The organism is Variovorax sp. GW821-FHT09D07, from assembly GCF_059416345.1.
This window is the reverse complement of record NZ_JBWKOY010000001.1, coordinates 1,185,138-1,239,700: the sequence shown is the minus strand read 5'-3', so window position 1 is coordinate 1,239,700 and position 54,563 is coordinate 1,185,138. Positions and strand designations below refer to the sequence as shown.

General features: G+C 68.3%; 55 protein-coding genes and 1 riboswitch (2 of these 56 cut by a window edge). Of the genes, 27 read left to right on the top strand and 28 right to left on the bottom strand.

What is annotated here, in order from left to right:
- Both AC07OX_RS05695 and AC07OX_RS05690 read right to left on the bottom strand, forming a co-directional pair.
- On the bottom strand, positions 1-488 hold the 5' portion of the coding sequence (locus AC07OX_RS05695) for an LLM class oxidoreductase (RefSeq protein WP_495260206.1). The gene continues 538 nt to the left of window position 1, outside the view; the window shows 488 of its 1,026 coding nt (coding positions 1-488); it begins with the start codon at positions 486-488; its stop codon lies off the left edge, out of view.
- 34 nt (positions 489-522) lie between these two features.
- The gene (locus tag AC07OX_RS05690; RefSeq protein WP_495260205.1) at positions 523-1,155 is read right to left on the bottom strand and encodes a glutathione S-transferase family protein; all 633 of its coding nucleotides are present in this window, start codon (positions 1,153-1,155) and stop codon (positions 523-525) included.
- 119 nt (positions 1,156-1,274) lie between these two features.
- On the opposite strand from AC07OX_RS05690, the gene gcvA reads away from it, so the two are divergent.
- Entirely contained in the window at positions 1,275-2,189 is a 915-nt protein-coding gene (gcvA, locus tag AC07OX_RS05685; RefSeq protein WP_495260204.1) for a transcriptional regulator GcvA, read from the top strand.
- A gap of 9 nt (positions 2,190-2,198) precedes the next feature.
- A complete protein-coding gene (locus AC07OX_RS05680) occupies positions 2,199-3,155 on the top strand; it encodes a threo-3-hydroxy-L-aspartate ammonia-lyase (protein ID WP_495260203.1) in 957 nt (318 codons plus the stop codon).
- A gap of 6 nt (positions 3,156-3,161) precedes the next feature.
- On the opposite strand, the gene AC07OX_RS05675 is transcribed toward AC07OX_RS05680, so the two are convergent.
- The 3 genes from AC07OX_RS05675 to AC07OX_RS05665 all read right to left on the bottom strand — a co-directional run bounded on the left by AC07OX_RS05675 (position 3,162) and on the right by AC07OX_RS05665 (position 5,789).
- Entirely contained in the window at positions 3,162-3,812 is a 651-nt protein-coding gene (locus tag AC07OX_RS05675; RefSeq protein ID WP_095746026.1) for an ABC transporter ATP-binding protein, read from the bottom strand.
- A complete protein-coding gene (miaA, locus tag AC07OX_RS05670) occupies positions 3,809-4,795 on the bottom strand; it encodes a tRNA (adenosine(37)-N6)-dimethylallyltransferase MiaA (RefSeq protein ID WP_495260202.1) in 987 nt (328 codons plus the stop codon). Before miaA ends, AC07OX_RS05675 begins: the two co-directional genes overlap by 4 nt.
- A gap of 64 nt (positions 4,796-4,859) precedes the next feature.
- Entirely contained in the window at positions 4,860-5,789 is a 930-nt protein-coding gene (locus tag AC07OX_RS05665) for an AraC family transcriptional regulator (protein ID WP_495260201.1), read from the bottom strand.
- Positions 5,790-5,993: 204 nt separating this feature from the next.
- Between AC07OX_RS05665 and AC07OX_RS05660 the strand changes: the two genes are divergently transcribed.
- From AC07OX_RS05660 to AC07OX_RS05650, 3 genes are read left to right on the top strand one after another with little or no spacing between them, the layout of a single operon-like run.
- On the top strand, positions 5,994-6,341 hold the full coding sequence (locus AC07OX_RS05660; protein WP_240531158.1) for a c-type cytochrome: 348 nt from the start codon (positions 5,994-5,996) through the stop codon (positions 6,339-6,341).
- A 37-nt stretch (positions 6,342-6,378) separates the two neighbouring features.
- Positions 6,379-6,852, top strand: coding sequence for a (2Fe-2S)-binding protein (locus AC07OX_RS05655; RefSeq protein ID WP_062478499.1), 474 nt, complete (start codon positions 6,379-6,381; stop codon positions 6,850-6,852).
- Between the two features lie 13 nt (positions 6,853-6,865).
- Complete coding sequence (locus AC07OX_RS05650; RefSeq protein WP_495260200.1) at positions 6,866-9,130, top strand: xanthine dehydrogenase family protein molybdopterin-binding subunit; 2,265 nt, start codon at positions 6,866-6,868, stop codon at positions 9,128-9,130.
- A gap of 31 nt (positions 9,131-9,161) precedes the next feature.
- Here the strand turns inward: AC07OX_RS05650 and AC07OX_RS05645 are convergent, their stop codons facing one another.
- Positions 9,162-10,157, bottom strand: coding sequence for an alpha/beta hydrolase (locus tag AC07OX_RS05645; protein ID WP_174254354.1), 996 nt, complete (start codon positions 10,155-10,157; stop codon positions 9,162-9,164).
- Positions 10,158-10,372: 215 nt separating this feature from the next.
- Positions 10,373-11,176 carry a helix-turn-helix transcriptional regulator gene (locus AC07OX_RS05640; RefSeq protein WP_495260199.1) on the bottom strand — a complete coding sequence of 268 codons (804 nt, stop codon included), beginning with the start codon at positions 11,174-11,176 and terminating at the stop codon, positions 10,373-10,375.
- A 112-nt stretch (positions 11,177-11,288) separates the two neighbouring features.
- Between AC07OX_RS05640 and AC07OX_RS05635 the strand changes: the two genes are divergently transcribed.
- A complete protein-coding gene (locus AC07OX_RS05635; RefSeq protein ID WP_495260198.1) occupies positions 11,289-12,854 on the top strand; it encodes an MFS transporter in 1,566 nt (521 codons plus the stop codon).
- 3 nt (positions 12,855-12,857) lie between these two features.
- Here AC07OX_RS05635 and mutL read toward each other — a convergent pair whose 3' ends face one another.
- Positions 12,858-14,753, bottom strand: a complete 1,896-nt coding sequence (gene mutL, locus AC07OX_RS05630) for a DNA mismatch repair endonuclease MutL (RefSeq protein WP_062478532.1) — start codon at positions 14,751-14,753, stop codon at positions 12,858-12,860.
- Positions 14,754-14,991: 238 nt separating this feature from the next.
- On the opposite strand from mutL, the gene AC07OX_RS05625 reads away from it, so the two are divergent.
- From AC07OX_RS05625 to AC07OX_RS05615, 3 genes are all read left to right on the top strand, one after another.
- Positions 14,992-16,782, top strand: coding sequence for an IlvD/Edd family dehydratase (locus tag AC07OX_RS05625; protein ID WP_495260197.1), 1,791 nt, complete (start codon positions 14,992-14,994; stop codon positions 16,780-16,782).
- A 320-nt stretch (positions 16,783-17,102) separates the two neighbouring features.
- Positions 17,103-17,924, top strand: coding sequence for a fumarylacetoacetate hydrolase family protein (locus tag AC07OX_RS05620; RefSeq protein WP_495260196.1), 822 nt, complete (start codon positions 17,103-17,105; stop codon positions 17,922-17,924).
- A gap of 57 nt (positions 17,925-17,981) precedes the next feature.
- Positions 17,982-19,334 (top strand): MFS transporter, encoded by a 1,353-nt coding sequence (locus tag AC07OX_RS05615; RefSeq protein ID WP_082818212.1) that lies wholly within the window; start codon positions 17,982-17,984, stop codon positions 19,332-19,334.
- A 4-nt stretch (positions 19,335-19,338) separates the two neighbouring features.
- Here the strand turns inward: AC07OX_RS05615 and AC07OX_RS05610 are convergent, their stop codons facing one another.
- Both AC07OX_RS05610 and AC07OX_RS05605 read right to left on the bottom strand, forming a co-directional pair.
- Positions 19,339-20,277, bottom strand: coding sequence for a LysR family transcriptional regulator (locus tag AC07OX_RS05610; protein WP_062478516.1), 939 nt, complete (start codon positions 20,275-20,277; stop codon positions 19,339-19,341).
- Complete coding sequence (locus AC07OX_RS05605; protein WP_495260195.1) at positions 20,274-20,783, bottom strand: GNAT family N-acetyltransferase; 510 nt, start codon at positions 20,781-20,783, stop codon at positions 20,274-20,276. The genes AC07OX_RS05610 and AC07OX_RS05605 overlap by 4 nt, the downstream gene beginning before the upstream one ends.
- A 49-nt stretch (positions 20,784-20,832) precedes the next feature.
- On the opposite strand from AC07OX_RS05605, the gene AC07OX_RS05600 reads away from it, so the two are divergent.
- The gene (locus AC07OX_RS05600) at positions 20,833-21,498 is read left to right on the top strand and encodes a DedA family protein (protein ID WP_062478522.1); all 666 of its coding nucleotides are present in this window, start codon (positions 20,833-20,835) and stop codon (positions 21,496-21,498) included.
- A 73-nt stretch (positions 21,499-21,571) separates the two neighbouring features.
- On the opposite strand, the gene AC07OX_RS05595 is transcribed toward AC07OX_RS05600, so the two are convergent.
- Together AC07OX_RS05595 and AC07OX_RS05590 are read right to left on the bottom strand one after the other, a co-directional pair.
- Positions 21,572-21,862, bottom strand: a complete 291-nt coding sequence (locus AC07OX_RS05595) for a YMGG-like glycine zipper-containing protein (RefSeq protein ID WP_223301444.1) — start codon at positions 21,860-21,862, stop codon at positions 21,572-21,574.
- Positions 21,863-21,991: 129 nt separating this feature from the next.
- On the bottom strand, positions 21,992-22,420 hold the full coding sequence (locus AC07OX_RS05590) for a helix-turn-helix domain-containing protein (protein ID WP_159276157.1): 429 nt from the start codon (positions 22,418-22,420) through the stop codon (positions 21,992-21,994).
- Between the two features lie 85 nt (positions 22,421-22,505).
- On the opposite strand from AC07OX_RS05590, the gene AC07OX_RS05585 reads away from it, so the two are divergent.
- Both AC07OX_RS05585 and AC07OX_RS05580 read left to right on the top strand, forming a co-directional pair.
- Positions 22,506-23,375 carry a class I SAM-dependent methyltransferase gene (locus AC07OX_RS05585; protein WP_495260194.1) on the top strand — a complete coding sequence of 290 codons (870 nt, stop codon included), beginning with the start codon at positions 22,506-22,508 and terminating at the stop codon, positions 23,373-23,375.
- Positions 23,368-23,868, top strand: a complete 501-nt coding sequence (locus tag AC07OX_RS05580; RefSeq protein WP_495260193.1) for a DUF2938 domain-containing protein — start codon at positions 23,368-23,370, stop codon at positions 23,866-23,868. The genes AC07OX_RS05585 and AC07OX_RS05580 overlap by 8 nt, the downstream gene beginning before the upstream one ends.
- 1 nt (position 23,869) lies before the next feature.
- On the opposite strand, the gene AC07OX_RS05575 is transcribed toward AC07OX_RS05580, so the two are convergent.
- Both AC07OX_RS05575 and tsaE read right to left on the bottom strand, forming a co-directional pair.
- Entirely contained in the window at positions 23,870-25,375 is a 1,506-nt protein-coding gene (locus tag AC07OX_RS05575) for an N-acetylmuramoyl-L-alanine amidase (protein ID WP_495260192.1), read from the bottom strand.
- Complete coding sequence (tsaE, locus tag AC07OX_RS05570) at positions 25,372-25,866, bottom strand: tRNA (adenosine(37)-N6)-threonylcarbamoyltransferase complex ATPase subunit type 1 TsaE (protein ID WP_056579690.1); 495 nt, start codon at positions 25,864-25,866, stop codon at positions 25,372-25,374. Before tsaE ends, AC07OX_RS05575 begins: the two co-directional genes overlap by 4 nt.
- On the opposite strand from tsaE, the gene queG reads away from it, so the two are divergent.
- Positions 25,852-26,934 (top strand): tRNA epoxyqueuosine(34) reductase QueG, encoded by a 1,083-nt coding sequence (gene queG / locus AC07OX_RS05565; RefSeq protein ID WP_495260191.1) that lies wholly within the window; start codon positions 25,852-25,854, stop codon positions 26,932-26,934. The two genes, tsaE and queG, sit on opposite strands and share 15 nt — an antisense overlap.
- On the opposite strand, the gene arsC is transcribed toward queG, so the two are convergent.
- The 10 genes from arsC to AC07OX_RS05515 form a co-directional block, all read right to left on the bottom strand.
- Positions 26,931-27,311, bottom strand: coding sequence for an arsenate reductase (glutaredoxin) (gene arsC, locus AC07OX_RS05560; protein WP_062473487.1), 381 nt, complete (start codon positions 27,309-27,311; stop codon positions 26,931-26,933). The two genes, queG and arsC, sit on opposite strands and share 4 nt — an antisense overlap.
- Before the next feature lie 31 nt (positions 27,312-27,342).
- The gene (locus AC07OX_RS05555; RefSeq protein WP_495260190.1) at positions 27,343-28,044 is read right to left on the bottom strand and encodes a glutathione S-transferase family protein; all 702 of its coding nucleotides are present in this window, start codon (positions 28,042-28,044) and stop codon (positions 27,343-27,345) included.
- Positions 28,045-28,085: 41 nt separating this feature from the next.
- Complete coding sequence (locus AC07OX_RS05550; protein ID WP_070061276.1) at positions 28,086-28,598, bottom strand: 6,7-dimethyl-8-ribityllumazine synthase; 513 nt, start codon at positions 28,596-28,598, stop codon at positions 28,086-28,088.
- 113 nt (positions 28,599-28,711) lie between these two features.
- Positions 28,712-28,870: riboswitch (FMN riboswitch) on the bottom strand.
- Between the two features lie 97 nt (positions 28,871-28,967).
- Positions 28,968-31,148 carry a TonB-dependent siderophore receptor gene (locus tag AC07OX_RS05545; RefSeq protein ID WP_495260189.1) on the bottom strand — a complete coding sequence of 727 codons (2,181 nt, stop codon included), beginning with the start codon at positions 31,146-31,148 and terminating at the stop codon, positions 28,968-28,970.
- Between the two features lie 314 nt (positions 31,149-31,462).
- The gene (locus AC07OX_RS05540) at positions 31,463-32,557 is read right to left on the bottom strand and encodes a DNA glycosylase AlkZ-like family protein (protein WP_495260188.1); all 1,095 of its coding nucleotides are present in this window, start codon (positions 32,555-32,557) and stop codon (positions 31,463-31,465) included.
- Positions 32,558-32,605: 48 nt separating this feature from the next.
- The gene (locus AC07OX_RS05535) at positions 32,606-33,484 is read right to left on the bottom strand and encodes a sugar phosphate isomerase/epimerase family protein (RefSeq protein WP_495260187.1); all 879 of its coding nucleotides are present in this window, start codon (positions 33,482-33,484) and stop codon (positions 32,606-32,608) included.
- Between the two features lie 8 nt (positions 33,485-33,492).
- The gene (locus tag AC07OX_RS05530; protein WP_495260186.1) at positions 33,493-34,680 is read right to left on the bottom strand and encodes a dihydrodipicolinate synthase family protein; all 1,188 of its coding nucleotides are present in this window, start codon (positions 34,678-34,680) and stop codon (positions 33,493-33,495) included.
- A gap of 16 nt (positions 34,681-34,696) precedes the next feature.
- Positions 34,697-35,872: a Gfo/Idh/MocA family protein gene (locus AC07OX_RS05525; RefSeq protein ID WP_354345090.1), complete on the bottom strand. Its 1,176-nt coding sequence runs from the start codon at positions 35,870-35,872 to the stop codon at positions 34,697-34,699.
- Between the two features lie 129 nt (positions 35,873-36,001).
- A complete protein-coding gene (locus AC07OX_RS05520) occupies positions 36,002-36,985 on the bottom strand; it encodes a tripartite tricarboxylate transporter substrate binding protein (protein WP_354345091.1) in 984 nt (327 codons plus the stop codon).
- Between the two features lie 155 nt (positions 36,986-37,140).
- A complete protein-coding gene (locus AC07OX_RS05515; protein ID WP_070061270.1) occupies positions 37,141-37,797 on the bottom strand; it encodes a TetR/AcrR family transcriptional regulator in 657 nt (218 codons plus the stop codon).
- Positions 37,798-37,892: 95 nt separating this feature from the next.
- Between AC07OX_RS05515 and AC07OX_RS05510 the strand changes: the two genes are divergently transcribed.
- Entirely contained in the window at positions 37,893-39,617 is a 1,725-nt protein-coding gene (locus AC07OX_RS05510) for a thiamine pyrophosphate-binding protein (protein ID WP_495260185.1), read from the top strand.
- Here the strand turns inward: AC07OX_RS05510 and AC07OX_RS05505 are convergent.
- Positions 39,583-39,876 (bottom strand): hypothetical protein, encoded by a 294-nt coding sequence (locus AC07OX_RS05505; protein WP_495260184.1) that lies wholly within the window; start codon positions 39,874-39,876, stop codon positions 39,583-39,585. The two genes, AC07OX_RS05510 and AC07OX_RS05505, sit on opposite strands and share 35 nt — an antisense overlap.
- Positions 39,877-39,979: 103 nt before the next feature.
- Here AC07OX_RS05505 and AC07OX_RS05500 point away from each other — a divergent pair, with 103 nt between their 5' ends.
- Complete coding sequence (locus tag AC07OX_RS05500; RefSeq protein ID WP_495260183.1) at positions 39,980-40,759, top strand: helix-turn-helix domain-containing protein; 780 nt, start codon at positions 39,980-39,982, stop codon at positions 40,757-40,759.
- A 40-nt stretch (positions 40,760-40,799) separates the two neighbouring features.
- On the opposite strand, the gene AC07OX_RS05495 is transcribed toward AC07OX_RS05500, so the two are convergent.
- On the bottom strand, positions 40,800-41,243 hold the full coding sequence (locus AC07OX_RS05495; RefSeq protein WP_062473465.1) for an SWIB/MDM2 domain-containing protein: 444 nt from the start codon (positions 41,241-41,243) through the stop codon (positions 40,800-40,802).
- 155 nt (positions 41,244-41,398) lie between these two features.
- Entirely contained in the window at positions 41,399-42,328 is a 930-nt protein-coding gene (locus tag AC07OX_RS05490; protein ID WP_495260182.1) for a DMT family transporter, read from the bottom strand.
- Between the two features lie 35 nt (positions 42,329-42,363).
- Between AC07OX_RS05490 and AC07OX_RS05485 the strand changes: the two genes are divergently transcribed.
- Entirely contained in the window at positions 42,364-42,756 is a 393-nt protein-coding gene (locus tag AC07OX_RS05485; RefSeq protein ID WP_492696663.1) for a gamma-glutamylcyclotransferase family protein, read from the top strand.
- 232 nt (positions 42,757-42,988) lie between these two features.
- A complete protein-coding gene (gene aceA, locus AC07OX_RS05480; RefSeq protein WP_056579731.1) occupies positions 42,989-44,320 on the top strand; it encodes an isocitrate lyase in 1,332 nt (443 codons plus the stop codon).
- 98 nt (positions 44,321-44,418) lie between these two features.
- Here aceA and AC07OX_RS05475 read toward each other — a convergent pair whose 3' ends face one another.
- Positions 44,419-45,387, bottom strand: a complete 969-nt coding sequence (locus AC07OX_RS05475; protein WP_495260181.1) for a GlxA family transcriptional regulator — start codon at positions 45,385-45,387, stop codon at positions 44,419-44,421.
- A 121-nt stretch (positions 45,388-45,508) separates the two neighbouring features.
- Here AC07OX_RS05475 and AC07OX_RS05470 point away from each other — a divergent pair, with 121 nt between their 5' ends.
- The 10 genes from AC07OX_RS05470 to AC07OX_RS05425 form a co-directional block, all read left to right on the top strand.
- On the top strand, positions 45,509-45,823 hold the full coding sequence (locus tag AC07OX_RS05470; protein ID WP_495260180.1) for a putative quinol monooxygenase: 315 nt from the start codon (positions 45,509-45,511) through the stop codon (positions 45,821-45,823).
- A 17-nt stretch (positions 45,824-45,840) separates the two neighbouring features.
- Positions 45,841-46,617, top strand: a complete 777-nt coding sequence (locus AC07OX_RS05465; RefSeq protein WP_495260179.1) for an acyl-CoA thioesterase domain-containing protein — start codon at positions 45,841-45,843, stop codon at positions 46,615-46,617.
- 216 nt (positions 46,618-46,833) lie between these two features.
- The gene (thrS, locus tag AC07OX_RS05460) at positions 46,834-48,741 is read left to right on the top strand and encodes a threonine--tRNA ligase (protein WP_062473452.1); all 1,908 of its coding nucleotides are present in this window, start codon (positions 46,834-46,836) and stop codon (positions 48,739-48,741) included.
- Between the two features lie 101 nt (positions 48,742-48,842).
- A complete protein-coding gene (infC, locus tag AC07OX_RS05455) occupies positions 48,843-49,466 on the top strand; it encodes a translation initiation factor IF-3 (protein ID WP_082818065.1) in 624 nt (207 codons plus the stop codon).
- A gap of 153 nt (positions 49,467-49,619) precedes the next feature.
- A complete protein-coding gene (rpmI, locus tag AC07OX_RS05450; RefSeq protein ID WP_007832497.1) occupies positions 49,620-49,823 on the top strand; it encodes a 50S ribosomal protein L35 in 204 nt (67 codons plus the stop codon).
- A gap of 24 nt (positions 49,824-49,847) precedes the next feature.
- Positions 49,848-50,207, top strand: coding sequence for a 50S ribosomal protein L20 (gene rplT / locus AC07OX_RS05445; protein ID WP_007832499.1), 360 nt, complete (start codon positions 49,848-49,850; stop codon positions 50,205-50,207).
- A 112-nt stretch (positions 50,208-50,319) separates the two neighbouring features.
- Positions 50,320-51,396, top strand: coding sequence for a phenylalanine--tRNA ligase subunit alpha (pheS, locus tag AC07OX_RS05440; RefSeq protein ID WP_056579739.1), 1,077 nt, complete (start codon positions 50,320-50,322; stop codon positions 51,394-51,396).
- 45 nt (positions 51,397-51,441) lie between these two features.
- A complete protein-coding gene (pheT, locus tag AC07OX_RS05435; RefSeq protein WP_495260178.1) occupies positions 51,442-53,883 on the top strand; it encodes a phenylalanine--tRNA ligase subunit beta in 2,442 nt (813 codons plus the stop codon).
- Positions 53,884-53,885: 2 nt separating this feature from the next.
- Complete coding sequence (locus AC07OX_RS05430; RefSeq protein WP_095747662.1) at positions 53,886-54,260, top strand: integration host factor subunit alpha; 375 nt, start codon at positions 53,886-53,888, stop codon at positions 54,258-54,260.
- A gap of 64 nt (positions 54,261-54,324) precedes the next feature.
- Positions 54,325-54,563: the 5' portion of a MerR family transcriptional regulator gene (locus AC07OX_RS05425; RefSeq protein ID WP_354345139.1), read on the top strand. 220 nt of this gene lie beyond the right edge of the window; only the first 239 of its 459 coding nucleotides appear in the window; its start codon is at positions 54,325-54,327; its stop codon lies off the right edge, out of view.

The following is a 54,563-nucleotide window of genomic DNA, read 5'->3' as shown; positions in this document are numbered from 1 at the left end:
ACCGACTGCGCGAAGCGCGCGCCGCGCGTGCCGTGCTCCAGGCCGTAGGCGGGAAACTCGACGGGGCGGTCGCCCGACGCCACGCCCAGCACCAGCCGCCCGCCCGAGAGCTGGTCGATGGTGACCGCCGCCTTGGCGAGGTCGATCGGATGGCGCAGCGAAAAGATCGCGCTGCCGATGGCCAGCGACACGCGCTGCGTGCGCGCGGCCAGGAAGGCCAGGTAGGTGAACGGATCGAACACCTGGCCCGCGTCGCCGAAGCGCGGATCGAACAGCGGCACGTCGCGCGCCCAGATCGCCGCAAAGCCCTGGCGGTCGATGTCGGCCAGCAGCGCCGACTGGCCTTCGAGCACGGCCATGTCGCCCTCGAAGAAGCGCAGCGGCAGGAAGATGCCCAGCGTGAGCGCGTCGGGCGCGAACATGCGGCGGTAGCCGGGGTGGGTGGCGAAGGCGTGGGCGGAGGCGCCGGTGGGCAGAGAAGCTTGCATGTCGGAGGTTGGAAGAGGAAGGGAGAGCGCGGCGTCAGGCGTCCGTCGCGGGTTCGGGCAATGCGATGCCGCGTTGCACCGCCGGCCGCGCGGCCACGCGTTCGTGCCAGGCGGTCAGGTGGCGGTGGCGGCTGAAGTCGAACGCGACGATCCGCGCGATGTGCGTCCAACCGAAGGTCGCGATGTCGGCCACGGAGTACGAATCGCCCGCCAGCCAGTGGTGGCTTGCGAGGTGACCGTCCAGCGTCGAGAACGCGGCCTCGGTGAGCTCGCGATAACGGTCGATGGCCTCGGGGTTGCGTTGTGCGGCAAACCGTTCGAAGTGCACGCGCTGCCCCAGCAGCGGCCCCATGCTCGACGCATGGAACATCAGCCACGTGATCGCCTGCCAGCGCGCGGCAGGTTCCGTCGGCAACAGGCGCCCGGCCTTGTCGGCCAGGTACAGCAGGATGGCCGCCGACTCGAACAGCGTGAGGCCGGCCGCATGGTCCACCAGCACCGGAATGCGGCCATGCGGGTTGAGCGCGAGGAACGCGGGGAGGCGGTGCTCGCCACGGTCGATGCGCACGTGGTGCAGCGTGTAGGGGAGCGCGAGTTCCTCCAGCGCGATGGTGATCTTGAAGCCGTTGGGCGAGCTGTCGGTGTAGAGCGAGAGGTTTTGCGTCATGAAAGATAGAAAATCTGATTTCCTTGGACATCGATGGATCGATGCTAGGGAGAGAGAATCCGATCGACAAACGATGATTCGTCGATCAAGAAATCAGTTTTTCTAATGACTGGAAGCCCATGGGAAGCGTCCTGCCCTTGCTCGCCTTGCGTGCCTTCACCGAAGCCGGCCGGTGCGGCAGCCTCAAGGCCGCCGCCGACGTCCTGGGCGTGACGCCGGGCGCAGTGAGCCAGCAGATACGGGTGCTCGAACAGCGCCTGAACGTGTCGCTGTTCGTGCGCGAGCGCTACGGCGTGCAGCTCAGCGAAGCGGGGGCGCGCATCCATCCGAACCTGGTGCGCGCGTTCGACCAGATCGAACACGCCGTGTCCGTGCTGGAGGCCGCGTCGAAGCGGCAGACCCTCACCGTGAGCACCGTCGCGTCCTTTGCCGCGAGCTGGCTTGTGCCGCGCCTGGGCGCGTTCTCGGCGTTGCACCCGGAGATCGAGGTGCGGGTCGAAGCGTCGTCCAAGCTGGCCGATCTGCAGCGCGACAGGGTCGACGTCGCGATACGTCACGGGCTGGGCGTCTACCCCGGCCTGCAGGTCGAGCGTCTGATGGCGCCCGTGCTCTTGCCGGTTGCCAGCCCCTCGTTGCTGGCCCAAGGCCCGGCGGTCCGCAAACCCGCCGATTGCCTGAAGTACACGCTGCTGCACGACAGCGACCGTGCGGACTGGGCGCTGTGGCTGCAGGCGCACGGCGTCGAGCCTGAGGATGCCGCGCTGCGTGGTCCCGGTTTCGAGGAAGACCTGTTGCTGCTGCGCGCCGCAGCCGCCGGCCAGGGCATCGCGCTCGTGCAGGACACGCATGCGCAGGAGTACCTCGACGAGGGCCGCCTCGTCGTCGCACTGAACAAGCGCTGGCCCGCTCGCTTTGCCTACTACCTGGTGAGCAAGCCGGGCGCCACGCGGCGGCCGGCGGTGAAGGCGTTTTCGGAATGGGTGACGGCGCAAGCGGCATCCCCCGCGCGTGCGCCGTCCGCCAGCAGCCGCTAAGCTTGCGCGATGCAACTCCCTACCTACGACGACGTCATCGCCGCGGCCGCGCGGCTCGAAGGCCATGCCCACCGCACGCCGGTGCTGCAATCGACCACCGCCAACGCGCGCTGGGGCGCGCAGTTCTTCTTCAAGTGCGAGAACTTCCAGCGCATGGGCGCGTTCAAGTTCCGCGGTGCGTTCAATGCGCTGTCGAAGTTCGACGCGGCACAACGCAAGGGCGGCGTGATCGCCTTCTCGTCGGGCAACCACGCGCAGGCCATCGCGCTGTCGGCACGCCTGCTGTCGATGCCGGCCGTGATCGTCATGCCCAAGGACGCGCCCGCCGCCAAGGTCGCGGCCACGAAGGGCTACGGCGCCGAAGTGGTGATGTACGACCGCTTCACCGAAGACCGCGAGGCGCTGACGAAGCGGCTCGCGCAGGAGCGCGGCATGACGATGATTCCGCCCTACGACCACCCCGACGTGCTCACGGGGCAGGGCACGGCGGTGAAGGAGCTCATCGAAGAGACCGGCCCGCTCGATCACCTGTTCGTGTGCCTCGGCGGCGGCGGGCTGTTGTCGGGCTCGGCGCTGTCGGCGCGTGCGCTGTCGCCCGCCTGCAAGGTCTACGGCGTGGAGCCCGAAGCCGGCAACGACGGCCAGCAGTCGCTGCGCGCCGGGAAGATCGTGCACATCGACACGCCAAAGACCATCGCCGACGGCGCGCAGACGCAGCACCTGGGCGAGTACACCTTCGGGATCATCCAACGTGATGTCGATGACATCTTCACCGTCACCGACGAGCAGCTCGTCGAGGCGATGCGCTTCTTCGCCGAGCGCATGAAGATGGTGGTGGAGCCGACGGGATGCCTCGCGTTCGCGGGCGCCATTGCGGCTGCGAAGGCGATCGAAGGCCAGCGCGTGGGCATCGTGATCAGCGGCGGGAACGTCGACCTGTCGCGCTACGCGTCGCTGATCGGCTGATTCTCTTCAGGCCCGGATACCGCTCGCCGTCAGGTGCAGCAGCCGGTCCGCACGCGCCGCGGCGCTCTCCGAGTGCGTGACCAGCACCAGCGACGCGCCGTGCTCGCGCGTCTGGCCGATCAGCAGGTCCATCACCTTCGCGGCGGTGGACGGGTCGAGGTTGCCGGTGGGCTCGTCGGCCAGCAGCAGCGCGGGCCGGTGCACGAGCGCGCGGGCGATCGCCACGCGTTGCAATTGCCCACCCGACAGCGTCTGCGGCAGCCGCGCGCCCATGCCGGGCAGGCCGACGGCCTCCAGCATGTGGGCCACGCGCGCGTCTTCGCGCGGGCGGCCCAAGAGCATCAGCGGCAGCGACACGTTCTGCGCCACGTCGAGGTGCGGCAGCACATGGAACGCCTGGAACACGAAGCCCACATGCTGGCGGCGCCACAGCGCGCGGGCTTCGCCGTCGAGCGCGCCGATGTCGGTGCCGTCGTGCGACACGCTGCCTTCATCCCAAGTGTCGAGGCCGGCCATGCAGTTGAGCAGGGTCGATTTGCCCACGCCCGATTCGCCGACGATGGCGACGAACTCGCCGGGCGCGACCTGCAGGCTCACGTGTTCGAAGACGGGCGCGTCGCCGTAGTGCTTGCCGAGGTTGGAGAGGTGCAGGGTCATGCCGGTGTCGCCGAACCAGCGATCTGCGCGATGTGCCGCACGGCGGCCTGCACCGCGTCGGGCGCGTCGCAGGCGATCACGGTGCGCTGCGGCATGCTGCGCAGCCAGGTGATCTGCCGCTTGGCGAGCTGGCGCGTGGCGGCGATGCCGCGCTCGCGCAACTCGCCCATCGCCTTGGCATCGGGCGGTGCGTCGCCGCAGGCGTCGAGCATCTCCCAGGCCTGGCGGTAGCCGACGCAGCGCATCGAGGGCAGGTCGGGCGACAGGTCGCCGCGCGCGCGCAGCGCCTTCACCTCGTCGAGAAAACCGGCCGCGAGCATGGCGTCGAAGCGTTCGGCGATGCGCCCGTGCAGCCAGGCGCGGTCCTCGGGTTCGAGCGATACGAGCACGCCGCCGTCGACGGCCTTGGCGGCCTTGGTGTCGCTCGCATGGAAGCTCGACAGCGGCTGGCCGCTGCTTTCCCACACCTCGAGCGCGCGCTGGATGCGCTGGCTGTCCTGCGGCGCGAGCCGCGCGGCGGTGACGGGGTCGACCTGCGCCAGCCGCGCATGCATGGCGGGCCAGCCGAGCGCGGCAGCTTCGGCGTCCAGGCGCGCGCGCACGGCCGGGTCGGCCGCGGGCATGGCGTCGATGCCGTCGAACAGCGCCTTGAAGTACAGCATGGTGCCGCCCACGAGCAGCGGCAGCGCGCCGCGCGCGCGGATGTCATCGATCAGGCGCGTGGCGTCGGCCACGAAGGCGGCGGCGCTGTAGCTGTCGCGCGCATCGAGGATGTCGATCAGGTGGTGCGGCACGGCGGCCTGCTCGGCGGCGGTGGGCTTGGCGGTGCCGATGTCCATGCCGCGGTAGACCAGCGCCGAGTCGACGCTGACGATCTCGACCGGCTGCAGCCGGGCCACGGCCAGGGCGACGGCGGTCTTGCCGGACGCGGTAGGGCCGGCGAGCGCGATGTAGCGCGGGGGAACAGGGGAAGCGGGGGGCATGCGTCGAGGGTAGCAAATGGCGCGCGCCAGCCAGTAGCGCGGGGCTTGCCTGCGACGCAGTGCTTCAGGCGACGGCGGTCGCGTCCCGCATCCGCCGGATGTCGCGCAGCGGCGGCGCACCGAACAGGCGCGCGTACTCGCGGCTGAACTGCGAGGCGCTTTCGTAGCCCACGCGCACGCCGGCGGTGCCGGCATCGATGTTCTGGTTCAGCATCAGCTGCCGCGCTTCCTGCAGGCGCAGCTGCTTCAGGTACTGCATCGGGCTCATGCCGGTCACGGCGCGGAAGTGCTGGCGGTAGGTCGACGGGCTCATGTGCGCGGACGCGGCCAGCTCGTCCGCCTGCACGGGCTTCCTGAAATTCATCTTGAGCCACGCCAGGCTCTGCGCCACCTGCTGGCTGGGCGAGCCGACGGTCATGAGGCGCTGCAGCTGCGGGCCGTGGCGCCCGGCGAGCAGGCGCACGACGATTTCCTTCTGCAGCAGCGGCGCGAGCTGCGGAACGAGCCGGGGCTCGGCCAGCAGCTCGACGAGCCGCGTGACGGTGCCCAGCAGCGTCGGGTCGAGCGCGCCCAGCGACAGGGCGCGCTGGTTGTGGGGCTCCCTGGACGGCGGGGGCAGCGCCATCTCGGTCGCCACCTGCACGATGGCGCGCGGATCGAGCCGGATCATGAGGCCCAGGAAGGGCTGCGCCGCGCTGGCACGGGTGACGTGCGCCACCACGGGCAGGTCGGCCGTGATCAGCAGCGACTGGCCGGCGCCGTATTCATAGATCTCGTCGCCGAGCGCCGCGCGCTTCTGTCCGCCGACGGTGATGCCCAGGCCGAAGCCGTAGATGCAATGCACGGGCTCGGTCGCGGCGCTGCGACGGTGCAGCGAGAGTTCGGGAATGGCGGTGGCGTGGTCGCCGTCGTTTCGGGCAATGCGCCCGACGGCCGCGGCCAGGGCACTGAGGACGGCCGAATCGTCTGGCTGCGTCGGCTGTAGCACTTCCATCTGAATCCTTTCGGGTGCTTGCGCAAAGTCTAGCGGGCGCTTCTCATGCGCTTGGCGTTTTTGGCGCAGTCTCGTTGTTTCAGGCAAGAACGCGCGCGGATTGGGCAAGTGGCGGCGGGCGCTTCGTCGGACACTGGCCGCCGTGAAGTCCTGCCGCGCGCGGCGCGAGGACCGTGCTTCCCCTCCACGATGATGAAAAAAGAAATGACCCACGACGAACGACATCCGCATCGCATCACCGCCTCGCTCGTGGCCGCACTGGCCATCGGCGCGAGCATGGCCGGGTCCGCGCCCGCTTTCGCCAGCACCGCGCTGGCGCAGAAGTACGCGTGCGTGGCCTGCCACCAAGCCGCCGTGAAGGTGGTGGGCCCTTCCTGGAAAGAAATCGGCGCGCGCTACGGCGACGGCAAGGGCTCGGCCGCGCAGCTGGCCGCCAGCATGAAGGCCGGCAGTTCGGGCAAGTGGGGCGCGATGCCCATGCCCGCGCAGGCCCAGGTGCCCGACGCGGACCTGCAGGCGCTCGCGCAATGGGTGCTCGACGGCGCCAAGTGAACAAGATCGTTTCAACCCACCCACGGAGAAAACCCACATGAGCGCGCTCCACGTCAACGGCCGTGACCACACGGTCGACGCCGACCCCGGCACCCCCATCCTCTGGGCCCTGCGCGACACGCTGGGCATGACCGGCACCAAGTTCGGTTGCGGCGCGGCGCTGTGCGGCGCCTGCACCGTGCACATGGACGGCCAGGCCATCCGCTCGTGCATCACGCCCATCGCGGCGGCCGAGGGCAAGAAGATCACCACCATCGAAGCCGTGACCGGCGGCAGCGACCGCGTCGGCGCGGCCGTGCATGCCGCGTGGGTCAAGCACGACGTCGCGCAGTGCGGCTACTGCCAGAGCGGCCAGATCATGAGCGCGACCGCCTTCCTGCAGTCGCTGCCCAAGGGCAAGCAGCCCAGCACGGACGAGATCGACTCGGCCATGGCCGGCAACATCTGCCGCTGCGGCACCTACGCCCGCATCCGCGCCGCCGTGGCCGATGCGGCCAAGACCCTCGCCTGAAGGAGCCGACGACATGCTGCCAAACATCGACTACAACGACCTGCCGCGCGCGCTGCAGCGCCTGATGGCCCCGCCTGCGACCGATGACGCCGACGCGGCCGCCACGCTGCCCCGTCGCAGCTTCCTGAAGATGGCCGGCGCCGGCGGCCTCGTGCTCGGCGCGTTCCCTCACATGGCCATGGCGCAGGCCGACGGCCCGGCCAAGGCCGGCGGTGCGCTCAAGCCGACGCAACAGCCCTCGGCCTTCGTGCAGATCGCGCCCAACGGCGAGGTCACGGTGACCATCAACCGCCTCGAGTTCGGCCAGGGCGTGCAGACCGGCCTGCCGATGATCCTGGCCGAAGAGCTCGATGCCGACTGGGCCCTGGTGCGCAGCCGCAACGGCACCAACGATGCCGCCTACGCCGACCCGCTGTTCGGCATGCACCTGACCGGCGGTTCCAACTCGATCAAGAACAGCTACACGCAGTACCGCGAACTGGGCGCGCGTGCGCGGGCCATGCTGCTGTCGGCCGCGGCGCAGCGCTGGAAGGTCGACGTGGCCACGCTGCGCACGCAGGCCGGCACGGTCATCGGCCCGGGCGGGCGCAAGGCGGGCTACGGCGAGCTGGCCGAAGCGGCCATGGCGCTGCCGGTGCCCGAGACGGTCACGCTGAAGAGCCCGAAGGACTTCCGGATCATCGGCCGCCCGACCACGCGCCTGGACGCGCGCGCCAAGAGCAGCGGGCGACAGGACTTCGGCATCGACGTGAAGCAGCCCGGCCAGCTCACGGCCGTGGTGGCGCATCCGCCCGTGTTCGGCGCCCGCCTGGCCTCGGTGGACGACAGCGCCGCGCGTGCCGTCAAGGGCGTGAAGGCCGTGCTGCGCATTCCGCTGGACCGCGGCGCCGAAGGCGTGGCCGTGGTGGCCGACGGCTACTGGCCCGCCAAGCTGGGCCGCGACGCGCTCAAGCTGCAGTGGAACACCGATGCGGTGGAGAAGGTCGACAGCGACAAGCAGCTGGCGCAGTACCGCGAACTGGCCAGTCGCCCCGGCAACCGCAAGTTCGACGCCGACATGGCGCCGCTGGCCGGCGCGCCGCACAAGCTCGAGGCCGAGTTCGTGTTTCCCTACCTGGCCCACGCGCCCATGGAGCCGGAGAACTGCACCGTGAAGCTGTCGGACGGCCGCGCCGAGCTGTGGGTCGGCACGCAGTCCGCCGACCTCGACGGCCAGGCCGCGGCGCGCACGCTGAAGCTCGACCCCGCGCAGGTGAAGGTGAACGTGCAGATGGCGGGCGGCGGCTTCGGCCGGCGCTTCGTGGGCTCGAGCGACTTCGTCGTCGAAGCCTGCGAGATCGCCAAGGCCGCGCGCGCCGCCGGCCTGAAAGACGCACCGGTGCGCCTGCTGTGGAGCCGCGAGGACGACATCAAGGGCGGCTACTACCGTCCCATGCACCTGCATCGCGCACGCATCGGCTTCGACGAACGCGGCAAGATCCTCGCGTGGGACCACGTGATCGTGGGCCAGTCGATCACCGCGGGCACGGTGTTCGCCGGTTCCATGGTGAAAGACGGCATCGACGCCACGGCCGTCGAGGGCATGCGCGATCCGTACCCCGTGCCGATGCGCCTCACGGTGCATCACCCGCAGGTGAACGTGCCGGTGCTGTGGTGGCGCAGCGTGGGCTCCACGCACACCGCCTTCGTGATGGAAACGCTGATCGACGAGATCGCCCGCACGACGAAGCAGGACCCGGTGGCCTACCGCATGAGCCTCTTCGGCGACAAGCACCCGCGCCACCGCGCCGCGCTGCAGCTGGCGGTCGACAAGAGCGGCTACGGCAAGAAGAAGCTGGCCGAAGGCCGCGCCTGGGGCGTGGCCGTGCACGAGTCCTTCGAGTCGGTGGTGGCCTATGTGGTCGAAGCGTCGGTGAAGGACGGCCAGCCCGTGCTGCAGCGCGTGACCTCGGGCGTGCACTGCAACCTGGCGGTGAATCCGCGCAGCGTGGAGGCGCAGGTGCAGGGCGCGGCGGTGATGGGGCTGTCGACCTGCCTGCAGGGCAGCGCCATCACGCTGAAGGACGGCGTCGTGCAGCAGGGCAACTTCGGCGACTTCAGCGTGGCGCGCATCACGCAGGTGCCCGAGTTCGACGTGCACATCGTGCCGAGTGCCGATGCGCCCAAGGGGATGGGGGAACCCGGCCTGCCGCCGCTGGCGCCTGCCTTCGCCAACGCCGTGGCGCGGCTGACGGGCAAGCCCTTGCGCCAGCTGCCGTTCGATCTGGCCTCGGCCTGACGCGGGAACGGACCCGCCTGAAAAAGGCGGGCTAGATGGCGGCGGGGGCGGGCGGCGTGTGCGCCTCGCCCCGCACCTCTTGCGGCGACAGCGCCGCGGAAGGCAATGAAGGCGGTGCAGGCCGCGGCGACACCAGCCGCGGCTGCGGCCGGCTGTCCGCCACGGTGCTGCTGTCCTCGGGCTTCATGCGAAACAGCTGCGACAGCGCCGCGCGGTACTGCGTCGCGCCGACCGAGTTGGTGTTGTGGTGCGAGCCACCCTCGACCAGCACGAACATCTTGGGCACCGTGGCCGCGTCGTACAGCTTGCGCCCGAGCGTCGGGTTGATCAGGCTGTCGGCGGTGCCGTGCACCACGAGCAGCGGCGCGCCGATGTCCTTGACGGTGCGAATCGCCTCGAAGCGCTGCGTGATGAACGGGCCGAAGGGCAGCCAGCCCCACTTGAAGCTGCTGGCCACGTCGGCGATGGAGGTGAAGGTGCTCTCGACGATGGTGCCGCTCTCGTCGTTCACGGTGGCTGCCAGGTCGATGCCGATGGCGCCGCCCAACGAGTGGCCGAAGATGTAACGGTGCTGGCGCGGATGGCGTGCGGCCAGCCAGGTCCAGGCGGCGCGGGCGTCTTCGCGGGCCGAGGCTTCCGAGGGCAGGCCTTTGGAACTCTTGCCGAAGCCGCGGTAGTCGATGGCCAGCACCGAGAAGCCCAGCTCGTGCATGCGCTGGATGCGCGGCGCCGAGCCGGCCACGTTGTAGCGCGCACCATGCAGGTACAGCAGCACGGGGGTCTCGGTGGTTTCGGGGGCGCCGCCGAGCCACAGGCCGTGCAGGCGCGCCGGTTCACCGGTGATGGACGACTGGAAGTCGATCCAGACATCCTGCATGCCTTCGGTCATCTGGGCCGAATTGCCCCAGCTGCGGTCGCTGGGCTGGAAGATCCATTCGCGCTGGCGTTCGTCGAGGGTCGAACAGCCGGCTGCCAGGAGGGCACAGAGCGAAAAGATGGACGCGAGGAGGGGCCAGCGTTTGATCATGGGGTGGAGGGACAGCGAAAGTCGGCCGAAAGTTCATCTGCTTGCTTTCTGAAACGCGTCGGCATCGCGTGTCAGCTCCCCCTGTGCAGCGCTCGCCGGCGCCTGGCACGAGACCATGCAACGTGCGTGCCCGCACCGTGGATGACGCCACAAAACCCTCGAAAACCCTCGAAATGGGCGCTGACGGCGCTTATCTGTCGCACAGGCCCCGGGGGTCAGCCCGGCGCCGGCTGCACGAAATACACCACCATCCGCAGGTGCCGGTGCGTGTCGACCACCAAGGTTTCGTGGTGAAACTCCAACGGTCCGCTGTCGGCCGTCTGTACGCATCCGAGGCCGCGCCGGGCGGGCGCGCTGTCGGGGGTGTCCCACCAGCGGCGGAAGTCGGGCGAGAGCGCTTGCAGGTCCGCGACCAGGCCCCGCATGGCCGGATCGTCGGGCGCAATGGCGAAGTCGTATCGGAATTGCGCCAGCAGCCCGGGCGCATCGTCGCGCCAGGCGGGCAGGCGCCGGCGCAGCTCGGGGTCGGCGAACACCATGCGAAGGAGGTTGCGCGCCTCACGCTCGCGCGCGCTGAAACCGAAGAGCGCGTCGGCCGCGGCGTTCCAGGCCACGACGTCCCAGCGCAGGTTGAACACGTAGGCGGGCCGGGTGGGCAGCTCGTCCATGAGCTGCTGGATGCGGGGCGTGACCGACGCCTGCTGATGGGCCTCGGGCGGCGGCGGGCGCTTGTGGGCCAGCAGGAACAGGTGGCTGCACTCGGCGTCGTCGAGCTTCAAGGCGTGCGCCACGCCGAGCAGGAATTTCTGCGACACCTGGATCTCGCGCCCCTGCTCGAACCAGGTGTACCAGGTGAGCCCCACGCCGGCCATCACCGCAACCTCTTCGCGCCGCAGGCCGGGCGTGCGGCGCCGTCCCTGCGAGGGCAGGCCCACATCGGCGGGCGTGAGCTTGCGGCGGTGCCGGGTCAGGAACTCCGACAGCTCGTTCTTGGTGCGGCTGAGGCTGCGTTCGATCAAACCTGTTGAGACTGTTGTGTTGGGTAATAGGATAAACGCTTAAATTGTAATGTGATGATCTTGTCCTGAAGATGGGGCTCCCGCAACCCGAACGCGCACCCGGAGGCCCCTTTTGACCGCACCTTGCGATTCACTTTCCCTTTCCGACCACCTTCCGGCCGCGCGACGCGAAGGCCGCGCCGGCGCCCGCGAATGGACGGGGCTCGCGCTGCTGGCGCTGCCGACCCTGCTGCTCGGCCTCGACCTCACGCTGCTGCACCTCGCACTGCCCGCGCTGGCCCTGGACCTGCGCCCCACGAGCGCGCAGGCGCTGTGGATCGTCGATGCCTACGGTTTCATGATTGCCGGCTTTCTCGTCACGATGGGCACGCTGGGCGACCGCATCGGACGGCGCAAGCTGCTGATGGTGGGCGCGGCGGCGTTCGGCGTGGCGTCGGTCCTGGCGGCCTGTTCGACCAGCGCCGCCCAGCTGATCGCCGCGCGCGCCGTGCTCGGCGTGGCGGGCGCGACGCTGATGCCGTCGACGCTGGCGCTGATCAGCAACATGTTCCTGCACCCGCACCAGCGCGCGCTGGCCATCGGGCTGTGGGCGACCATGTTCGCGCTCGGCATGGCGGCCGGGCCGGTGGTGGGCGGCCTGCTGCTCGCGCACCACGGCTGGGGCGCAGCTTTTCTCGTCGCGCTGCCGGTGGTCGGGCTGCTGCTGGTGGCGACGCCGTTCCTGCTGCCGGAGTACCGAGCGCCGCAGCAGGGGCGGCTCGATCTGCCCAGCGTCGCGTTGTCGCTGCTTGCGTTGCTGCCGGTGGTCTACGGCATCAAGCAGGTCGCGAAGGACGGGATCGGTGTCGGGGCCGTGCTGGCGCTCGTCGGAGGGCTGGCGTTCGCGCTGGGGTTCGTCCGGCGGCAACGGCGGTTGCGCCATCCGCTGATCGACCTCGGCCTGTTCGCCAGCCGGGCCTTCAGCGTCGCGCTGGTGGTGTTGCTGGTGGGGCTCGTCGGTGTCGGCGGCACGATGCTGCTGGTGACCCAGTACCTGCAATTGGTGGCGGGCCTGTCACCGCTCGTGGCCGGGCTGTGGATGGGGCCGCCGGCGCTCGCGATGCTGGTGGCCGGCATCACGGCGCCGCTGCTCGCGCGGCGCATCCGGCCGGGCCATGTGATGGCGGGCGCGCTGGGGTTGTCGGTCGTGGGCTATCTGATGCTGAGCCAGCTCGATCGCACGCCGCATGGCATTGCGTGGGTCACGGCCGCGTTCTCGCTCGTGTACCTCGGCCTGGGCACCATCGCCGCGCTGGGGACCGACCTGGTGGTGGGCGCCGCGCCGCCCGAGAAGGCGGGCTCGGCCTCGGCCCTGTCCGAAACGGTGCAGGAGCTGGGCCTGGCCGTGGGCATCGCCACGCTGGGCAGCCTGACAACGGCGGTGTATCGCACGCGGATGGGCGAGCCGATCGATGGCATGGCCGTGGCGCTTCAGCGCGCGGTATCGGACAGTCTTGCAGGCGCTACAGCGGTCGCGGATGAATTGCCCGCTGGCGTGCTTGAACAGGCACAAGCCGCCTTCCTCGCAGGACTGAATGCCGCTGCAGCCACCAGCGCCGTCAGCATCGCGGTCCTCGCGGTGCTGGCCGCCGTCACGCTGCGGCATGTCGGCGCAGCCGCCGATGACGCGAAACCTTGAGGCTCAGCGCCCGCGCATGAACAGCGAATCGAGCTCGCGGATCGACAGCTGGCGCCAGGTCGGCCGGCCGTGGTTGCACTGGTCGGAGCGCTCGGTGGCTTCCATCTGGCGCAGCAGGCCGTTCATCTCGTCGATGGTGAGCTTGCGGTTGGCGCGCACCGCGCCGTGGCAGGCCATGGTCGACAGCAGTTCGTTCTGCGCACGCTGCACCACGGTGCTCGCGTCGTGCTGGCCCAGTTCGGCGAGCACGCTGCGCGCCAGTTCCACCGGGTCGCCATCGGCCAGCGTGCCGGGCACGGCGCGCACGGCCAGCGTGCGGGCCGAGAAGGGCGTGATCTCCAGCCCCAGCGTGGGCAGCACCTCGGCACAGGCCTCCGCCGTGGCCACTTCCTGCGGCGTGGCGGCGAAGGTGGCCGGGATCAGGAGCGGCTGGCTCGTGATGGCCGCGCCGTCGAGCTGGGTCTTGAGCCGCTCGTAGACGATGCGCTCGTGCGCCGCGTGCATGTCGACGATCACGAGGCCCTGGCTGTTCTCGGCCAGGATGTAGATGCCCTGCAGCTGGGCCAGCGCGCGGCCCAGCGGCCAGGCGTCCTGGTTCATGACCGGCGCTGGCATGGGGGCCAGGGCCTCGCTGTCGGGCAATCCGACCGGCGCGCGGAACGACATCGCCGGCGCTTCGGTCTGCCACTGCGACGGGGCCGTGACCGGCGCGTGTCCCTGTTCCTCGGTGCGCCGCGGCCACATGGCCTCGAAGTCGCCGGCACCGCGCTCGCGCGCCTGGAACGGGATCGCGGGCTGCGACCAGCTGGCGCTCGGCGGCAGCGGGGTCTGCTTGAAGAAGGGCTGCGGCGGCGCGTCGGCCGGTGCCAGTGCATCGCCGGCGCGCGGCGCGGCCAGCGCGTCCTCGATGGCGTGGCGCACCGCCTGGTGCACCTCGCGCCCGTCACGGAAGCGCACCTCGATCTTGGTCGGGTGCACGTTGACGTCGACGCGCGCGGGGTCGATCTCCAGGTACAGCACGTACACCGGCTGGCGCTGGCCGTGCAGCACGTCTTCGTAGGCGCTGCGCACCGCGTGCGACAGCACCTTGTCGCGCACGAAGCGGCCGTTGACGTAGAAGAACTGCTGGTCGTTGCGCGAGCGCGCCGCGTCGGGAATGCCGGCGCGGCCGACCACGCGCACCGGGCCGCCTTCGCGCAGCACGGAGACGCTTTGCGACACGAAGTCGTCGCTCAGCGCATCGGCCAGCCGCTGCTCGGGCGTGGCGGCGGCGCGCCATTGCTCGATCAACTTGCCGTCGTGCCAGACCGAGAAGCCCACCTCGGGCCGCGCCAGCGCATGGCGGCGCACGGCCTCGATGCAGTGGGCCAGCTCGGTGGCGTCGGTCTTCAAGAACTTGCGCCGCGCGGGCGTGGCAAAGAACAGCTCGCGCACCTCGACCGTGGTGCCCACCGAACGCGCCACCGGCCGCAGCTCGCCGGTGCCGCCGTCGAGCACGAAGGCGCTGTCGGCGCCGGTGAAGCGCGAGAGGATGCTGAGTTCGGCGATCGCGTTGATGGCCGCGAGCGCCTCGCCGCGAAAGCCCATGGTGCCGACCGTTTCCAGGTCGCTCAGGCTCGCGATCTTGCTGGTGGCGTGGCGGCGCAGCGCCACCGTGAGTTCCTCGCGGGGAATGCCCAGGCCGTCGTCTTCCACCGAGATCAGCCGCACGCCGCCCGAGGCCAGCCGCACGGTGATCTGGCGCGCGCCGGCGTCCAGCGCGTTGTCGAGCAGTTCGCGCACCACCGAGGCGGGGCGCTCGACCATTTCACCGGCGGCGATCTGGCTGATCAGCTCGTCGGGGAGTTCACGGATCGGGCGGCGTTCGGCGGGGGGGAGGGAGGAGGGTAGGGCACTCACCGGAAACATTCTAAAAGCGGGGCGCAGACCGGGCGTTTGGCGGTGTATTTGGCGCGCTTATACCGATCCTCAACCGATCTCATTGGCTTTGGCGAAGGCGAAAACCTAAGCTCCCTCTCGCCAACGTATTCGCACAACAAGAACGCACCGGAGACACCCAATACACCGCCATGGCCCACCGCCATGTCGCGCAGGGGGCCGCCGCGCGCGTTCGCCGACCCCCCTGAAAGCCGACGCCATGACGACACCCCGCCCCCTGCGCTCCGCCGCCTGGTTCAACAACCCCGAACACAGCGAACTCTCGGTCCTGCACCTGGCCTGGTTCCTGAACTACGGCCTCACCCGCGAAGAGCTGCAATCGGGCAAGCCGATCATCGGCATCGCGCAAAGCGGCTCCGACCTCACGCCCTGCAACCGCCACCACCGCGAGCTGTCGCTGCGCGTGCGCGAAGGCATCCGCGAAATGGGCGGCATCGCGATGGAATTCCCGATGCACCCGATCCAGGAGAACGGCCGCCGCCCCACGGCCGCGCTCGACCGCAACCTGGCCTACCTGGGGCTCGTCGAGATCCTCACCGGCTACCCGATCGACGGCGTGGTGCTGACCACCGGCTGCGACAAGACCACGCCCGCCGCGCTGATGGCCGCAGCCACCGCCAACATCCCCGCCATCGTGCTGTCGGGCGGCCCCATGCTCAACGGCTGGCACGAAGGCCAGCGCACCGGCACCGGCACCACGCTGTTCAAGGCGCGCGAGCTGTTCGCCAAGGGCAGCATCGACTTCCCCGGCTACATCGACCTCGTGGGCTCCACCGTGCCCTCGGCCGGCCACTGCAACGTGATGGGCACCGCCTCGACCATGAACGCCCTGGCCGAAGCCCTGGGCATGAGCCTGCCCGGCTGCGCGGCCATTCCCGCGCCGTACCGCGAGCGCGGACAGATGGCCTACGAAACCGGCCGGCGCATCGTCGACATGGTGCGCGAAGACCTCAAGCCCTCCGACATCCTCACGCGCTCGGCCTTCGAGAACGCGATCGTCGTCAACTCGGCCATCGGCGGCTCGACCAACGCGCCCATCCACCTCATCGCCATCGCCAAGCACGCGGGCGTCGAGCTCAACATCCAGGACTGGGAAACGGTCGGCCTCGACGTGCCGTTGCTGCTCGACATGCAGCCCGCCGGCAAGTACCTCGGCGAGGAGTTCTATCGCGCGGGCGGCGTGCCGGCGGTGGTGGCCGAGCTGCACCGCCATGGCCTGATCCGGACCGACGCGCGCACCGTCAACGGCCACACCCTGGCCATCAACTGCGCCGACGCGCCGGTGAAAGACGCCGACGTGATCCGCCCCTTCGACCAGCCGCTGCGCGAAAACGCCGGCTTCCTCGTGATGTCGGGCAACCTCTTCGACAGCGCGATCATGAAGACCAGCGTGATCTCCGACGAGTTCCGCGCGCGCTACCTGAGCCAGGCCGGCGACCTCGACGCCTTCGTGGGCCGCGCCATCGTGTTCGACGGCCCGGAAGATTTCGAAGCCCGCATCGAAGACCCGTCGCTGGACATCGACGCGAGCTGCATCCTGTTCATGCGCGGCGTCGGCCCCATCGGACACCCGGGTTCGTCGGAGGTGGTCAACATGCGCGCGCCGTCGCACCTGCTCAAGAGCGGCGTGTCGGCCTTGCCCTGCATCGGCGACGGCCGGCAGTCGGGCACCTCGGGCTCGCCGTCGATCCTCAACGCCTCGCCCGAAGCCGCCGCGGGCGCCGGACTGGCGCTGCTGCAGACCGGCGACAAGGTGCGCGTGGATTTGAAGGAACGCACCGTCAACATGCTCGTCGACGACGAGGTGCTGCAAGCGCGCGCCCGTGACCTCGAGGCGAAGGGCGGCTACCCGATTCCCGCGAGCCAGACGCCATGGCAGGAGATCCAGCGCGCGATGGTGGACACGCTGTCCGAAGGCATGGTGCTGAAGCCGGCGACCAAGTACCAGCGCGTGGCGCAGACGGCGGGGATTCCGCGTCGCAACCACTGAGGAACTGCTGCTGTTCAGGGCGCGATCCCGCCGACGGGTGCCTTGCTCCGCGAATGTCCTCCGGCCTGCGGCCTCCCCCTTGATTTCGCTGCGCAAGGCACCCATCGACGTGATCGTCGAGCCGAGCGGTTGTTGATCGGCGCGCACCAGCGATGTGTCCCGTGCTCAGGACACTGGGTGCTTCCCGCAGCGAAATCAAGGAGGAGGGGCGAAGCCCCGGGGGACATTCGCGGAGGGAAGTACCCGGTGGCCTGTGCACACGCCCTGAATGAACCCGCCCCCGCACCCAGAATTTTTTAAATCAGAAGAAGGAGTCAGACATGAAGTGGATGAGCGTTCAAACGCCGCAGGGCCCCCGCGTGGGCTACATCAAGGACGGCGCACTGCAGCCCGTCAATGTGAGCCGCATGCAGGAGATCGTCGAAGGGAAAGCCTGGAACGATGCAGGCAATCCGATCCCCCTCGCCGACGTCAAGCCCACCTTGCCGTTCGCCCCGAGAAACATCATCTGCATCGGCGCCAACTACCGCGACCACTGCATCGAGACCGGCCTGGCGATTCCCGAGAAGCCCGTCGTGTTCGCGAAGTTCAGCAACACGCTGGCCGCGGATGGCGACGCGATCACCTGGCCCGAAGGTTTCACCGAGAAGGTCGACTGGGAAGCCGAACTCGGCGTCGTCATCGGCCAGCGCGCACAGGGTGTGAGCGAAGCTGACGCGCTCTCGCATGTGTTCGGCTACGTCGCCGCCAACGACGTGAGCGCTCGCGACGTGCAACTGGGCGAGGCCCAATGGGTGCGCGGCAAGTCGCTCGACGGCTTCTGCCCGCTTGCGCCCACCGTCGTCACGCGCGACGAAGTGGTCGACGTGCAATCGCTGGGCATCCGCTGCCTCGTCAACGGCGAGGCCGTGCAGTCGTCCAACACCAGCGAAATGATCTTCTCGGTCGCGTTCCTCATCGCGTACCTCTCGCGTGCCATCACGCTCGAACCCGGCGACCTGATCCTCACCGGCACGCCCGCCGGTGTCGGCCTGGGCCTGAAGCCGCCACGCTTCCTGAAGCGCGGCGATGTGGTCTCGGTCGAGATCGACGGGCTGGGTTCGGTGACGAACCCGGTCCACGGCGCCATCGCACGCGGTTAGCACGCGGCTAGCCTCCACGGCTTCCAGACAGACATACCTATTCAGGAGACAACAACAATGACAACCACGAGTCCCTACGGCGAGCTGGTCACAGGCGCCATCCACAAGGCGCGCTGGCGCCTGCTGCCCATGCTGATCGTCATGTACATCATGTCGATTCTTGATCGCGTGAACGTCGGCTTCGCCAAGCAGGCGCTGCAGATCGACACCGGCCTGAGCAACAGCGCCTTCGCGCTCGGCGCCGGCATCTTCTTCGTGAGCTACGCGATCTTCGAAGTGCCCAGCAACGTGATCCTGTCGCGCGTCGGCCCGCGCATCTGGCTGTGCCGGATCATGGTCACCTGGGGGCTCGTGGCCTCGGCCATGATGTTCGCGACCACCGAGACCTCCTTCTACGTGCTGCGCTTCCTGCTCGGCATCGCGGAGGCGGGCTTCTACCCCGGCGTGCTGCTCACGCTGACCTACTGGTTCCCCGCCAAGGTGCGTGCGCAGGCCAACGGCATTTTGCTGTTCGGCTTTGCGGGCGCGCTCGTCATCGGCGGGCCGATCTCCGGTGCGCTGCTCGACATGAACGGCATCGGCGGCCTCAAGGGCTGGGAGTGGATGTTCCTCATCGAGGGCCTGATGGCCGTGGTGGTGGGCATCGTGGCCTTTTTCGTCATCGTCGACCGGCCGCACAACGCGCCCTGGCTCACGAGTGCGCAGCAGAACGCGCTGCAGGCCGTGCTCGACCAGGAAGCGGCGGAGAAGTCGGCCGACAGCCCGCAGACCGTGTGGCAGACGCTGTGCAATCCGCGGGTCATGTTCTTCGCGCTGAACTTCTTCATCGTGCAGATCGCGGCCTACGGCCTCATCTTCTATCTCCCGACCCAGGTGGGGCAGATCCTGGGTCAGAAGATCGGCCTCCTGGTCGGCTTCGTCACCAGCATCCCGTGGCTGCTGGCGCTGTTCGTCGTGTACTTCGTCACGCGCTGGTCCGACCGGCATCACGACCGCCGCCGCGTCACCGTGGCCACGCTCTACACGATCTTCGGCGTGTGCGTGTGCCTGTCGGCGCATGGCTCGCCGATCTTCGCGATCGCGGCGCTGTCGATCGGTGCGTCGACCTACCTGTCGGGCACGCCGATCTTCTATGCCTTCCTGTCGGAGCGGCTGTCGGGCCTGGGCATTGCCACGGGCATCGCGCTGGTCAATTCCATCGGCAACCTGGGCGGCTTCGTGGCGCCCAACCTGCGGACCTACGTGGAGCAGAACCACGGCGGCTCGGCCGCGGGGCTGTACACGCTGGGCAGCGCGGCGCTGCTGGCTGCGCTGATGCTGGCGCTGATGCCGAAGGGCTGGCGCGTGGCGAAGAAGAGTGGGGCGGCTGCGGCGCCGGCGGCCGTGCTCGACGGCCGGGCGCGCGCCTGATCGTTCAGAAGGCCTGTCGCCAGACGCGCGACAGCGCCTGCCACGCGCAGTCGACTTCCGGCCGTTTGAGGGCGCCGGCGAGGCAGACAAAGCGCAGGTCGCAGCCGATGCTCACGCGGTCGGCAATGACCAGGCCGTCGCGCTGGCTGGCCTGCAGCGCCAGCGCATCGCGCGCCAGCGAAATGCCCACGCCGGCGCGCACCAGCGCCAGCATCGACATCTCCTGGTCGGCCTGCGCGGCCTTCTTCAGCACCAGCTTGTGGGCCTGCAGCACCGGCGCCAGCAACCGCGAATGCGACGAGGTCGCCGGTGCCAGCACCCACGGCAGATACGCCAGCTCGGGCCAGTCGCGGCCCAGCACCTGGGGTGCCCAGCCGCTCGGGCCGATCACCTGGTAGTTGAAGCGCGCCAGCACCTGCGAATGGAACAGCTCGCCGTCGTGGCGCCGTGAGGCGGCGCTGGCCTGCGGCAGGTCGGTGGCCTCGGGGTCGCCGAGATAGAAGCCGATGTCCAGCTCCTTGTTCAGCAGTTGGGCCAGCACGTCGCCGCTCGTGCCCTGGTGCAGCTCGGTCTCGAGCTCGGGCGCCAGCGCCACCAGTTCGGTGAGGAAGGGGCTGAGCCGCGTGAAGTCGGGGTCGAGGATGGTGCCGATGCGCAGCGAGCCGCGCACGCCGCCCTTGAGCCGCTCGGCGGCCACCGCGAAATCGTTCAGGCTTTCGAGCGCATGTTCGGCATGGTTGAGCAGCGCCGCGCCGTCGCGCGTGAGCAGCAGGCCGGTGGGCGTGCGCTGGAACAGTTCCAGTTCGACCAGCGCGCCCAGTTCCTTGAGCTGCAGGCTCACGGCCGGCTGCGTGAGGAACAGACGCTGCGCGCCGCGCGACACCGAGCCCTCGCGGGCCACGGCCACGAAGGCCTGCAGGAGCCGGGGCTCGATCTTCTTCATGCCGCGCCGGGGAAAGGCTGCAGCTGCTTGTACATGACGAAGGCGTCCACGAAGCCCAGCTGCGGATGCCTGAATGCGCCCGGCAGCGTGCCGACGATGGCGAAGCCCATGTGCTGCCACAGCCGCACCGCGCGCTCGTTGGTGGAGACGACGAAGTTGAACTGCATCGCCAGGAAGCCCATGCGCAGGGCCTGCTGCTGCGAGTGTTCGCACAGCGCCGAGGCCACGCCCAGGCCGCGCGCCGCCTCGGACACCACGTACCCGCAGTTGCTCACGTGCGCGCCCTGGCCGGGCTGGTTGGGGCGGATCACATAGGTGCCGAGCACGGCGCCTTCGTCGTTGCAGGCCACGAAGGTCAGCGTGGGCACCTTCGTCCACGAGTGACGGGCCTGTTCTTCCGTCACATCGGGCGGGTAGGTGTAGGTGTCGCCGCGGCGGAACGTCGGTTCGAGAACGGCCCAGAGGGCGGGCCAGTCGGTATCGAGGGCTTCGCGGATCTGGATCATGGGGTGATTCGGAAAAGGTGCGACATGCCAACAAGGATAATCCGCGCCCATGGAAATCATCAGCTTTCTCGTCGACTTCATCCTTCACGTCGACAAACACCTCGAGGCCTTCGTGGTCGCCTACGGCCCCTGGGTCTACGCGCTGCTGTTCCTGATCGTGTTCGTCGAGACCGGCGCGGTGGTCATGCCGTTCCTGCCGGGCGACTCGCTGCTCTTCATCGTCGGTGCGCTGTGCGGCGTGGGGCTCATGAGCTTTCCGCTGGCCTGCGGCATCCTGATCGCGGCGGCCATCCTGGGCGACCAGTGCAACTACTCGATCGGGCGCTACTTCGGGCCCAAGGTGTTCCAGTGGGAGAACTCGCGCTTCTTCAACCGCAAGGCCTTCGACCAGGCCCACAGCTTCTACGAACGCTACGGCGGCATCACCATCGTGCTGGCGCGCTTCATGCCGTTCATTCGCACCTTCGCGCCCTTCGTGGCCGGCGTGGCCGAGATGAACCGCGCGAAGTTCACGGCCTACAACGTGGGCGGTGCGCTCATCTGGGTGCTGGGCATCGCCACCGCGGGCTACTTCTTCGGCAACCTGCCGTTCGTGCGCCAGCACCTGGACAAGATCATCTGGGCGCTGATCTTCGTGCCCGGCCTGCTGGCGATCTTCGGCGCGTGGCGCGCCTCGAAGGCCGAGAAGGCGCGGGCGGCGGCGTCGCAGGCCTGAGCGGCTCTCGGCCCGCCCCAGAAAAAAAACGCGCCGAAGGGCGCGTTTTTTCGTTGAGGGTTGGAAGGATCAATCAGTAGCGCGGCCCGTTGTCCGGGTAGTAGCCACTGCCGCGCGGGTAGCGTTGCTGGTTGTAGTAGTTGCGCTCGTCGACGTTGCGGCCCACCTGGTTGCCGATGATGCCGCCGATGGCCGCGCCGCCGAGCGTGCTGCCCGTGTTGCCGCCGATCGCATGGCCCACCGCCGCGCCGCCGAGTGCGCCAATGCCGGTGCCGAGGTTCTGGTTCGGACCGCTCGCACAACCTGCCAGCGTCATGACCGAAGTGGCAGCTGCAGCGGCGATCCAGAGACGTGTCTTCAACATGAGGTCCACCTTTCGAGAGTGATGGCTCATCATGGTCAAAAGTATGCATTTCGCGGTGTAGGAGCCTGCCGCGCTTGCCTGTGCGCAGGGGCGCGTGTTGCGGAACGCAACGCCTGAAAGCACGTGTGGCTAGGGGGTTCGCGGCTTCGGCGCCTTCTTCTTCGGGGCTTCCAGCGCGCCCGACGACGCGGCCCGCAGGATGCGGCGGAAGGTGGGGCATTCCATGTGGCTGGGCGCGGGGCAGACCGCCGCATGCCGCAGGCCGTCGCGCATCGCCGTGAGCTGGCGGATCGTGCGGTCGAGGTCCTGCGCCTTGTCCGCGAGCACCTGCCGGTCGATGCGCGGCTTGCCCTCGGGCGAGAACATGTGGCCGATTTCCTCCAGCGAGAAACCGGCGGCGCGTCCCAGCGCGATGAGCGCCAGCCGCTCCAGCACCTCGGGCGCGAACACGCGGCGCAGGCCGTGCCGGCCGGTCGACGCGATCAGCCCTTTTTCTTCATAGAAGCGCAGCGTCGAGGCGGGAACGCCGGCGCGTTGCGCGACTTCCGAAATGTCCATGTGCCGGCCCCCTCTTGACTTCAAGTCGACTTGAATTGGCACAGTCTAGCTCTCGCCGCTTGAAGGCACCTGAAGGAAAACGATCATGGACGACACATCTCCCGCCAATGCCGAACAGGCCGCCCTGTGGAACGGCCACGCTGGCAGCGCCTGGGTCCGGACGCAGGCCGTGCTCGACGCGATGTTCCAGCCGCTCGAAGCGCGGCTGAGCGACGCGGTGCGCGCCGTGGGCGCCCGCCGCGTGCTCGACGTGGGTTGCGGCACCGGCCGCACGACGCTCGCCGTGGCGCGGCAACTCGGCGCAACAGGGCAATGCCTCGGCGTCGACATCTCGGCGCCGATGATCGAAGCAGCGAAGGCCCGCGCCGCGCGCGAGGTGCTCCCGTCGGCCCGCTTCGTCTGCGCCGACGTGCAGGGCCATGCCTTCGAGCCGGCGGCGTTCGACACGGTCATCTCGCGCCTGGGCGTGATGTTCTTCGACGACCCGGTGCGGGCCTTCACGAACCTGCGGCACGCGGCGACCGACGGTGCGGCCCTGCGCTGCATCGCCTGGCGCGGCGGGGCCGACAACCCGTTCATGACCACGGCCGAACGCGCCGCCGCGCCGCTGCTGCCCGGCCTGCCGCCGCGCCTGCCGAACGCACCGGGCCAGTTCGCGTTTGCCGACCGCGCGCGGGTCGCGGGCATCCTCGAGGCGAGCGGATGGGGCGAGGTCGACATCCAGCCCTTCGAGGTCGAATGCGCGTTCCCCGTGACGGCGCTGGCCGACTACTTCACGCGGCTCGGGCCGGTCGGCCTGGTCCTGCAGGAGGTGGATGCCGCGACGCGCGCGCAGGTCGTCGAGACGCTGCATGCCGCCTTCGCGCCCTATGTGCAGGGCGACGACGTGCGCTTTGTCGCGGCCTGCTGGATGATCGCGGCGCGCGCGCCGGCGCGGGAGCGTGGCCATGTCTGAAGCTGCTGAATGCGCGCTGCGCACGCTGTGGATCGGCGCCGGCGCGACCGCGGTGATGGACCTGTGGGCCGTGCTGCGCCAACGCCTGTTCGGCATTCCTTCGCTGGACTACGCGCTCGTGGGCCGCTGGCTCGTGCACCTGACGCGCGGGCGCTTCTTTCACGACCCCATCGGCAAGTCGTCGCGCGTGGCGGGCGAGGGCGCCATCGGCTGGACCGCGCACTACCTGCTCGGCATCGCGTTTGCGGCCGTGCTGCTCGCGGGCTGGGGATTGGAATGGGCGCGCCAGCCGACGCTGGTGCCTGCGTTGATCGTCGGCATCGGCACCGTGCTCGTGCCGTTCTGCGTGATGCAGCCCGCGATGGGCGCGGGCTTCGCGGCGCGCCGCACGCCGCGCCCTGCGATGGCGCGGTTCCAGAGCTTGGTCACGCACAGCGTCTTCGGCGTCGGCCTTTATCTGGCCGCGTGGGGCGCCCGCGTGGCGGGCTTCTAGCCTAGAGCTGCCGGCTGCGCGCGAGCGGCGGGTTCTGCGCGAAGTAGCGCTGGATGCCGCGCATCAGCGCGTCCGCCAGGTTCTCTTGGTAGTCGGCGCGGCGCAGGTTGGCTTCTTCCTCGGGGTTGCTGATGAAGGCGGTCTCGACCAGCACGCTCGGGATGTCGGGCGCCTTCAGCACCGCGAAGCCGGCCTGCTCGACCTGCGCCTTGTGCAGCCGTGCACCGATGCCCTTGATCTCGCCGAGCATCGCGCCGCCGAGCTTCAGGCTGTCGTTGATCTGCGCGGTGGTGCTCATGTCGAGCAGTGCGCGCTGCACCTGCGCCTCGTGGTTGCCCACGTTCACGCCGCCGACCTTGTCGGCGTCGTTTTCCTTGTTGGCCAGCCAGCGCGCGGCGCTGCTGGAGGCGCCGCTCTGGCTCAGCGCGAACACGCTGGCGCCGCGCGCGGCGGGCGTGGTGAAGGCGTCGGCGTGGATGCTCACGAACAGGTCGGCCTGCACGCGCCGCGCCTTCTGCACGCGCACGCCCAGCGGCACGAAGAAGTCGGCGTCGCGCGTGAGAAAGGCGCGCATCGGGCTGCCGTTGACGCTGGCCGCGTTGATGCGCTCGCGCAGGCGGTGCGCCACCTGCAGCACGATGTCTTTCTCGCGCGTGCCGTTCGGGCCGATGGCGCCGGGGTCTTCACCGCCGTGGCCGGGGTCGAGCGCCACGATGATGATGCGGTCGGTGCGGCTGGCCGTGGCGCGCGGTGGCGGACCGGGCGGCGTCACGGGCCGGGCCGGGGGCGCCGCGGCCACCACGGGCGGCGGTGCCGGCGGCAGCGGCATGCCGCCGGGCGGCAGGGCCGGTGCGGGGCCGGAGGGCGCGGGGCGCGCGGCCTGCTGCGCCATCAGGTCGCCCAGCGGGTCGCCGGGTGGCATGGCGGGGCGCACGGGCGCGGGGGCCGGCGATGGTGCAGCGGGGGCGGGCGGGGCGGTGGCGACGACGGGGCCGTTGCTGGGGGCGGTGGTGGTGCTGTTGCCGTTCTTGGGCGCATCGCGCAGCCGCTCGGCGATCAGTGCTTCCATCGGGTCGATGGCCTGTTCGGGGTACAGGTCGAGCACCAGCCGGTGCTTGTAGGCGGCCACGGGCGCCAGCGAGAACACCTGCGGGCGCACGGTCTGCTTCAGGTCGAACACGATGCGCACCACCTTCGGTGCGTTCTGCCCGATGCGCAGGCCGTTGATGTACGGGTCGCCCGGCTTGATCTTGCCGACCAGGTCGCGCAGCTCGGTGTTCAGGTCGATGCCCTCGATGTCCACGGCCAGCCGGGGCGGGCTGCCGACCACGAGCTGCTGCGAGTTGAGGCGGGCGTCGGACTCGATGGTCACGCGGGTGTAGTCGGCGGCGGGCCACACGCGCACGGCGAGGATGCTGGCGCCGCGCGCGATCTGGTGCACGCCCAGCATCAGCGCGATGCTGCCGCCTTGCAGCAGCACGCGCCGTTTCAGGCCGGTCGCCTTCATGCGGCCAGGCACGCCAGCAGATCGCTGCCGCGAGGGGTGTTCGCCAGGAGGGTCACGCTGCGGGTGTCGTCGGTCATTGCTTCTATTTTAATAGCTAGGTCGGCAGGTGGGGTGCGCCCCGCGGCGTTTTCCGGCCACTCGGCCAGCTTGAGGCCCGGGCCTGCGAAGATGTCGCGGAAGCCCGCGTCGTCCCATTCGCGCGGGTCGGCGAAACGGTAGAAGTCGAAGTGGTAGATGGCCAGCCCGTCGGGCGCCTCGTGCGGCTCGACCACCGCGTAGGTGGGGCTCTTGATGCGCCCGGTGATGCCCAGCGCGCGCAGCAGGTGACGCACGAAGGTGGTCTTGCCGGCGCCCAGGTCGCCCTGCAGCGCGATGAAAGCGTCGCGCAACGCGGGCGATGCGGCAAGCGCGCGCGCCAGCGCGTCGGTGTCGTCTTCGCCCTGCCAGCGCAGGGTGCGCGTTTCTACAATCGGCAAGTGATCGTCAGCCATCCACTCGTTGCTCGTATTCAGGCCTTGGCCCGGGAACTCGGATTCTCCCAAATCGGAATCGCGGGCGTCGATCTGTCGAGCGCCGAAGACGGTCTGATGCAATGGCTGGCCCATGGGTTCCATGGAGAAATGCAATACATGGCAACGCACGGCACGCGCCGCGCGCGGCCCGCGGAGCTGGTGCCGGGCACGGTGAGCGTGATCACCGCGCGCATGGACTACTTGCCGCGCGACACCGACGCCGAGTGGCAGGCCATCGAGTTCGACCGGCTGCGCCGGCCCGGCGAGGCCATCGTGTCGCTGTACGCGCGGGGCCGCGACTATCACAAGGTGCTGCGCAACCGCCTGGCCAAGCTCGCCGAGAAGATCGCCGAAGAGGTCGGCCCCTTCGGCCACCGCGCCTTCACCGATTCGGCGCCAGTGCTCGAGGCCGAGCTCGCCTCGCGCAGCGGCCAGGGCTGGCGCGGCAAGCACACGCTGGTGCTCGACCGCGACGCGGGCTCGATGTTCTTCCTGGGCGAAATCTACGTCGACATGGCGCTGCCGCCGAGCGAGCCCGTCAGCGCGCACTGCGGCAGCTGCAGCGCCTGCATCGACGTGTGCCCGACGCGCGCCATCGTCGCGCCGCAGCGGCTCGATGCGCGCCGCTGCATCTCGTACCTGACGATCGAGCACGCCGGCGCCATTCCGGTGGAACTGCGCCCGCTGATGGCCAACCGCATCTACGGCTGCGACGACTGCCAACTGATCTGCCCCTGGAACAAGTTCGCGAAGAAGAGCACGCTGCCCGACTTCGACGCGCGCGAGGGGCTCACGGGCCGCACGCTGGCCGAGCTGTTCGCGTGGAGCGAGGAAGACTTTTTGCGCCGCACCGAAGGCAGCCCGATCCGCCGCATCGGCCACGAGCGCTGGCTGCGCAACATCGCGGTGGCGCTGGGCAATGCGGTGCGCTCAGGCGAGGTCGGCGCGAAGGAAGCGCTGGCCACGCGCGCCGAACATCCGAGCGAGCTGGTGCGCGAGCATGTCGCGTGGGGGCTGGCGCAGCAGCCCGAAGATCAGCCGGTTTAGGCGGGCAGGATCTCGCGCACGCGTTCCCAAGGGCGGCACATGAGCGTGCCGCGCGGCGACACCACGATCGGGCGTTGCAGCAGGATCGGGTGCTCGACGATCGCGTCGAACAGCTGGTCGTCCGTCAGTTTTTCGTCCGCCAGCTTCAGTTCTTCGTAGGGCGCTTCCTTCGTGCGCAGCAGGTCGCGCGCCGTCAGGCCCATGGCCTTCGCCAGCTCGCGCAGCTTCTTCTTCGAGGGCGGCGTTTCCAGGTACAGGACGATCTCGGGCTCCACGCCGCTTTCGCGGATCAAGCCCAGCACGTTGCGCGACGTGCTGCAGTTGGGCTTGTGGTAGATCGTCATCGGGTAGGCGGTGGTCGGTGTGCGTGCGGTCATGGCGTCGATTATGAGAAGAGAAGAACGGGCCTCAGCTTGTCTCTTCGTCCGCATCCATCGAGAACGGAAAGCGCGCCGCCCAGAACGCCGCCAGTCGCGGGTCGGCGTCCACGCGCCGCACCACGCGCGCCATGCGCGGCGCCACGCGGTAGAAGCGCCGGCGGGTCGGCGTCCAGCGCGACACCACGGTCACGTACAGGTCGAGCATGCTGAGCTTGTCGCCGAGCAGGTAGGGCGAAGGTTCGTCGATCTGCGTGTCCATGAGGTGCCAGCAGTGCGCGATGCGCGCGGCCGTGCGTTCGAGCACCACGGCTTGCGCGGCGGCATCGGCCGCGAGGCGCGAAGGCTCGTCGCGCACCCAGAACATCGAATAGATCGAGGCCGGCAGGTAGACCATCCAGCGCAGGTACTGCGCGCGGCGCGGGTCGCCGGGCGCGGGGCAAAGCCCGGCCTCGGAATAGCGGTCGCCCAGCCAGATGAGGATGGCCGCGCTCTCGGTCATGACTTCGCCCGAAGGCAGCACGAGCGCGGGCACCTGCTGCATCGGGTTGACGTCGGTCAGCCGCTCGCGCTCGGACTCGCCCTCCCAGGGGGCGATGTCGACCGTGTCGACCTGCGCGCCGATCAGCGTCAGCGCGGCGTGGATGGGCGTGGCGCCCGAGCCGGGCGCCCCATAGAGGGTGTAGCGGTCGGCGGCTGCTGCTGCGACCGCCGGGGCGGATGGAGAGGCCATCCGCGCAGGTTACTGCAGGCGTGCGCCTCTTGCCAACCCGCTCAGGCGGCCAGCAGCGCGTCGACCTTGTCCAGCGCCTCGAGCGTCTTGAAGCAGGCCTCGGCCACTTCCGTGCCCTTGATCGCGAAGTGGCGGTGGAAGTACTTGCGGTGCTCCACGTGCTCGTGGAAGTGGTGCGGCGTGAGCACGGCCGAGAAGATCGGCACGTCGGTCTCCAGCTGCAGCGACATCAGCGTGCTGACGACGGTGTTGGCGACGAACTCGTGGCGGTAGATGCCGCCGTCCACCACCAGCGCGCAGCCGATGATGGCCGCGTACTTGCCCGAGTTGGCCAGGCGCTTGGCGTGCAGCGGAATCTCGAAGGCGCCGGGCACATCGAAGATGTCGATGAGTTCGCGCGCCACGCCGAGCCGCGCCATCTCTTCGAGAAAGGCGTCGCGTGCCTGGTGGACGATGTCGGAATGCCATTGCGCCTCGACGAATGCGATGCGCTGGCCGCGCGGCGAACCCGACGCGGTGACGGCAGAAAGGGGAAGGTCGTTGATCTGACTCATGGTGTGCCTCTTGAAAGCAGGTTTCCTGAATCAGGGCGCACGAAACCACAGGCCCGCTCGCGCGCCGGTTTGCCCAAAAAGAGCAAAGCAAGGCGCGCGGGCATGCCCGCATTTCGCGCTCTCTTTCATCCGGACTGTGACCGTCGGCTTCGGAATCGCACCGAAATCTGCTGACCCTCGGACCTGTGGCAGGCCCGAGGCGCTCGCGGGCTTGTGCAACTTTCGTTGCCATCACCGCCGGTGGGGAATTGCACCCCGCCCTGAGAACGCTTGCCGTCCGGCGAACCGGACGACGGCGCGATTCTAGAAGCACGCCGTCGGGCCGGTTGTCGCCCGCGCGCCAGACCTTCGAGCGCGCGGGGATTTGCTTCAGAAGCGGTACGTCGCGCTGGCGGTCAGGGTACGGCGCTGGCCGTAGAAGCAGTCGCCGCGTGCCAGGCAGGTGGTGATCTGCACCTTGTCGGTCAGGTTGGCCACGTTGAGCGCCAGGCGCAGCGGGCCGTTGTCCCACGCGAACATCGCGTCGAACAGCGTGACCGCGGGCGCGGGGTTGCTGTCCATGCCGTCGTACGACTTGCCCAGGTAGCGCACGCCGCCGCCGGCCGAGAAGCCGTGCAGGCCGCCGATCGAGAAGCGCTTGGTCACCCAGGCCGAGGCCGTGTGCTTGGGCACGCCCGAGATGCGCTTGCCCAGGTCGGAGCCGTTGCTCTTCGACACGCGCGCGTCGGTGTAGGCGTACGAGGCGATCCAGTCCCAGTCGCGCGCGATGCTGCCCTTGTACTCGAGCTCCAGGCCCTTCACGTGCACTTCGCCGAGCTGCACGCTGTTGAGCGGGTTGGTCGGGTCGGGGGTCTTGCGGTTGGTGTCGCGCAGGTCGTACACGGCCGCCAGGAACGAGGTGCGCTGGCCCGCGGGCTCCCACTTCACGCCGGCCTCCCACTGCTTGCCGCGCTGCGGCTTGAAGGGGTTGTTCGACGTGTCGACGCCGCCCAGCGGCAGGAACGATTCGGCGTAGCTCAGGTACGGCGCCCAGCCGCCGTCGGCCAGGTAGACCAGGCCGGCGCGCTTGGTGGTGGCCTTGTCGTCGGCCGCCGCGGCGGGGCGGCCTTCGGTGTCGGTGGTGGCCTTGTCGTGGCGCAGGCCCAGCAGGCCGATCCAGCGGCCGTACTTGACCTGGTCCTGCACGTACAGGCCCGCCTGCTTCTGCACCACCTCGGGTGCGCGCGTGTAGCTGGTGGGGGCCGTGTAGTTGCCGTACACCGGCGCGTACACGTCGAGCGCGCCCGCGCGGCCGCGGCCCGAGAGCTTGGAGGTGGTGTTGCGCTGGAAGTCCGCGCCCAGCAGCAGCGTGTGCTCGACCTCGCCGGTCCTGAAGTGCGCCTCGGCCTGGTTGTCGAGCAGCAGCATCTTGCCGCCGTTGATGTCGCTGCTCAGGTCGCGCTCGATGGTGCGTTGGTCGGCGTTGAACACCGGACGCGCCGGACGGCCCGTGAGGCGGTTGGCCGTGAAGCTGGTGTACGAGGTGTTGTACCAGACCTTGCTCTCGGTCGAGCGCAGGTTCTGGCGCACCGTCCAGGTGTCGTTGATGCGGTGGCTGAACAGGTAGCCCAGCGAGGTGCTGCGCGTGTCGAAGCGGTCGAAGCCGGGCTCGCCGGTGAAGGTCGAGGTCGGGATGCGGCCGTACAGAGAGGGCAGCAGCGTGCCCTGCCACGGGAAGAAGCCGATCAGCGAGCCGCTCTTGTCCTTCTGGTAGGACGCCTGCAGCGTGAGCGAGGTGTCGGCGTTCGGACGCCAGGTGAGCGAGGGCGCGATCGCGATGCGGTCGTCCGACACGTGGTCGACCTGCGTGCCGCTGTCGCGGTTCACGGCCACGAGGCGGTACATCCACTTGCTCTCGGGGTCGAGCGAGCCGGTGAAATCGGCGGCGATCTGCTTGCGCGCGTTGTTGCCCAGCTGCAGCTGCACCTCGCGCTGCGTCTCGGCCTGCGGACGCTTCGACACGAGGTTGAGCACGCCGCCGATGCCGCCTTGGCCGTACAGCACCGACGACGGGCCGCGCAGCAGCTCCACGCGCTCCAGCATGTACGGGTCGGGCCGGCTGGCGTTGTAGGTGCCGTAGGTGCGCTGCAGGCCGTCGAGGTACTGCACGGCGTCGCCGCCGCGGGCCTTGAACGAATCCACGCGGCTGTCGAAGTAGCTCGACACCACGCCGGCCGTGTAGTTGGTGGTCTCGCGCAGGGTGAGCGCGCCCTGGGCTTCGATCTGGTCGCGCGTGACGACCGAGATGGCCTGCGGCGTCTCGATCAGCGGCGTGTCGGTCTTGGTGGCGGTGCTGCCGCGCCTGGCGACGAAGCCCGTCACGGGACCGGTGGCGGTTTCACCCGCATCGCCCGAGACGGTGACGGTGGGCAGCGCCTGCCGCGTTTCGGCAGCAGCGGCTTCTTGCGCGTGGGCGTGTGCGCTGGCGGCGAGCGCCACGGCGGTGACCGCGACCGTGGCATAGCCCCGCCGCGTGCGCGGCGTTCCGGGGCGACGATTCTTGAGTGTCATGTGCAGCTTCTCCTGTGTCCTGCTTCGGACGTGTCTAGGGCGGGGGAGTGGCTGCGGCGCGGTCAGGCGCGCCATGGCTTCTCGGGTGCGATCGAAAAAAACGGAAACGAACGAGCGCGTGCCGTGGCGCATTCCGAAAGGAAAGCGCATCCGGCTGGTGTTGTGTGTCTACGGCGTCGTGGGGGCAGTGGCCGGGGGCGACGACGGGATGTGTCGTCGCTCGGGCTGCTGCGTCTTCGTTCCTTCGAAGACGGCTGGCGGGCTCGCGGCGGGCGCGGGCGGCTGGCTGAGGCGGGCGATTATAAAAGGCAGCGTCAGCGGCCCGCGAGGAACTGCGTCATGCGGTGCAGTTCCTCATCGAGGCCCGCGCGGAAGGCCGCGCCGTGCGGCTTCTTCGCGTCGGCATAACCGAAGGCCGGCTGCAGGCGGCCTTCGGGCGCGCTCACATTGGCCCAGCCGATCACGCGCTCGTGCCACAGCATCGGCAGCGCGTAGTAGCCGAACTGCCGTTTCGGCGCGGGCGTGTAGGCCTCGAACTTGTATGTCCAGCCCCACAGCAGCTCGAAGCGGCGGCGGTCCCACACCACCGGGTCGAAGGGCGCGAGCAGCCGCACCGCGTCGTCGGGCGCATGGCGGCGCGAGGCGGGGTTCTCGTCGGCAGGCCAGTACCACGTCGTGCCGTCGATGCGGCAATTGGCCAGCTCCTCGCGCGCCAGCCGCAGCGCCGCCTGCGTCTGCGCAGCCAGGTGCGGCGCGCCATAGCCGAGCAGGCGAACGAGGTAGGTCAGGCTCGTGGCCGGCAGCGGCGCGTACTTGCGCACCACCAGTTCGATGAGCGCCGCCGCACGCTGCGCGCGCCCGGCGGGGCTGTCGTCGGCGGGCGGATGGCTCACCGCTTCGTAGACCCGCGTGCCGCTGTCGCGCCGCACCACGCGCAGCAGGCCCCGGTAGTGCATGCCGTCGAGCAGGTGCGTGGTGGCGTTGCTGGAACCGCCCCAGTAGTTCTGGATGCGGCCGTGCGCGAAGTGCTGCTCGACCTGGCGCGGATGCACCGGACCGTGCTCGCGCACATAGGCCAGCACGTCGGCGGCCTTGCGGCGCGTGTCCGCGTCCCAAGCTTTCTTGGCCTCGCGCGGATGCATCAGCGCCAGGTGTTCGCGTGGCAGGAAGCCGTAGTTGACGAGGCAGTCTTCCTCGATCGCAAGCCGCGCGTAGCGGTTTTCGAGATCGCCCGCGCGATAGTCCTTCACGCGGTGGCGCAGCGTGAGGTCCTGCGCCCGCGCCGGCGCACGGATCGGGTCGGCCTGCACGAAGCCGAGCTTGCGGATGGCGGCGGGCAGCGTCGTCGGCGTGAAGAGGGTGCGCGCGACGGCGTAGCGGCGCAGGTCGTCGAGGGTGGGGTCAGCCATGGGGCGGATTGCAGCACAAGCGGCTGCCTTTCGCTTCGGCCGGATCGATCAGACCGCGCTGCGGTGTCGTTCGATGCAGACGTCGAGCGTCTCGGCCCCAGTCCGTTGCCACCAGTCCAGGTTCGAAAAGATCTCGACCTCGCTGAACCCCGCAAACCCCGCGTCCTCGACCCACCCGCGAATCTTCTTCAACTCGACAACGCCGTCACCCATCATCCCGCGATCGGAGAGCAGGTCGCGCGTCGGCGTGAGCCAGTCGCAGACGTGGTACGCCAGCAGCCGCTCGCGGCCGGCGCGGGCGATCTGCTGCTGCAGCTTCGGGTCCCACCACACGTGGTAGATGTCGAGCGCCACGCCGAGCATGCCGGTCTTGCGTGCATCGAGTTCGTCGCACAGGTCGAGCGCGTGCTCGAGTGTGTTGATGCAGGCGCGGTCGGCCGCCTGCATCGGGTGCAGGGGCTCGATGGCCAGTGGCATGCCGACTTCGCGCGCGTAGTCGAGCGATGCGGCGATGCCGTCGCGCACCTCGCTGCGTGCGCGGCCGATGTCCTTGTACGCCGCCTTGCCGTCGAGCGCGCCGGGCAGGGCGCCGACGACCAGCACGAGGCAGGGCGCGTCGAGCGTCTTGGCCTCGTCGATGGCGCGGCGGTTGTCGTCGAGCGCGGCCTTCAGGCCGGCCGCGTCGGGCGCGGGAAAGAAGCCGCCCCGGCAGTAGCCCGAGAGGCCGATGCCGTGCGCCTTCAATTGCCTGGCCACCTTGTCGAGCCCGACGGCCGCGACCTGGTCGCGCCACGGGCTGATGGCGCGGATGCCGCGTTCGGCGCACTGGTCGATGAGGCGGTCCAGCGGCACCTCGGCGCCCGACTGCTTGCGGATGGTCGCCGTGTTGATCGACAGCCAGTCGTGGTTCTGCGAAAAGTCGCGCATGGTCGCCATCAGCCTTCCACGCCGTGCAGCGCCAGCAGCGTCTTCATGCGCCACACCGCGAGTTCGGGCTGCTCCAGCAGGTTGGCCGCATCCGCGAGACGGAACAGTTCCGCGAAGTGCTGCAGCGAACGCGTGCTCTGCTGGCCGCCCACCATCGTGAAGTGCTTCTGGTGGCCGTTGAGCCAGGCCATGAACACCACGCCCGTCTTGTAGAAGCGCGTGGGCGCCGCAAAGATGTGGCGCGACAGCGGCACCGTCGGGCCGAGGATCGCGTGGAACTTCTCGCTGTTGCCTTGTGCCAGTGCACCGAGCGCAGCACTCGCGGCGGGCGCGATGGCGTCGAAGATGCCCAGCAGCGCATCGCTCTTGCCGTGCGTCGGCTCGCTGCCGAAGCCGTCGCCGGCGATCAGTTCGGCGTAGTTGAAGTCGTCGCCCGTGTACATGCGCACACCCTTCGGCAGGCGGCGGCGCATCGCGATTTCCTTGTCCTTGTCGAGCAGGGAAATCTTGATGCCATCGACCTTTTCGGGGTGCGCCGCGATGATGCCCACGGCGGTGTCCATCGCTGCGTCGACATCCTTCGTGCCCCAGTAGCCCGCCAGCGCCGGGTCGAACATGTCGCCCAGCCAGTGCAGCACCACGGGTTGCTTCGCCTGGCTCAGGATGCGGTCGTACACGCGCTCGTAGTCGGCGGGGCTCTTGGCCACGCGGGCCAGTGCGCGGCTGGCCATCACGATCAGCTTGCCGCCGAGCGCCTCGATGGCGGCCATCTGTTCTTCGTAGCCGCGGATCACGTCGTCGACGCTCTTCACGTCGTCGATGTTGAGGTGGTCGGTTCCGCAGCCCGAGGCGACCAGTGCGCCCGGCATGTCCTTCGCCGCATCGAGCGAGCGGCGGATCAGTTCGAGCGAGGTGGGCCAATCCAGGCCCATGCCGCGCTGCGCGGTGTCCATCGCCTCGGCCACGCCCAGGCCCAGCGAGAACAGGTGGCGGCGGTAGGCGATGGTGGTGTCCCAGTCGACCGCGCATTGCAGCCACGGGTCGATGGCGGCGAGCGGATCGGCCACGACGTGCGCGGCCGAGTAGGCGATGCGGTTGAACTTGGCGCCCGCATCGGGCTTCACCGGCGTGGTGCCGCGCAGGGCGTAGGGCGCGAGCGCGCCGCTCGTGGTGGGGAGGGTCAGCGACAGGGCCATGGCTTTGTCTTCTTCCTCAGACCTTCAGCGTGGGCACGTCGATCCAGCGGCGCTCCTGCCACGAGGCGAGCGCGGCCTCGACCAGCTGCACGCCCTTGGCGCCTTCGGGCAGCGTCCACTTGTAGGGCGCGTCTTCCACCACGTGGCGGATGAAGTGTTCCCACTGGATCTTGAAGCCGTTGTCGTAGACCTGCGAATCGGGAATCTCCTGCCACTGGTCGAAGAAGTTCATCGTCTGCTTCTCGTCGGGGTTCCACACCGGTCGCGGCGTGGCCACGCGCGACTGGGCGCGGCAGCTCGACAGGCCCGCCACGGCCGAGCCGTCGGTGCCGTCGACGTGGAAGGTCACGAGGTCGTCGCGGCGCACGCGCGTGGCCCAGCTCATGTTGAGCTGCGCGATCACCGGCTCGCCGTTGTGGCCCGTGAGTTCGCAGGTGGCGTAGGCCGCGTCGTCGGCGGTGGCCTCGTAGGGCTTGCCGGCCTCGTCCCAGCGCGTGGGAATGTGCGTGGCGCCGATGCACGATACCGACTTCACCTCGCCGAACAGGTTGTCCAGCACGTAGCGCCAGTGGCACATCATGTCCAGGATCATGCCGCCGCCGTCTTCCTTGCGGTAGTTCCAGCTCGGGCGCTGGATGGGCTGCAGGTCGCCCTCGAACACCCAGTAGCCGAACTCCAGGCGCACGCTGAGCATGCGACCGAAGAAGCCCGCGCGGCGCAGCATGTCGAGCTTGCGCAAGCCCGGCAGGAAGAGCTTGTCTTGCACCGCGCCGTGCTTCAGGCCCGTGGCCTTGCCGGCCTCGTCGGCCAGGCGGGCGATCTCGACGGCTTCGTTGAGGTTGGTGGCGATCGGCTTCTCGCAGTACACGTGCTTGCCGGCGCGGATGGCCTTGGCCAGCAGCGTGGGGCGCATCTGCGTGGTGCCGGCGTCGAAGAAGACGGTGTCGTCCTTGTTCGCGAGCGCCTGGTCGAGGTCGGTGCCCCAGCGCGCGATGTTGTGGGCCTTGGCGAGCGCTTCCATCTTCTCGGCGTTGCGGCCGATGAGGATCGGGTCGGGCATGACCTTGTCGCCGTTCGACAGCGTCACGCCGCCCTGGGCGCGGATGGCGCAGATGGAGCGGATCAGGTGCTGGTTCATGCCCATGCGTCCGGTGACGCCGTGCATGATGATTCCGAGACGTTGGATGGCCATCGTGGGTTCCTTGGGGAGATGCAGGGGAAAAAAGAAAGGGTCTTCGATCGGCGTAGCGCGTGGCAACGCCGGGGCAGGCCGGGCTGCCCCGCGTGCACGACGCGGCGCGAGACCTCGGCGTGTCTGCTGTTACTGCTGGACCGCGAGGCCGGCGGCCTTCACGAGCTGCGCGTTGCTGGTGATCTCGTCCTTGATGTAGGCGTCGAACTGCTCGGGCTTGAGCGTCCAGGCGTCGGCGCCCAGCTTGAGGAAGCGCTCCTTCACCTCGGGCGTGGCCAGGGCCTTGACCACTTCGTCGTGCAGGCGGTTGACGATGTCGCGCGGCGTCTTGGCGGGCGCCATCATGCCGATCCAGAAGTTGAACTCGGAGCCGGGCACGCCGGCCTCGGTGGTGGTGGGCACGTCGGGCAGGGCGGCGGCGCGCTTGGGCGAGCCCACGGCCAGCGCCAGCAGCTGGCCTTCCTTGATCTGGCCGATGACGGGCGCGATGGGAGAGAAGTAGTAGTCGACGCGGCCCGAGAGCACTTCGGTGACGGCCTCGCCCGATCCCTTGAAGGGAATGTTGGTCGCATCGATCTTCGCGGCCATCTTGAATTTTTCGGCGTTCAGGTGCGTAGCGCTGCCCTGGCCGGCCGAGGCGAAGTTCATGCTGCCGGGCTTGGCGCGCGCGGCGGCCAGCAGCTGCGGCAGGGTCTTGATGTTCTTGCTGGGCGAGATGACCAGCGCGTTGGGCAGCGACGAGATCGGCGTGACGCCTGCGAAGTCGTGCACCGTATCGAAGGGCAGCTTGGCGAAGGTCGACGGGCTCACCGTGTGCGACGACGAATGGATCATCACCGTGTAGCCGTCGGGTGCGGCGGTGGCCACCGCCTGCTGGCCGATGGTGCCGCTGGCGCCGCCGCGGTTCTCGATGATCAGCGCCTGGCCCATGCTGGTGCCCATCTTGTCGGCGATGGCGCGGGCAATGATGTCCGTCGTGCTGCCGGCGGCGAAGGGAACGATCACGCGGATCGGCTTGGTGGGGTAGCCGTTCTGCGCTGCGGCCAGGCCCGGCAGCAGGGCGGCCAGGCAGGTCAGCGAGGCCAGGAGGGTGGTGCGTGCAAATTGCTTCAAGGTTGTCTCCGCGCGGTCGGGCCGCAGTTCTTGAGTCATCAATTCACCATTGAGTGAATTAGTGAATTGTAGGAAGGGCTGCGCCGCAGCGTCAACTGACGCTGCTTGGTGAAAACCCGGAGGCGTGGAAAAGGGCGCCTGGGGCGCCCGAAGGCTCAGTGCAGGACGTAGCCCAGCACGAGGTCGGTCATGTGCGAGAGGCGTTGCGCCATCGCCTTGGGGGCTCGCAGGTCACGCCCGAAGATGGCCGACAGCGTGTGGTTGTTCGAGAGGTAGAAGTAGCACAGCGAGGCGATCGATATGTACAGCTGCACGGGGTCGACGCCGGCGCGAAAGAGGTTGTCCTTCTTGCCGCGCTCCAGCACGGTGTCGAGCAGCTGCACCAGCGGCGAGTTCATCTCCTGGATGCGCTCGGAGCGCTTCAGGTGCGCCGCGCCGTGCAGGTTCTCGCTGTTGAGCAGCGTGATGAACTCGGGATGCTCCAGGTAGTAGTGCCAGGTGAACGACACCAGCTGGCGGATCGCCTCGACGGGCTCGATCTCGTCCAGGTGCAGGCGCTGCTCGGCGGCGCGGATGTCGGCGTACACGCGCTCCAGCACGGCCAGGAACAGGTCGTCCTTGCTGCCGAAGTAGTAGTAGATGAGGCGCTTGTTCAGGCCCGCGCGCTCGGCGATGCTGTCCATGCGCGCACCGGCCAGGCCGCGTGCGGCGAACTCGTCGCGCGCCGAGGCGAGGATGGCCAGTTGCGAGCGGTCGGCGTCGCGCGAGCGCGGCTCGAGCGTTTCGGGCAAAGAGTCCTTGGGGGCCTTCATGACGCGAATTTAACCAATTGGGGAATTAAGACAAGGCGTGGAAGGCAGGCACACATAATCGCCGGAGACATTTGCAACTGAGGTTCGAACTTTCCATGAGTACATCACAACCCGCGGGCCACCTGATCGTCGAGTGCCTGGTCGAACAAGGCATGCAACTCGCCTTCGGCGTGCCGGGCGAGAGCTTCCTGGCGGTGCTCGACGGCTTCCATGCCTACCGCGACCGCGCGCGTTTCGTGGTGAACCGGCAGGAGGGCGGCGCGGCCTTCATGGCCGAGGCGCACGGCAAGCTCACGGGGCGCCCGGGCGTGTGCTTCGTGACGCGCGGGCCGGGCGCGACCAATGCCTCGATCGGCGTGCACAACGCGTTCCAGGATTCGACGCCGATGGTCCTGTTCGTGGGCGACGTCGGCAGCGACTTCCGCGACCGCGAGGCCTTCCAGGAGGTGGACTACGCCAGCTTCTTCGGGCCGAGCACCAAGGGCTTTGCCAAGCGCGTGGAGCGCATCGACGACGCCGACCGCATTCCCGAGTACATCGCGCGCGCCTTCGCCACCGCGATGAACGGCCGGCCGGGCCCGGTCGTGCTGGTGCTGCCCGAGGACATGCTGCGCACCGAGACGGCGGCACGGCCGCTGGCGCGCGTGGAGGCGGTCCAGCCGTGGAGCGACCCGGGCGCGCTGCGCACGTTGCGCGAGTTGCTGCTGAAGTCGCAGCGCCCGCTGCTGATCGCCGGCGGCGGCGGCTGGACGCCGCAAGCCGCGCAGGCGCTGCAGCGCTTCGCCGAGAACTGGCGCCTGCCGGTGGCAAACGCCTTCCGCTTCCAGGACACCTTCGACAACCACCACCCGCAGTACGCGGGCGACGTGGGCATCGCCATCAACCCGAAGCTCGCGCAGCATGTGAAGGACGCCGACCTGGTCCTGGCCATCGGCCCGCGCCTGGGCGAGATGACGACCGGCGGCTACACGCTGCTCGAAGCGCCGAAGGCCAAGCAGACGCTGGTGCACATCCATGCGAGCGCCGAGGAGCTGAACCGCGTCTACCAGGCCGACCTGGCGATCAACGCCGGCATGAGCGCCGCGGCGCGCAGCCTCGAGGTGCTGAGCGCGCCGCCCTCGCTGCCATGGGAAGCCTGGACGCAGCAGTTGCACGCCGACTACGAAGCCTGGCTGCAGCCGCAGGCGCTCACCGGCATGCCGGCCGAGACGCCGCGCGGGGCGGTCGACATGGCGGTCGTGGTGGCGCTGCTGCAGAAGCACCTGCCGGCGGATGCGGCCATCACCAACGGCGCCGGCAACTTCGCGAGCTGGGTGCACCGCTACTTCCGCTACCACGGGCTCGCCAAGGGCGCCAAGACGCAGCTGGCGCCCACCAGCGGCGCGATGGGCTACGGCGTGCCGGCGGGCATTGCCGCGAGCATCGCCACCGGGCGCGTGGCCTTCACGATCGCGGGCGACGGCGATTTCCTGATGAACGGGCAGGAGCTGGCCACGGCCTCGCAGCACGGCGGCAAGAGCATCGTCGTGCTGCTCAACAACGGCATGTTCGGCACGATCCGCATGCACCAGGAGCGCGAGTACCCCGAGCGCACCAGCGGCACCGCGCTGCGCAACCCCGACTTCTGCGGCCTGGCGCGCGCCTACGGCTACGCGGCCGAGCGCGTTACCGAGACGGCGCAGTTCGAGGCGGCGCTGCTGCGTGCGCTGGCGGCCGACACGGGCACGCTGATCGAAATCCCGCTCGACCCCGAAGTGATCACCACGCGCGGCACGCTGGCGTCGATCACGCGCGCGGCGAAGCAGCAGGCGCAGGGCTGAGCGTCACGCGATGGCGGGCCACCTCGTCGCGCAGCGCGGGCGAGCGCAGTTCGAAGACGTTGAACAGGCCGAGCGCATCGAGCGTGGGGATCAGCGCCGCGAGGTCGTCGCGGGCGACGCGGCGTTCGTCGGCCGTGGCGTTCGGGTCTTCGAGCACGCGCGCATTGGCGAGGAAGGCGCCGACCGAGCCCTTGCGCACGGTGTGGCCGTCGATGACGGTGAAGTCTTGGCCGTCGGGAATGATGTCTTGCGCTTTCATGGCGGTTCCTTGGTGAGTCGGGTGGAGGTGCGTCCGATGCTAGGCAGCAGGGCGCTGCCTGGCTTGCGGCGCGGGGCCAATCGATACCGACTGCGGGCCAACCATGGCGGCTGAATCGCCTGCAACGCTCTGGCGCTACACGCACGAGGCACCGCGCGTCACGGGCTGCCACGCACACGAGACCGGCCAGCTGTTCGCGTTGCGCGAAGGCCTGCAGGTCATCGAGACGCCTGCTGGGCGCTGGGTGCAGCCACCAGGATGGATCGGCTGGATCGCGCCGCGCTGCGCCCATGCCGCTCAGAGCTTCGGGGCCACGGCGGGATGGCACCTGCACATCGATGCGTCGGTTGCGCAGGCCTTGCCGGACGGGCCGCACGTCTTTGCCGCCACGCCGCTGGTGCGTGAGCTGGTGGCGCGGCTGATGTCGCTGGAGGCATCCGATGCACTGCTGGAGCCCCGTCGCGCGCGCTTGGTGGGTGTGCTGATCGACGAACTGGCGGCCGGCGGGCGCGAGTCGCTGCATCTGCCGATGCCGCAGGACCCGCGGCTGGTGGCGATGGCGCGTGCGCTGGCAGACGATCCGTCACTGGCCGACGGCATCGACGACTGGGCCGATCGCATCGGCATGGCCCGTCGCACGCTCACGCGCCGCTTCGCCGCCGAGACCGGGCTGAGCTTCACGCAATGGCGCCAGCAGGCGCGCCTGCTCAAGGGCGTCGAGATGCTGAGCCTGCGCGAGCCGGTGACGGCGGTGGCGCTGACGGTGGGCTACAGCTCGGTGAGTGCCTTCATCGAGGCCTTCCGCAAGCACTTCGGCTGCACGCCCGCGCGCTTCTTCGAGGCGGGCGAGGGCTTGCTGCAGGCGAAAAAAAAGCCCGCATGACGCGGGCTTTTTGACTCAGGAGCACAAGGCCCCCGAACGCTTACTTGACGTGCTTGCCAATCAGCGCAGCCAGTTCGAACATCGAAACCTGGGCCTTGCCGAAGATTTCCTTCAGCTTGGCGTCGGCGTTGATGTTGCGCTTGTTGGCCTTGTCTTGCAGGTTGTTCTTCTTGATGTAGTCCCACAGCTTGCTCACCACAGCGGTGCGCGGCAGAGGCGTCGAACCGACCACAGCGGCCAGAGCCGGGCTGGGGGTCAGGGCCTTCATGAACGCAGCGTTGGGGGTGCGCTTCTTGGCGGGAGCGGCCTTCTTTGCAGGAGCCTTCTTCGCCGGTGCAGCCTTCTTTGCAGGAGCAGCCTTCTTGGCGGGCGCCGCTGCCTTCTTGGCCGGTGCGGCCTTCTTTGCAGGAGCCGCAGCCTTCTTTGCGGGAGCGGCCTTCTTTGCCGGAGCTTTCTTGGCCGGAGCCTTCTTTGCAGTTGCCATGGTTGATTTCCTTTTTTGGTTGAACGTTCACCAATGAAAAACTTGCGTCTCCAGTGGCAATGCGGATGCTAAATGAGAAAAAACGCGTTTCCAAGGGAAAAAGCGCTTTTTTCATTGGGAGCTGTTGTTTTTTCAGAGGGGAGAAGGGACGTTGTTCACGTTCGTCGCCCCGGCCACGTCGCCAGCACCACGCCCACGAGGGCGATCGCGAAGGCAAGCAGCTGCGGCGAAGTGAGGTTTTCCCCGAGCACGAGCACGCCCACGAGGGCCGCGCTGACGGGCAGCAGCACAGTGAAGACACCCGCTTGTGCCGCTGGTACGTGGCGAAGTCCGGTCATCCACAGCCACACGGTCCAGATGCTGGCGGCCAGTGCGTAGGCGACCAGCAGCGCCCAGGTGCCGAAGCGCACGGCGGTGAAGTCGAACTGCAGCGCGAACCAGATGCCGAAGGGCATCGACAGCACGAAGCCCCACAGGTTGATGAGCGACGCGATGCGCTTGGGCCCCAGCTTGCCGGTGAGCGACTTGCCGATCACCGCGTAGGCGGCCTCGCAGAGCACCGCGCAGAACACGAGCAGGTTGCCCAGCCAGGGCATCGACGGCGCACCGGCCGCGCTGCCGGTGGCGGTCGGTGCATGCGTCGGCGTGAACGCGAGCAGGCCGATGCCGAGCGCGGCGCAGCCGATGGCCAGCCCGATGCGCGCCGTGATGCGCTCGCGCAGGAAGAGCCAGCTCGCCACCGCGACCACGGCGGGGATCGACGCCATGATTACGCCCGCCGACACGGCGCTGGTGAGGCTCACGCCGAACAGCATGCAGATCGAGAACAGGAAGTTGCCGAGGAAGGACTCGAGGAACACGAGCCCGCGCGTGCGTGCGCTCATGGGCGGCTCGTCGGGCGTGGGTTGGAGCCAATGCGGCATGGCGAGCGCCGCGATGCCGAAGCGCAGCCACGCCAGCAGCAGCACCGGGAAGGCTGCCACCAGCGGCTTGGAGAGGGCGACGTAGATGCCGACGAGCGACATGCTCAAGGCCAGGCAGCCGTAGGCCACGAGGCGGCCGGAGGTGGAAGCGGCGGGGTTCAATAGACTGGGCGCTGGTTGTTGATCGGATGGATTCGATGATGCCCCACGTTCTTGTCTACGGCACGCTGCGGCGCGGCGGGCGCAACGACATCGCGCGCTACCGGCCGGCGCCGGTGTTCGTCGGCGAAGCCGTCATCGCGGGCACGCTGTACGACCTGGGTGCGTACCCGGGCGTGGTGCTCGGCGGCGCGGGCCGCGTGAGGGGCGAGGTCTATCGCATCGCGCCGCAGGTCGAGCGCGAACTCGACCGGCTCGAGGAAGTGGCCGACGACGATTCGGGCGAGTACATCCGGCGCCGCGTGCGCGTGGCGGTGGGCGGGCAATCGATCGACTGCCTGGTCTACGAGATCCATCCGACGCGCATCGCGGGCCGCCATGTGATCGACAGCGGCGACTGGATCGCGCATGCGGCGGGCGCTGCGGGATAGGCGTGGTTTTCACAACCGAAAGAGTGATTCCGCATCGCGAAAATCCGAACTGCTGCGCCGCAATATTTTTTCTCGATATGAGAAAAATAATTTCTCATTGAGAAATATCTCCGTAAGTTGTTGATTTTGTTGGTTCAAAAATATGTCTTCTATAAGACATAAGAGTCCGCAATCGGATTACAGTAACCCCACGGCCGCAACGCCAACCTTCAATCAACCTCACGGAGTGACCATGCCCCAGACCCTGAACGAACAACTGAGCCGCGAACAGCAAATTGCCGCCCTCGAAAAGGACTGGGCCACCAACCCGCGCTGGAAGGGCGTGAAGCGCGGCTACAGCGCAGCCGACGTGGTTCGCCTGCGCGGTTCGCTCCCCATCGAGCACACGCTGGCCAAGCGCGGCGCTGAAAAGCTCTGGGCCAAGATCAACGGCGGTGCCAAGAAGGGCTACGTGAACGCCTTCGGCGCGATCTCTGCTGGCCAGGCCATGCAGCAAGCCAAGGCCGGCCTCGAAGCCGTGTACCTGTCGGGCTGGCAAGTCGCCGCCGACGGCAACACGTCCGAAACGATGTACCCCGACCAGTCGCTGTACGCCTACGACTCGGTGCCGACGATGGTCCGTCGCATCAACAACACCTTCAAGCGCGCCGACGAAATCCAGTGGGGCCGTGGCATCAACCCGGGCGACAAGGAATTCATCGACTACTTCCTGCCGATCGTCGCGGACGCTGAAGCCGGCTTCGGCGGCGTGCTGAACGCCTTCGAACTGATGAAGAACATGATCGCGTCGGGCGCTGCCGGCGTGCACTTCGAAGACCAGCTGGCTGCCGTCAAGAAGTGCGGCCACATGGGTGGCAAGGTGCTCGTGCCGACGCAGGAAGCCTGCGAGAAGCTGATCTCGGCACGTTTCGCCGCCGACGTCATGGGCGTGTCGACCATCGTCCTGGCCCGCACCGATGCGGAAGCCGCGAACCTGATCACGTCGGACCACGACGCCAACGACAAGCCTTTCCTGACCGGCGAGCGCACGCAAGAAGGCTTCTACCGCGTCAAGAACGGCCTGGAGCAAGCCATCAGCCGCGGCGTGGCCTACGCTCCGTACGCCGACCTGGTGTGGTGCGAGACCGGCGTGCCGGACATCGGCTTTGCCCGTGAATTCGCGCAAGCCGTGCACGCCGCCTGCCCCGGCAAGCTGCTGTCGTACAACTGCTCGCCGTCGTTCAACTGGAAGAAGAACCTGGACGACAAGCAGATCGCCTCGTTCCAGGAAGACCTGTCGGCACTGGGCTACAAGTACCAGTTCATCACGCTGGCCGGCATCCACATCAACTGGTTCAACACCTTCCAGTTCGCCCACGCGTATGCCAACGGCGAAGGCATGAAGCACTACGTGAACATGGTGCAGGAACCCGAGTTCGCCGCACGCGACAAGGGCTACACCTTCGTGTCGCACCAGCAGGAAGTCGGCGCCGGCTACTTCGACGACGTGACCACGGTGATCCAGGGCGGCTCGTCCAGCGTGAAGGCGCTGACCGGTTCGACCGAAGAAGAACAGTTCCACTGAGCTGCCTTCGCTGATCGTTGAGTGACGGCGCGTTGCGCTGTCGCCCCCAAGCCCGGCCCCGTGCCGGGCTTTTTTCGTGGGCGCTCGACGGGCCAGGCTCAGGCCTCGAGCCGCACCTCGCGCACGCCGCGCCCCAGCCGCTGGCGCAGCAACGTGCGCAACGTGACGCCGTCTGCATAGCCGACCATGCCCGCGATCTGCTCGAGGCTCTTGTTGCTGGTCTTGAGCAGGTGCACGGCGCGTTCGACGCGCAGGTCCTGCACGTACGACAGCGGGCTCTTGCCGAGCACCTGCTGCATGCGCCGGGCCAGCGTGCGCTTGCTGGTGCCCGCGGCTTGCGCCGCTTCGTCGAGCGAGAAACCCTCGGCCAGCCGGCCGCGCGCCCAGCGTTCGAAGCGCTCCACCAGCGGGTCTGCGTGCGAGAGGTGGTCGGAGATCACGTAGGCCGACTGCGAGGGGCGCGAGTCCACGATGAGGTAGCGCGCGACCAGCGCCGCGAGTTCGGGGCTGGCCTGGCGCACCAGCCACAGCGCCATGTCGACGTGGCTCAGCGCCGCACCCGCCGTGACGAGCGGCCCCGAGCTGACCAGCATGCGCGAATCGTCGAGCAGCACCGCCGGGTAGCGCTGCCGGAAGAGGGTGGCCAGCCACCAGGTGGTGGTCGCCTTGTGACCCGCGAGCACGCCGGCTTCCGCCAGCACGAAGGTGCCGATGCACGCGGCGGCGATGCAGCCGCCGTCTTCGGCGCGCGCGCGCAGTGCCGCGCAGGCATCGCGGACGTCGGCGCGTTGCAGGGCGGGCTCCAGCGTCTCGGGCATCTTGCAGCCGAGCGCCGGGACGACGAGCCAGTCGGTGGCGGCGCCGGTGTCGGCCAGCGTGTGCGCCACCGGCACGGTGAAGCCCTGGGCGGTGCGCACGCGCTTGCGGGTGCCCACGATGGTGACCTCGAAAGGTGCCACGTCGAGCTGCAGCATGGCGGCGAGTTCGTTCGCGGTGGTGAAGACATCGAGCACCGTGGCCAGGCCGGAGTCGAACACGCCGTCGAGGGCGAGGACATCGAGTTTCATGGCAATAACGATACCAAAGATGTCAAAAAAGCCAATGGTCCAGAGGGCGAGGCTTGCCTAGAGTCCATGCCAGCGCCGCGCAATCCCGTGCGCCGTTGTTGTCCACCCCAGGAGATGTCCCATGATCAAGTTCGCACTGTTCGCCCGCCTCGAAGCCAAGCCCGGCAAGGAAGCCGCCGTCCAGCAATTCCTCGTGGCCGGCCTGGCCATGGCGCGCGAGGAAAAGACCACGCCGATCTGGTTTGCGCTGCGGCTGTCGCCCAGCACCTTCGGTGTGTTCGATGCGTTCGAGGACGAAGCCGGCCGCCAGGCCCACCTGACCGGCCCGATCGCCCAGGCCCTGATGGCGCAGGCGCCCGAGCTGTTCGCCGGGCCGCCCTCGATCGAGCCGATCGAGGTGCTGGGCCTCAAGAACGTGGCGGCCGCGGCGTGGTGAGCGTGCAGGTGCAGCCCATGGCGACGCCCGTCGGCGACCCGGTGTTCGTCAGCGATGGCGAACGCTTCGTGCCCACCGAGGCGGCCATCGGCCCGTGGTCCGCCGACGCCCTGCAGGGCAGCGCGACCGCCGCCTTGCTCGTGCGCGCGCTCCAGGCGCACGAGGCGAGCCGCGGCCGCGAGGTGGCGCGGTTGAGCTTCGATTTCTGGCGCCCGGCAAGTCGGGCACCGATCACGCTCGAATTCACCCTGCTGCGCGACGGCGCCAAGGCGCGCACGGTGGCGTTCGACATGATCCAGGACGGCAAGGTGGTGCTGCGGTGCACCGCCTTGCTGCTGCGCAGCGGGCAGACGCCCGCGCTGCCGGCCGCCGACGCCTTCGCCGCCGCGACATTCGCACCGCCGGAAGAGGGCCTGCCCATTCCCGTGGCGGCATCCCGCATGAGCCCGTTCTTCGCCGGCGTGGACGTGCGCATGGCGCGCGGGCAGATCCTCGAGCCCGGCCCGGCTGCGGCATGGTTGCGCCTGGGCCGGCCGCTGGTCGACGCCGAGGCCGCATCGCCACTGGCCCAGGTGGCCTCGGCGGCCGATCTCGTGGCGGGCATCTCGCAGTGGGCGCATCCGGCGCGGCTGGGCTTCGTCAATGCCGACCTGACGATCAACCTGCGGCTGGCGCCGCGCAGCCTCACGCTTGCGGGCCCGATGGGCACGGGCTATGCCGTCGGGCAGCTGCACGACCGCGGCGGGCTGGTCGGGCAGTGCGTTTCCAGCCTCCTGTTCGAGGCGCGCGGCTGAAGCGGGCAGCGGCTAGAATCGCCCACTCTGCACTCAACAAGAGCGAGAAAGGCACCTTGGTTATGACACCGCGAACTACCCCGCAAGGATTCAGCGGCTTTTTCTTCTTCGAAGGAAAGGGCCGGTAGCCCCGCGCTCGCTGGTTTTTCCAGCGCACCAACCAAGCAAAGCGCGGCATCCACCGCGCTTTTTTGTTTTTCTCCCCGAGGTTTTCACATGATCCAGATCACGCTCCCCGACAACTCGCGCCGCGAGTTCCCCGGCCCGGTTTCGGTGGCCGAAGTGGCCCAGTCCATCGGCCCCGGCCTCGCCAAGATGACGGTGGCCGGCAAGATCGACGGCAAGCTCGTCGATGCCAGCGACGTCATCGACCGCGACGCCAGGCTGCAGATCATCACGCCCAAGGACGACGAGGGCCTGGAGATCATCCGCCACTCGACGGCCCACCTGGTCGGCCACGCGGTGAAGCAGCTGTACCCGACGGCCAAGATGGTCATCGGGCCGGTGATCGACGAAGGTTTCTACTACGACATCTCGTTCGAGCGCCCGTTCACGCCCGAGGACATGGCCGCCATCGAGGCGCGCATGCGCGAGCTGATCGCGCAGGACTACGACGTGATCAAGAAGATGACGCCGCGTGCGGAAGTCATCGAGGTCTTCAAGTCGCGCGGCGAGGACTACAAGCTGCGCCTGGTCGAAGACATGCCCGACGAGCAGGCCATGGGCCTGTACTACCACCAGGAATACGTCGACATGTGCCGCGGCCCGCACGTGCCGAACACGCGCTTCCTGAAGGTGTTCAAGCTCACGAAGCTGGCCGGCGCCTACTGGCGCGGCGACGCCAAGAACGAGCAGCTGCAGCGCATCTACGGCACGGCCTGGGCCGACAAGAAGCAGCTGGACCAGTACATCCAGCGCATCGAGGAAGCCGAGAAGCGCGACCACCGCAAGCTGGGCAAGGAACTCGACCTGTTCCACATCGATGAAGTGGCGCCAGGCGTGGTGTTCTGGCACCCCAAGGGCTGGGCGGTCTGGCAGCAGGTCGAGCAGTACATGCGCGGCATCTATCGCGACACGGGTTACTGGGAAGTGAAGGGCCCGCAGATTCTCGACAAGAGCCTGTGGGAGAAGACGGGCCACTGGCAGAACTACCGTGACAACATGTTCACGACGGAGTCGGAGAAGCGCGAGTACGCGCTCAAGCCGATGAACTGCCCGGGCCACGTGCTGATCTTCAAGAGCGACCTGCGCAGCTACCGCGACCTGCCGCTGCGCTACGGCGAGTTCGGCCAGTGCCACCGCAACGAACCCAGCGGCGCGCTGCACGGCATCATGCGCGTGCGCGGCTTCACGCAGGACGACGGCCACATCTTCTGCACGGAAGACCAGATCCTCGACGAATGCATCGCCTACACGGCGCAGCTGCAGAAGGTCTATGCCGACTTCGGCTTCACGGACATCCTCTACAAGGTCGCGACGCGGCCCGAGAACCGCGTCGGCTCCGACGAGCTGTGGGACAAGGCTGAGCACGCGGTGATGGAATCGCTGCGCCGCTCGGGTGTCGACTTCGTCATCTCGCCCGGCGACGGCGCCTTCTACGGCCCGAAGATCGAGTACACGCTGCGCGACGCCATCGGCCGCCACTGGCAGTGCGGCACGATGCAGGTCGACTTCAACACGGCCGAGCGCCTGGGCGGCGAGTACGTCACGGAATCGAGCGGTCGGGCTCACCCGGTGATGCTGCACCGCGCCATTGTCGGCAGCCTCGAGCGCTTCATCGGCATGCTCATCGAACACCACTCCGGCGCCATGCCCGCATGGCTCGCTCCGGTGCAGGTGGCAGTGCTCAATATCAGCGAAGGGCAGGCCGACTACGCTGCGCAAGTTGCGAAAACGCTGCAAAATCAAGGGCTTAGAGTTCAGCTGGATCTGCACAACGAAAAGATTACGTATAAAATACGGAAGCATTCGTTGCAAAAGCTCCCTTACATCCTCGTCGTGGGTGACAAGGAAAAGGAAGCAGGTGCCGTCGCAGTGCGCGCCCGGGGCAATCAAGACCTCGGTGCAATGTCCCTCGAATCGTTCACGCAACGGCTCGTCCAGGACGTTGCTGACAAGCGTTGATTTGTCTCTGAAACACCCCATATGTTTCTCTGCCATCTCGTGCCGCCTGTCCGCGAAGACTGAGCGGCGATCGCTACAGATTTTGTAGCAAACTTTGAAGGATTCTGACCATCGCTACTGCATTTCGCGACCGCCGCCACCGCGAGGAACGCCAACACCGCCTGAACCGGGAAATCATGGCCCCGGAAGTCCGCCTGGTCGGCCCGGAAAACGAGCCATTGGGTGTCATGAGCCTTTCCGAAGCCTTGCGCCTTGCGGGTGAGGCTGACGTGGATCTGGTGGAGGTCGTTGCTGCGGCCAATCCGCCCGTGTGCCGCCTGATCGAGTACGGGAAGTTCAAGTACCACGAGCAGAAAAAGGCAGCCGAGGCGAAGTCGAAGCAGAAGGTCATCGAGGTCAAGGAAATCAAGTTCCGGCCCGGTACCGACGATGGCGACTACAACATCAAGATGCGCAACATCAGGCGCTTTCTTGAAGAGGGCGACAAATGCAAGATCACGCTGCGCTTCCGCGGCCGCGAGATCACGCACCAGGAGCTCGGTCTGGCACTCTTGCAGCGCATTCGCGACGAGCTGGGCGACACGATCATGGTCGAGCAGTTCCCGAAGCTGGAAGGCCGTCAGATGATCATGATGATCGCTCCGGGCCGCAAGAAGGTTGGCGGCGCGGCGCCGAAGCCGGCAGCAGATGCTGCGCCGGCAGCAGCGCCCACGGCAACCGCCTGAGGCATTTGCAGTAGACGGGTTTTGAAGGGATTTCGCCTTGGCCCGCATTTCGAAAGAAGTGCAGGCGAGGGCGAGATAAAGAAGTGTCTCGGGGCCAACAAGTCCGTGGAGTATCCGCGGCGCCTCACGAGCACAAACTAAAGGAGCATTTACATGCCCAAAATGAAGACCAAGAGCAGCGCGAAAAAACGTTTCCGCGTTCGTCCCGGTGGCACCGTCAAGCGCGGTCAAGCCTTCAAGCGTCACATCTTGACGAAGAAGACCACCAAGAACAAGCGTCACCTGCGTGGTGCAGTCGCAGTGCATGAGACCAACATGGTTTCTGTCGCCGCCATGCTGCCCGGTCGTGGCATTTAACTCAGACGAACAAGGAGTACACACATGCCTCGCGTCAAACGTGGTGTAACGGCTCGCGCCCGCCACAAAAAAGTTCTCGCACTCGCCAAGGGTTTTCGCGGTCGCCGCGGTAATGTCTTCCGCGTCGCCAAACAGGCGGTGATGAAGGCTGGGCAATACGCCTACCGTGACCGCCGTACCAAGAAGCGCGTGTTCCGTCAGCTGTGGATCGCGCGTATCAACGCCGCCTCGCGTGAACTGGGCCTGACCTACAGCCAGTTCGCCAACGGCATCCGCAAGGCCGGTATCGAGATCGACCGCAAGATGCTTGCGGACATCGCCGTGCACGACAAGGCCGCTTTTGCCGGCATCGTGGAGCAGGTCAAGGCCAAGCTGGCTGCTTGATTTTGCACAGCAGGTTGCCGTCTCCGGACGGCTTCTTGCGCCCACGGCTCAAGGGCTGGCGCTTGAAAAGGCTCCAGCTCTTTTTTATTTCCCCTCGAAGATTTTTGTTGCTATGAACGAGTTGGACTCCCTGGTCGACACCGCACGCGCCGCCTTCGCTGAAGCGAAAACGCCCGCAGAGCTCGAAAACGCCAAGGCCCAGTTCCTTGGCAAGTCGGGCCGCATCACCGAGCTGATGAAGGGCATGGCCGCGCTGAGTGTCGAAGAGAAGAAGTCCCGCGGCGCCGCGATCAACGTCGGCAAGCAGGCCATCGAGGCCGCACTGACCGACCGCCGCCAGCAACTCGCCGACGAAGAACTCTCGCTGCAGCTGCGCGCCGAAGCGCTCGACGTGAGCCTGCCCGGGCGCCACCGCGCCGGCGGCGGACTGCACCCCGTGAGCCGCACCCTGGAGCGCATCGAGGAGATCTTCTCGAGCATGGGCTTCGACGTGGCCGACGGCCCCGAGATCGAGAGCGACTGGCACAGCTTCACCTCGCTCAACAACCCGCCGAACCACCCGGCGCGTTCGATGCAGGACACCTTCTACGTCGACCTCAAGGGCGACGACGGCATTCCCTACAACCTGCGTCCGCACACCAGCCCGATGCAGGTGCGCTACGCCCACCAGCACACCAAGAAGTACGCGGCCGAGTTCGCCGCTGCAGCCGCCGACACCACCGGCACCGTGAAGGCGCCCGAGATCCGCGTGATCGCGCCGGGCCGCACCTACCGCGTCGACAGCGACGCCACGCACTCGCCCATGTTCCACCAGTGCGAAGGCCTGTGGCTCGGCGAGAACGTCAGCTTCAAGGACCTGAAGGTCGTCTTCACCGACTTCTGTCGCACCTTCTTCGAGCGCGACGACCTCGTGCTGCGCTTTCGTCCCAGCTTCTTCCCGTTCACCGAGCCGAGCGCCGAGATCGACATCCAGTTCGCGAGCGGCCCGCTGGCCGGCCGCTGGCTCGAAGTCGCCGGCTCGGGCCAGGTGCACCCGAACGTCGTGCGCAACATGGGCCTGGACCCTGAGCGCTACATCGGCTTCGCTTTCGGCATGGGCCCCGATCGGCTCACCATGCTGCGCTACGGCGTGAACGACCTGCGCCTGTTCTTCGACGGCGACCTGCGTTTTCTCTCGCAGTTCCAGTAAGCACGTCCTTTCCACAGATAAAAAAACCAGATCGAGATCGAAGAGATGCAATTCCCGGAATCCTGGCTGCGCGAGTTCTGCAACCCGCCCCTCGACAGCGCCGCACTGGCCGAAACGCTCACCATGGGCGGCTTCGAAGTCGAAGAGCGCCGTCCGGTGGCGCCGCCTTTCACGCGCATCGTGGTCGGCGAAATCAAGGAAGCCGAGCAGCACCCGAATGCCGATCGCCTGCGTGTGTGCCAGGTCGACGTGGGGCAGGGCGCCTTGCTCAACATCGTGTGCGGCGCGCCCAATGCGCGCGTCGGCATCAAGGTGCCGTGCGCCCTCGTCGGCGCCGAACTGCCCCCGGGTGAAGACGGCAAGCCTTTCCTCATCAAGCTGGGCAAGCTGCGCGGCGTCGAGAGCCAGGGCATGCTGTGCTCGGCGCGCGAACTGAAGCTGAGCGAAGACCACGGCGGCCTGCTCGAACTCGACGCTGACGCCCCCATCGGCGCCGACGTGCGCGACGTGCTCAAGCTCGACGACGCGCTGCTCACGCTCAAGCTCACGCCGAACCTGGCGCACGGCCTGAGCGTGTACGGCGTGGCGCGCGAACTCGCCGCACTCACCGGCGCACCGCTGAAGACGCCGGCCATTGCGCCCGTGGCCACGTCGTTCTCCGATGTGCTGCCCGTCAAGGTCGAGGCGCCCGACCTGTGCGGCCGCTTCTCGGGCCGCATCGTGCGCGGCGTGAACACCAAGGTCGCCACGCCCGCGTGGATGGTCGAGCGCCTCGCGCGCTGCGGCCAGCGCAGCGTGACGCCGCTGGTCGACATCTCGAACTACGTGATGTTCGAGTACGGCCAGCCCAGCCACATCTTCGACCTCGACAAGATCCACGGCGGCCTCACGGTGCGCTGGGGCAAGGCGGGCGAACAGCTCAAGCTGCTCAACGGCACGACGATCACCGTCGACGAGAAGGTCGGCGTGATCGCCGACGACCGCGAAGTCGAATCGCTCGCTGGCATCATGGGCGGCGACGCCACCTCGGTGACCGACGACACGCGCAACATCTACGTCGAGGCCGCGTTCTGGTGGCCCGAGGCCGTGCAGGGCCGCTCGCGTCGCTTCAACTTCTCGACCGACGCCGGCCACCGCTACGAGCGCGGCGTCGACCCGAGCCGCACCGTGCAGATCATCGAGCGCATCACGCAACTGGTCGTCGAGATCTGCGGCGGCGAAGCCGGCAAGATGGACGACCAGACTTTGCGCCTGCCCGAGGCCGCGCCCGTCACGCTGCGCGTGGCCCGCGCCGCGCGCGTCATCGGCATGCCGCTGACGCAGGCGCAATGCGCCGACGCGCTCCATCGCCTCGGTTTCGAAATCACCGAAGGCGAAGGCACGCTGACCGTCACGCCGCCGCCGCACCGCTTCGACCTGCTGATCGAGGAAGACCTGATCGAAGAAGTGGCGCGCCTGATCGGCTTCAACAACCTGCCGACCACCGCGCCGCTCGCGCCCATCACGGCCCGCGTGCGCCCCGAAGCGCAGCGCAGCCGCTTCGCTGTGCGTCGCAGCGTTGCAGCGCTGGGTTACCAGGAAACCATCAACTTCAGCTTTGTCGAAGCGCACTGGGAGCAGGACCTGGCGGGCAACGCCAACCCGGTCAAGCTGCTGAACCCCATCGCCAGCCAGATGAGCGTGATGCGCTCGTCGCTGCTCGGCTCGCTGCTGCAGGTGCTCAAGTTCAACCTCGACCGCAAGGCGCCGCGTGTGCGCGTGTTCGAGCTGGGCCGCGTGTTCCTGCGCGACGACAGCGTCGTCACCACCGACAGCACCGTGCGCAGCGTGAACCAGCCCATGCGCGTGGCAGGCCTGGCCTGGGGCGATGCCGAGGCATCGCGCTGGGACGGCAAGCCGCAGCGTGTCGATTTCTACGACGTCAAGGGCGACGTCGAAGCGCTGCTCGCGCCGCGCGTGCCGACCTTCGAAGTGGCCGAGCACCCCGCGCTGCACCCCGGCCGTTCGGCCCGCGTGCTGCTCGACGGCCAGGCCATCGGCTTCATCGGCGAACTGCATCCGCGCTGGCGCCAGAAGTGGGACTTCACCCAGGCGCCCGTGCTGTTCGAACTCGATCTCGACGCCGTCACGGCGCGACCCGTGCCCGTGGCGCAGCCGGTGCCCAAGCACCAGGCCGTCGAACGCGACATCGCGGTGGTCGTGGCCGAAGCGGTGTCGCACGACGCGCTGATGCAGGCCATCCGCGCGGGTGCGTCCGCCTCGGGCCTGCTGCGCGATGCGACGCTGTTCGACATCTACCGTCCGCAGCCGTTGCGCGAAGGCGCCGTGGCGGCGCCGGGTGCGCTGGCACCGGGCGAGAAGAGCATGGCCGTGCGCCTGACCTTCCAGAGCGATGCCGCCACGCTGACGGACGAGCAGGTCGAACCCGCTGTCCGTGCAATCGTCGAACAACTGGGCGCCACCCTGGGCGGCCGCTTGAGAGGATGAAGATGAACGCCGCCGAATTCACGCTCGAAGCCCTCGAAACGCCGGCGCTCACCAAGGCGCACCTGGCCGACCTGCTGTTCGAGCAGATCGGCCTGAACAAGCGTGAGTCGAAGGACATGGTGGAGGCGTTCTTCGAGCTCGTGGCCAGCAGCCTGATCGAAGGCACGGACGTGAAGATTTCGGGCTTCGGCAACTTCCAGATCCGCGTGAAGGCGCCGCGTCCCGGGCGCAACCCACGCACCGGCGAAGCCATTCCGATCGGCGAGCGCCGCGTGGCCACCTTCCATGCCAGCGCCAAGCTCAAGGAGCAGATCCAGGGCAGCGTCGAGCCGCAGGGCGGCACTTCCGAAGTCGAGTGGAGCCTGGGCGCGGAATAGTGCTTGGTGCTGTGCGGCCGCGTAGAGTAATCTATGAGGTTTCCCGCGCACAGTCTTGATTTCAATGGAGAAAACGCTCCCGCCGATTCCCGTCAAACGCTACTTCACCATCGGTGAGGTCGGCGAGCTCTGCGGTGTGAAGCCGCACGTGCTGCGCTATTGGGAGCAGGAGTTCACGCAGCTGCGCCCGATGAAGCGGCGCGGCAACCGCCGCTATTACCAGCACCACGAAGTGCTGATGATCCGCCGCATCCGCGACCTGCTCTACGACCAGGGCTTCACCATCAGCGGTGCGCGCAACAA

Bases quoted from the DNA above. Each gene is read 5' to 3' on its own strand.
- AC07OX_RS05690 (WP_495260205.1), bottom strand. From the start codon at position 1,155: ATGACGCAAAACCTCTCGCTCTACACCGACAGCTCGCCCAACGGCTTC.
- gcvA (WP_495260204.1), top strand. From the start codon at position 1,275: ATGGGAAGCGTCCTGCCCTTGCTCGCCTTGCGTGCCTTCACCGAAGCC.
- AC07OX_RS05680 (WP_495260203.1), top strand. From the start codon at position 2,199: ATGCAACTCCCTACCTACGACGACGTCATCGCCGCGGCCGCGCGGCTC.
- AC07OX_RS05675 (WP_095746026.1), bottom strand. From the start codon at position 3,812: ATGACCCTGCACCTCTCCAACCTCGGCAAGCACTACGGCGACGCGCCC.
- miaA (WP_495260202.1), bottom strand. From the start codon at position 4,795: ATGCCCCCCGCTTCCCCTGTTCCCCCGCGCTACATCGCGCTCGCCGGC.
- AC07OX_RS05665 (WP_495260201.1), bottom strand. From the start codon at position 5,789: ATGGAAGTGCTACAGCCGACGCAGCCAGACGATTCGGCCGTCCTCAGT.
- AC07OX_RS05660 (WP_240531158.1), top strand. From the start codon at position 5,994: ATGACCCACGACGAACGACATCCGCATCGCATCACCGCCTCGCTCGTG.
- AC07OX_RS05655 (WP_062478499.1), top strand. From the start codon at position 6,379: ATGAGCGCGCTCCACGTCAACGGCCGTGACCACACGGTCGACGCCGAC.
- AC07OX_RS05650 (WP_495260200.1), top strand. From the start codon at position 6,866: ATGCTGCCAAACATCGACTACAACGACCTGCCGCGCGCGCTGCAGCGC.
- AC07OX_RS05645 (WP_174254354.1), bottom strand. From the start codon at position 10,157: ATGATCAAACGCTGGCCCCTCCTCGCGTCCATCTTTTCGCTCTGTGCC.
- AC07OX_RS05625 (WP_495260197.1), top strand. From the start codon at position 14,992: ATGACGACACCCCGCCCCCTGCGCTCCGCCGCCTGGTTCAACAACCCC.
- AC07OX_RS05620 (WP_495260196.1), top strand. From the start codon at position 17,103: ATGAAGTGGATGAGCGTTCAAACGCCGCAGGGCCCCCGCGTGGGCTAC.
- AC07OX_RS05615 (WP_082818212.1), top strand. From the start codon at position 17,982: ATGACAACCACGAGTCCCTACGGCGAGCTGGTCACAGGCGCCATCCAC.
- AC07OX_RS05610 (WP_062478516.1), bottom strand. From the start codon at position 20,277: ATGAAGAAGATCGAGCCCCGGCTCCTGCAGGCCTTCGTGGCCGTGGCC.
- AC07OX_RS05605 (WP_495260195.1), bottom strand. From the start codon at position 20,783: ATGATCCAGATCCGCGAAGCCCTCGATACCGACTGGCCCGCCCTCTGG.
- AC07OX_RS05600 (WP_062478522.1), top strand. From the start codon at position 20,833: ATGGAAATCATCAGCTTTCTCGTCGACTTCATCCTTCACGTCGACAAA.
- AC07OX_RS05595 (WP_223301444.1), bottom strand. From the start codon at position 21,862: ATGTTGAAGACACGTCTCTGGATCGCCGCTGCAGCTGCCACTTCGGTC.
- AC07OX_RS05590 (WP_159276157.1), bottom strand. From the start codon at position 22,420: ATGGACATTTCGGAAGTCGCGCAACGCGCCGGCGTTCCCGCCTCGACG.
- AC07OX_RS05585 (WP_495260194.1), top strand. From the start codon at position 22,506: ATGGACGACACATCTCCCGCCAATGCCGAACAGGCCGCCCTGTGGAAC.
- AC07OX_RS05580 (WP_495260193.1), top strand. From the start codon at position 23,368: ATGTCTGAAGCTGCTGAATGCGCGCTGCGCACGCTGTGGATCGGCGCC.
- AC07OX_RS05575 (WP_495260192.1), bottom strand. From the start codon at position 25,375: ATGAAGGCGACCGGCCTGAAACGGCGCGTGCTGCTGCAAGGCGGCAGC.
- tsaE (WP_056579690.1), bottom strand. From the start codon at position 25,866: ATGGCTGACGATCACTTGCCGATTGTAGAAACGCGCACCCTGCGCTGG.
- arsC (WP_062473487.1), bottom strand. From the start codon at position 27,311: ATGACCGCACGCACACCGACCACCGCCTACCCGATGACGATCTACCAC.
- AC07OX_RS05555 (WP_495260190.1), bottom strand. From the start codon at position 28,044: ATGGCCTCTCCATCCGCCCCGGCGGTCGCAGCAGCAGCCGCCGACCGC.
- AC07OX_RS05550 (WP_070061276.1), bottom strand. From the start codon at position 28,598: ATGAGTCAGATCAACGACCTTCCCCTTTCTGCCGTCACCGCGTCGGGT.
- AC07OX_RS05545 (WP_495260189.1), bottom strand. From the start codon at position 31,148: ATGACACTCAAGAATCGTCGCCCCGGAACGCCGCGCACGCGGCGGGGC.
- AC07OX_RS05540 (WP_495260188.1), bottom strand. From the start codon at position 32,557: ATGGCTGACCCCACCCTCGACGACCTGCGCCGCTACGCCGTCGCGCGC.
- AC07OX_RS05535 (WP_495260187.1), bottom strand. From the start codon at position 33,484: ATGCGCGACTTTTCGCAGAACCACGACTGGCTGTCGATCAACACGGCG.
- AC07OX_RS05530 (WP_495260186.1), bottom strand. From the start codon at position 34,680: ATGGCCCTGTCGCTGACCCTCCCCACCACGAGCGGCGCGCTCGCGCCC.
- AC07OX_RS05525 (WP_354345090.1), bottom strand. From the start codon at position 35,872: ATGGCCATCCAACGTCTCGGAATCATCATGCACGGCGTCACCGGACGC.
- AC07OX_RS05515 (WP_070061270.1), bottom strand. From the start codon at position 37,797: ATGAAGGCCCCCAAGGACTCTTTGCCCGAAACGCTCGAGCCGCGCTCG.
- AC07OX_RS05510 (WP_495260185.1), top strand. From the start codon at position 37,893: ATGAGTACATCACAACCCGCGGGCCACCTGATCGTCGAGTGCCTGGTC.
- AC07OX_RS05505 (WP_495260184.1), bottom strand. From the start codon at position 39,876: ATGAAAGCGCAAGACATCATTCCCGACGGCCAAGACTTCACCGTCATC.
- AC07OX_RS05500 (WP_495260183.1), top strand. From the start codon at position 39,980: ATGGCGGCTGAATCGCCTGCAACGCTCTGGCGCTACACGCACGAGGCA.
- AC07OX_RS05495 (WP_062473465.1), bottom strand. From the start codon at position 41,243: ATGGCAACTGCAAAGAAGGCTCCGGCCAAGAAAGCTCCGGCAAAGAAG.
- AC07OX_RS05485 (WP_492696663.1), top strand. From the start codon at position 42,364: ATGATGCCCCACGTTCTTGTCTACGGCACGCTGCGGCGCGGCGGGCGC.
- aceA (WP_056579731.1), top strand. From the start codon at position 42,989: ATGCCCCAGACCCTGAACGAACAACTGAGCCGCGAACAGCAAATTGCC.
- AC07OX_RS05475 (WP_495260181.1), bottom strand. From the start codon at position 45,387: ATGAAACTCGATGTCCTCGCCCTCGACGGCGTGTTCGACTCCGGCCTG.
- AC07OX_RS05470 (WP_495260180.1), top strand. From the start codon at position 45,509: ATGATCAAGTTCGCACTGTTCGCCCGCCTCGAAGCCAAGCCCGGCAAG.
- AC07OX_RS05465 (WP_495260179.1), top strand. From the start codon at position 45,841: ATGGCGACGCCCGTCGGCGACCCGGTGTTCGTCAGCGATGGCGAACGC.
- thrS (WP_062473452.1), top strand. From the start codon at position 46,834: ATGATCCAGATCACGCTCCCCGACAACTCGCGCCGCGAGTTCCCCGGC.
- rpmI (WP_007832497.1), top strand. From the start codon at position 49,620: ATGCCCAAAATGAAGACCAAGAGCAGCGCGAAAAAACGTTTCCGCGTT.
- rplT (WP_007832499.1), top strand. From the start codon at position 49,848: ATGCCTCGCGTCAAACGTGGTGTAACGGCTCGCGCCCGCCACAAAAAA.
- pheS (WP_056579739.1), top strand. From the start codon at position 50,320: ATGAACGAGTTGGACTCCCTGGTCGACACCGCACGCGCCGCCTTCGCT.
- pheT (WP_495260178.1), top strand. From the start codon at position 51,442: ATGCAATTCCCGGAATCCTGGCTGCGCGAGTTCTGCAACCCGCCCCTC.
- AC07OX_RS05430 (WP_095747662.1), top strand. From the start codon at position 53,886: ATGAACGCCGCCGAATTCACGCTCGAAGCCCTCGAAACGCCGGCGCTC.